General features: G+C 67.2%; 35 protein-coding genes (2 of these 35 cut by a window edge). 19 read left to right on the plus strand and 16 right to left on the minus strand.

Annotation, left to right across the window (positions count from 1 at the left end; genetic code table 11):
* On the minus strand, positions 1 to 539 hold the 5' portion of the coding sequence (locus C8N35_RS20595) for a MurR/RpiR family transcriptional regulator (protein ID WP_245926889.1). It extends 298 nt beyond the left edge of the window; 539 of the gene's 837 nt are visible here — the first part of the coding sequence; its start codon is at positions 537 to 539; its stop codon lies beyond the left edge, outside the window.
* 115 nt (positions 540 to 654) lie between these two features.
* Here C8N35_RS20595 and iolG point away from each other — a divergent pair, with 115 nt between their 5' ends.
* Together iolG and C8N35_RS20605 are read left to right on the plus strand one after the other, a co-directional pair.
* Positions 655 to 1,653 (plus strand): inositol 2-dehydrogenase, encoded by a 999-nt coding sequence (gene iolG / locus C8N35_RS20600; RefSeq protein WP_107991626.1) that lies wholly within the window; start codon positions 655 to 657, stop codon positions 1,651 to 1,653.
* An 18-nt stretch (positions 1,654 to 1,671) separates the two neighbouring features.
* Entirely contained in the window at positions 1,672 to 2,802 is a 1,131-nt protein-coding gene (locus tag C8N35_RS20605) for a Gfo/Idh/MocA family protein (RefSeq protein WP_107991627.1), read from the plus strand.
* Positions 2,803 to 2,844: 42 nt separating this feature from the next.
* Here the strand turns inward: C8N35_RS20605 and C8N35_RS20610 are convergent, their stop codons facing one another.
* The 6 genes from C8N35_RS20610 to C8N35_RS20635 form a co-directional block, all read right to left on the minus strand.
* Positions 2,845 to 14,595, minus strand: a complete 11,751-nt coding sequence (locus C8N35_RS20610) for a LysM peptidoglycan-binding domain-containing protein (protein ID WP_107991628.1) — start codon at positions 14,593 to 14,595, stop codon at positions 2,845 to 2,847.
* Positions 14,592 to 16,055, minus strand: coding sequence for a ComEC/Rec2 family competence protein (locus C8N35_RS20615; RefSeq protein WP_107991629.1), 1,464 nt, complete (start codon positions 16,053 to 16,055; stop codon positions 14,592 to 14,594). The genes C8N35_RS20610 and C8N35_RS20615 overlap by 4 nt, the downstream gene beginning before the upstream one ends.
* Positions 16,052 to 17,431 (minus strand): ComEC/Rec2 family competence protein, encoded by a 1,380-nt coding sequence (locus tag C8N35_RS20620; protein ID WP_107991630.1) that lies wholly within the window; start codon positions 17,429 to 17,431, stop codon positions 16,052 to 16,054. The genes C8N35_RS20615 and C8N35_RS20620 overlap by 4 nt, the downstream gene beginning before the upstream one ends.
* Positions 17,428 to 20,886, minus strand: coding sequence for a hypothetical protein (locus C8N35_RS20625; RefSeq protein ID WP_107991631.1), 3,459 nt, complete (start codon positions 20,884 to 20,886; stop codon positions 17,428 to 17,430). Before C8N35_RS20625 ends, C8N35_RS20620 begins: the two co-directional genes overlap by 4 nt.
* Positions 20,886 to 25,835, minus strand: a complete 4,950-nt coding sequence (locus C8N35_RS20630) for a beta strand repeat-containing protein (protein WP_107991632.1) — start codon at positions 25,833 to 25,835, stop codon at positions 20,886 to 20,888. Before C8N35_RS20630 ends, C8N35_RS20625 begins: the two co-directional genes overlap by 1 nt.
* 234 nt (positions 25,836 to 26,069) lie before the next feature.
* On the minus strand, positions 26,070 to 27,728 hold the full coding sequence (locus tag C8N35_RS20635; protein ID WP_107991633.1) for a Hint domain-containing protein: 1,659 nt from the start codon (positions 27,726 to 27,728) through the stop codon (positions 26,070 to 26,072).
* 417 nt (positions 27,729 to 28,145) lie between these two features.
* Between C8N35_RS20635 and C8N35_RS20640 the strand changes: the two genes are divergently transcribed.
* Genes C8N35_RS20640 through C8N35_RS20665 form a run of 6 tightly spaced genes read left to right on the plus strand, consistent with a single transcriptional unit; the run spans position 28,146 to position 34,099 of the window.
* Positions 28,146 to 30,440: a bifunctional salicylyl-CoA 5-hydroxylase/oxidoreductase gene (locus C8N35_RS20640; protein WP_107991634.1), complete on the plus strand. Its 2,295-nt coding sequence runs from the start codon at positions 28,146 to 28,148 to the stop codon at positions 30,438 to 30,440.
* Positions 30,437 to 31,195 (plus strand): SDR family NAD(P)-dependent oxidoreductase, encoded by a 759-nt coding sequence (locus C8N35_RS20645; RefSeq protein WP_107991635.1) that lies wholly within the window; start codon positions 30,437 to 30,439, stop codon positions 31,193 to 31,195. Before C8N35_RS20640 ends, C8N35_RS20645 begins: the two co-directional genes overlap by 4 nt.
* Complete coding sequence (locus C8N35_RS20650) at positions 31,192 to 31,728, plus strand: MarR family winged helix-turn-helix transcriptional regulator (protein WP_107991636.1); 537 nt, start codon at positions 31,192 to 31,194, stop codon at positions 31,726 to 31,728. The genes C8N35_RS20645 and C8N35_RS20650 overlap by 4 nt, the downstream gene beginning before the upstream one ends.
* Entirely contained in the window at positions 31,712 to 32,524 is an 813-nt protein-coding gene (locus C8N35_RS20655; protein ID WP_107991637.1) for an enoyl-CoA hydratase family protein, read from the plus strand. Before C8N35_RS20650 ends, C8N35_RS20655 begins: the two co-directional genes overlap by 17 nt.
* Positions 32,524 to 33,693, plus strand: coding sequence for an acyl-CoA dehydrogenase family protein (locus C8N35_RS20660; protein ID WP_107991638.1), 1,170 nt, complete (start codon positions 32,524 to 32,526; stop codon positions 33,691 to 33,693). Before C8N35_RS20655 ends, C8N35_RS20660 begins: the two co-directional genes overlap by 1 nt.
* A 7-nt stretch (positions 33,694 to 33,700) precedes the next feature.
* Complete coding sequence (locus C8N35_RS20665; protein ID WP_107991639.1) at positions 33,701 to 34,099, plus strand: RidA family protein; 399 nt, start codon at positions 33,701 to 33,703, stop codon at positions 34,097 to 34,099.
* Positions 34,100 to 34,369: 270 nt separating this feature from the next.
* On the opposite strand, the gene C8N35_RS20670 is transcribed toward C8N35_RS20665, so the two are convergent.
* The 5 genes from C8N35_RS20670 to C8N35_RS20690 form a co-directional block, all read right to left on the minus strand.
* A complete protein-coding gene (locus tag C8N35_RS20670; protein ID WP_107991640.1) occupies positions 34,370 to 35,959 on the minus strand; it encodes an indolepyruvate oxidoreductase subunit beta family protein in 1,590 nt (529 codons plus the stop codon).
* Between the two features lies 1 nt (position 35,960).
* Positions 35,961 to 38,114: a thiamine pyrophosphate-dependent enzyme gene (locus tag C8N35_RS20675; protein WP_107991641.1), complete on the minus strand. Its 2,154-nt coding sequence runs from the start codon at positions 38,112 to 38,114 to the stop codon at positions 35,961 to 35,963.
* 224 nt (positions 38,115 to 38,338) lie between these two features.
* Complete coding sequence (locus C8N35_RS20680) at positions 38,339 to 38,860, minus strand: MarR family winged helix-turn-helix transcriptional regulator (protein ID WP_107991710.1); 522 nt, start codon at positions 38,858 to 38,860, stop codon at positions 38,339 to 38,341.
* A 419-nt stretch (positions 38,861 to 39,279) separates the two neighbouring features.
* Positions 39,280 to 40,029: a hypothetical protein gene (locus C8N35_RS20685; protein ID WP_210203630.1), complete on the minus strand. Its 750-nt coding sequence runs from the start codon at positions 40,027 to 40,029 to the stop codon at positions 39,280 to 39,282.
* Positions 40,023 to 40,550 carry a MarR family winged helix-turn-helix transcriptional regulator gene (locus C8N35_RS20690; RefSeq protein WP_245926891.1) on the minus strand — a complete coding sequence of 176 codons (528 nt, stop codon included), beginning with the start codon at positions 40,548 to 40,550 and terminating at the stop codon, positions 40,023 to 40,025. The genes C8N35_RS20685 and C8N35_RS20690 overlap by 7 nt, the downstream gene beginning before the upstream one ends.
* Positions 40,551 to 41,047: 497 nt before the next feature.
* Here C8N35_RS20690 and C8N35_RS20695 point away from each other — a divergent pair, with 497 nt between their 5' ends.
* From C8N35_RS20695 to C8N35_RS20745, 11 genes are all read left to right on the plus strand, one after another.
* On the plus strand, positions 41,048 to 42,127 hold the full coding sequence (locus C8N35_RS20695; protein ID WP_107991642.1) for an NAD/NADP-dependent octopine/nopaline dehydrogenase family protein: 1,080 nt from the start codon (positions 41,048 to 41,050) through the stop codon (positions 42,125 to 42,127).
* A gap of 4 nt (positions 42,128 to 42,131) precedes the next feature.
* Positions 42,132 to 43,139, plus strand: a complete 1,008-nt coding sequence (locus tag C8N35_RS20700) for a 3-hydroxybutyryl-CoA dehydrogenase (RefSeq protein WP_107991643.1) — start codon at positions 42,132 to 42,134, stop codon at positions 43,137 to 43,139.
* 32 nt (positions 43,140 to 43,171) lie between these two features.
* Positions 43,172 to 44,128 (plus strand): PDR/VanB family oxidoreductase, encoded by a 957-nt coding sequence (locus C8N35_RS20705; RefSeq protein WP_107991644.1) that lies wholly within the window; start codon positions 43,172 to 43,174, stop codon positions 44,126 to 44,128.
* A gap of 291 nt (positions 44,129 to 44,419) precedes the next feature.
* Complete coding sequence (locus C8N35_RS20710) at positions 44,420 to 45,784, plus strand: aromatic ring-hydroxylating dioxygenase subunit alpha (RefSeq protein ID WP_107991645.1); 1,365 nt, start codon at positions 44,420 to 44,422, stop codon at positions 45,782 to 45,784.
* A complete protein-coding gene (locus tag C8N35_RS20715) occupies positions 45,781 to 46,284 on the plus strand; it encodes an aromatic-ring-hydroxylating dioxygenase subunit beta (RefSeq protein ID WP_107991646.1) in 504 nt (167 codons plus the stop codon). Before C8N35_RS20710 ends, C8N35_RS20715 begins: the two co-directional genes overlap by 4 nt.
* A gap of 10 nt (positions 46,285 to 46,294) precedes the next feature.
* A complete protein-coding gene (locus tag C8N35_RS20720; RefSeq protein ID WP_107991647.1) occupies positions 46,295 to 47,995 on the plus strand; it encodes an AMP-binding protein in 1,701 nt (566 codons plus the stop codon).
* A 639-nt stretch (positions 47,996 to 48,634) separates the two neighbouring features.
* Positions 48,635 to 49,822, plus strand: a complete 1,188-nt coding sequence (locus C8N35_RS20725) for a thiolase family protein (RefSeq protein ID WP_107991648.1) — start codon at positions 48,635 to 48,637, stop codon at positions 49,820 to 49,822.
* Positions 49,819 to 51,060, plus strand: coding sequence for an SDR family NAD(P)-dependent oxidoreductase (locus C8N35_RS20730; RefSeq protein WP_107991649.1), 1,242 nt, complete (start codon positions 49,819 to 49,821; stop codon positions 51,058 to 51,060). Before C8N35_RS20725 ends, C8N35_RS20730 begins: the two co-directional genes overlap by 4 nt.
* Entirely contained in the window at positions 51,057 to 51,872 is an 816-nt protein-coding gene (locus C8N35_RS20735; RefSeq protein WP_428977129.1) for a cyclase family protein, read from the plus strand. Before C8N35_RS20730 ends, C8N35_RS20735 begins: the two co-directional genes overlap by 4 nt.
* A 177-nt stretch (positions 51,873 to 52,049) precedes the next feature.
* Positions 52,050 to 52,781, plus strand: coding sequence for an SDR family oxidoreductase (locus C8N35_RS20740; RefSeq protein WP_107991651.1), 732 nt, complete (start codon positions 52,050 to 52,052; stop codon positions 52,779 to 52,781).
* A gap of 312 nt (positions 52,782 to 53,093) precedes the next feature.
* A complete protein-coding gene (locus C8N35_RS20745) occupies positions 53,094 to 54,683 on the plus strand; it encodes an ATP-dependent acyl-CoA ligase (protein WP_245926892.1) in 1,590 nt (529 codons plus the stop codon).
* A gap of 357 nt (positions 54,684 to 55,040) precedes the next feature.
* Here C8N35_RS20745 and C8N35_RS20750 read toward each other — a convergent pair whose 3' ends face one another.
* The 4 genes in view from C8N35_RS20750 to C8N35_RS20765 are tightly spaced (at most 39 nt apart) and all read right to left on the minus strand, a layout consistent with a single transcriptional unit that may run on beyond the window.
* Positions 55,041 to 55,466, minus strand: a complete 426-nt coding sequence (locus tag C8N35_RS20750) for an organic hydroperoxide resistance protein (protein ID WP_170122205.1) — start codon at positions 55,464 to 55,466, stop codon at positions 55,041 to 55,043.
* Positions 55,467 to 55,505: 39 nt separating this feature from the next.
* A complete protein-coding gene (locus tag C8N35_RS20755) occupies positions 55,506 to 56,291 on the minus strand; it encodes an aspartate/glutamate racemase family protein (protein WP_107991652.1) in 786 nt (261 codons plus the stop codon).
* Between the two features lie 13 nt (positions 56,292 to 56,304).
* Positions 56,305 to 57,132 carry an SDR family oxidoreductase gene (locus C8N35_RS20760; protein WP_107991653.1) on the minus strand — a complete coding sequence of 276 codons (828 nt, stop codon included), beginning with the start codon at positions 57,130 to 57,132 and terminating at the stop codon, positions 56,305 to 56,307.
* On the minus strand, positions 57,125 to 57,671 hold the 3' portion of the coding sequence (locus C8N35_RS20765; RefSeq protein WP_428977130.1) for an ABC transporter ATP-binding protein. The gene runs 170 nt beyond the window's last position; 547 of the gene's 717 nt are visible here — the last part of the coding sequence; the start codon falls outside the window, past its right edge; its stop codon occupies positions 57,125 to 57,127. The genes C8N35_RS20760 and C8N35_RS20765 overlap by 8 nt, the downstream gene beginning before the upstream one ends.

The raw sequence follows: 57,671 nt of genomic DNA on the forward strand, positions 1-57,671 counted from the left end.
TGCAGGATGGCGGGCACCTGCATCTTTGCAAAGGCGTAGCTGAAATAGGAGGTGACGGGAAAGGCACGGCGGAAGCCCACGAGATGGATCGTGCGCACCGCCGCAAGCCGTGTCACCGCTTCTTCGAGCGCCGCCGGATCGACCGACGTCATCAGGTTTTCAAGCGACATCCGCCCCACTTCGACGAATTCTGCCAGCAGGGCGAAGGGCGATTCAGTGCCGTGTTCGTGCAAGGCTGCCAACCGCGTGCGATAATCCGGCCAGCGGCTTGCGTGGTCGGAGCGGAATACCTTCTGCATCTGCGAAAAGCCGGAAAATCCAAGTTCCTGGCAAAACCGCATGAAGGCCGAGGGCTGCACGCCCGCCGCCTGCGAAAGCTCCGCCACCGTCGAAACGGCGACGCGGTCCGGGTTGGCGGCGACATAATCCGCGCATTGCTTCAGCCGCCGGGGCAGCGTTTCGGCCTTCTCGCTGAGCCGCTCCAGCACGGCTTCGATGGAGGTGGGGGTGAGATCTTCGGGCATTCCCGTCCAGTTCATGCTTGACTTATTCCATTGAAGATGATTTTGGAATTTTTATTCCAAATTGGCAAGGGGCCCGAAGAGCGAGGTCGGGGCCCTGAAAAGCCAAAGTGCCGCGGGAGGAGTTCGCATCATGACGCTCAACGTTGCCCTGCTGGGGGCCGGCCGTATCGGCAAGGTCCACGCCCGAGCGGTGAACGCCGTCGCAGGCGCCCGACTTCTCGCCGTCGCCGATCCGCTCGGCGAGGCTGCCACCGCGCTCGCCTCCGCCTATGGCGCCGAGGTGCGCGACGTCGCCGCGATCGAGGTCGCGACGGACATCGATGCGGTGATCGTCTGCACCCCGACGGACACCCATGCCGACCTGATCGAGCGGTTCGCGCGGGCCGGCAAGGCGATCTTCTGCGAAAAGCCCGTCGATCTGTCGGTTGAGCGCGTGCGCGCCTGCCTGAAGGTGGTGGAGGGGGAGGGCGCGACGCTGATGCTCGGCTTCCAGCGCCGCTTCGACGCGCAGTTTCGCGCCGCGCGCGATGCGATCGCGGCCGGGACGATCGGCACGGTGGAAATGGTGCAGATCGTCTCGCGCGATCCCGGGCCGCCGCCGCCCGCCTACATCGCCTCGTCGGGCGGCATCTTCCGCGACATGACCATCCATGATTTCGATATGGCGCGCTTTCTGCTGGGCGAAGAGATCGAGGCTGTGCAGGCCAGCGCCTCGGTCCTGACCGACCCGGAGATCGGCCGGCTTGGCGATTACGACAGCGCCTCGATCATCCTGACCACGGCGTCGGGCCGGCACTGTTCGATTTCCAATTCCCGCCGCGCCACCTACGGTTACGATCAGCGCGCCGAGGTGCTGGGCTCGAAAGGCATGGTCGCGGTCGCAAACGAGCGGCCGGTGTCCGTCGTTACCGCGACCGGCGACGGCTTTTGCGCACCGCCGCTGCACGACTTCTTCATGACCCGCTACGAAAAGGCCTACGCCGCCGAAATCGAAGCCTTCGTCGGCTTCGTACAAAGCGGCCGGGCACCGAGCCCCGGCGGCGATGACGGTCTCAGGGCCCTCGTCATCGCGGAGGCCGCCGCCCGCTCCATCACGGAAGGGCGGACCGTGCGAACGAACGAAATCTGAACGTCGGGAGGACTGACCATGCCGACAGGAAACGGGGCGCTTGGTGTCGGCCTCATCGGCACCGGCTTTATGGGCAAGTGCCACGCGCTCGCTTATGGCGCGGTGCGCCGCATCTTTGGCGATGTGCCACCGGTGAGGCTGGAGCTTCTGTGCGAGGTGCCGGACGAAAAGGCTGCCGCCTTCGCCGACCAGTTCGGCTTTGCCCGTGCAACCGACGATTGGCGGGCGCTCGTGGCGGACCCGGCCGTCGATATCGTCTCGATCACCACGCCCAACCGGCTGCACAAGGAAATGGCGCTGGCAGCCCTTGCCGCCGGCAAGCATGTCCATCTGGAAAAGCCGATGGCGCTGACACTTGCGGACGCCCGGGAAATGGCGGATGCGGCCGCCGCCGCGCCCGGCCGTACCATCGTCGGCTACAACTACCTGCACAATCCCATGATCGCCGAGGCCCGCCGTCTGCTGGAAGCCGGCGCCATCGGCCGCCCGATCCATTTTCGCGGTGTCGTCGACGAGGACTATCAGGCAGACCCCGAGACGCCCTGGACCTGGCGCGCCACGACTGCGGATGCCGGGCTTGGCTGCCTGGGCGATCTCGGTTGCCATCTGGTTTCCATCGCCACCCATCTGATGGGCCCGGTTGAAAGCCTCGTCGCCGAAATGCGGACGGTCCACGAAACGCGCCCGGTGGAGGGCGGCGATGAGCGCCGTCGGGTCGAGAACGAGGACATCGCCTCCGCGCTCGTCACCTTCCGCAGCGGCGTCCACAGCGTGCTTCTCGCCTCGCGCAGCGCCTGGGGCCGCAAGAACCGCATCGGTTTCGAGATCCACGGCACCGAGGGTATGATCGTTTTCGATCAGGAACGGCTGAACGAGTTGCGGCTCTTCCAGAACCGGGGCGAGGGAGCGGAGCAGGGCTTCAAGACCATTCTCGCCGGCCCTGCCCATCCGCCCTATGGCCGGTTCGTGCCCTCCGCCGGCCACCAGCTCGGCTTCAACGACCTGAAGGTGATCGAGGCGCACGCCTTCCTTTCCGGCATTGCGCACGCACGAGCTGCCTATCCTGATTTCAGCGATGCCCTTGCCTTCGAGGAGGTGATCCACGCGATCGCACGGGCAAGTGCCGACGACGTGCGCGTGCGACTTTGACCGGACGCGAGGCTTTCGGGAAAGCCCCGAGGGTGTCGCGTGCTATCCGATTTCATAGCTCAGCCGTTCCAGCGAGAGCAGAACCCGCTTGCCCGGGTCGTACGATGAATAGAGCATCAACGAGATGATCCAGCGCCCGCCATCCGTCGCGGGCTTCACCTTGTCTTGCCAGCTCGTCAGCGCATCGGAAATGGTCTCCGCCGTTCCGCTGTCGAGCGTTGTGTCGGGCAGCAGCCCGACGGCAAGCTCGCTCACCAGCGGATCGTCGCCGGCCACCAGCGTGTAGCCGTAGAAGAGCCCGAAGGTGAGCTTCAGATCGTCCGGCCGCGTGGTTTCGGGGAAGAGCGTGTCGAAAGCCGATTGCAGGGCTGCCTCCACGCTGTCGCCGGCGATCGGCAGCGGATCGGTTCGCGTGATGCCCGGCGTCACGATGTCCGTCGCGGTGACGAGCGCCGTGCGGTAGACGAAGGCTTCCGCCGTGGCGGGGCCGTCGGGACCCAGCAGATCGGCGTTGCGGATCACCTCCAGCTCGATGCGGGCGTTCTGCCGTTCGCCGACATTGAGCCCCGGCCAGCCGATGGAGAAGGTCCGCGTCGATGGCAGCAGGATCGTCTCGCCGTCGGGCGGCAGATAGACCCGGCTGGAGCCTGCGGGCGTCTGGCCGACGAGTGTCACCCAACTCCCGTCGAGCGCTTTTACCAACACGTCCGGCCAGCCGAGATCGGCGCCGGTTTCCGTTTCCAGCCGTGTCAGCGTATAGCTTTCGAGCGCGCCCTGCGCCGTCTGCAACGCGGCCGAAACGGGGTAGCTTTCCGCCGCCACCCAGTCGTCGCCGCCACTCTCCGCCACGCCACCCGAGTTGGGAAGCCGCACCGACCACAGCGAGGCGACGTCGTCGGCGAGATCGGCGAAGGTGGTCACGGCGGCGACAAGGGTCGCCGGTTCGACGGTGCTCCTGGGATCGGTGAGCCCGGTCAGCAGACCGTTGAGGTCGTCCGACACAGCCACGTATTGCGCCAGCGCCGTGAACAGGTCCTCGTTCTCGCCCGCCAGCATGCGGCCTTGCGGCGGCGGGGAAAGGTTGAACTCCGCCGTCAGCACCACGTGATCCTGCGCGGCGTGCTCGTGCGAATAGGCGAAATCGAAGGTCCACAGAGCCGCCGTGTCAAGCGTCACGGGTACGGCCGGATCGCCGTTGCCCGATTGCGAGACGATGATCGGGAGCGCTGGAAATGCCTTGAGCGGTATCGGCACGTCGCTCGGCCCGAGCGCGACGTCGAGCGCGGCCGGGATCTCGTCGCCCGAAAGCACCGGCGTCATCGCCAGCCAGTCCGACGCGGTGTAGCCCGTCGCGACATCCACGGGCTTGCGATGGATCTCCAGGTTGGAGACCGTGTAGACGAGATCGAGCGCCACATGCGATTGCGCGCCGGGATCGGAGACGGAAAGCGGCAGCGTCAGGAAGGGCGCGGTTTCCGCAAGATCGACCTTTGCGGAGGCCAGCCGCCAGCTGCGCGTGTCGTCTGCGCTCTGCTGGTCGTCGGTGCTGCGTCCTTCGCCATAGAGCGCGGCGGTGCCGTCCGGATTTGTGCTCCGCGTCCAGGCGCTGTTGACGGTCGCGTCGTACTGGACGATCGCGGCCGTCTCCCAGCCCGAGGCCAGCGAGACGCCCAGCGCCTGGCCGAAGATCTCTTTCGCCTCGACAAGGCCCGCTGAAAGGTTCTGGTCGGTCACCGCGCGCGGCAGGGTCGGGCCGGAGGACGGATTGACGAGGAAGACGCCTTCGAGATCTGCCGGGATGGCGCCTTGCAGCGTCCGCTTGGCGCCCATCATGCGCTGGAACTGGGCCTGCAGCTCCGCGATGTCGTTGATCGCGGCGGCATTGGCCGGGCTCAGCATCCGGTCGAAATCGGCCAGGAAGCGTCCGGCCCAGATTTCCACGTCGATGCCCTGATAGTCCATATCGACCGCCTGGGCGGGATCGAGGCTGCCGTTTTCAAGCGGTTCGATGGAGACGCCGGCGCGCGAGACCAGCGCGCCGTAAAGCGGTGCCAGCGCGATCATCCGGGCGAGCTTGTCCGAGCCGAACGTCACCGTGCGCGCGATATCGACCGAGGTGATGCCGGCGCTGCCGAAATCGACCGCCCACAGATCGGCGGCGTGATCGGGCATTCTGGCGGTTGCGAGCCGGATGTCCTCCAGCGCGTCGGTCAGCGCCTCCTCGAAGTCGTTGAAGTTGAGCGAGGCGCCGGAAGAGGGGGCGGCGATTGACGCGGTGACGCTCTCCACCGAAGTGCCGGTGAAGTCGTCATGGACCAGTTCGTGCGGCCGCGCCACCGTCATCTCCACGGTGAGCGCGAAGGCGGCACCGGGATAGGCGGGCGTGAAGGTTGACGAGAGCGTGATGTCGGCTGGCGGCAGCACCGCCGTGGCGCCTTCGACGAACAGCGCCTTCTCAGCATTGTCGTCAATCACCGAGGCGACGGTGGCCGTCGCAGGCAAGCCGGCCTCCAGATAGAGCGCGTTGAACCGGCCGACCGCGCTGTTGAGCGTATCGTGCGCGGCAATGGTGACGCTGGCGATGGCGGGATCCGGCGCCGATAGCTCCACACCCTCGACCAGAAGCCCCGGAACGCCGGCATTGGCGAGCCCGAAGGCCGCTCCCGTGACGCCGTAAAGGCCGGCAATGGCGGAAGGTTTCGTGTCGCCCGCCAGCGCCACAGGCGGACAGACGAGCAGCCCGCCCGCGGCCAGCCGCCCGGCCGTATCGAAGGCTGCGGCGACTTCGGCCATCGTTGCGGTCGGCGCGGTCTGCTGCACATCGTCCAGCACGGCCTGGAACGTCGTCAGCCCATCCGTGTCGACGGGCACCTCCGTGCCGTCCACGTCCACATTGAAGGTCAGTCCCTGAGTAACCGTCCCCGGCATGTTGCGGTTGCGCTCGGCGAGATCTGTCGCCTTGTCGGGTTCGTCCGAAAGTGCGAAGCCGGCTGCGATGCGCGACAGCGTGTCGGTGGAGCGCAGCGTGTAGGGCACGAACAACGTGTCGGCGGCGGGCAGGGTGACCGCGCCGGGAATGGCGAGCCGGTTGGCGGAAATGACGGTGAGGCCAGCATTGGCGGAAAGCAGCGCGGCCGGCGGACAGCCGTAGCGCGCCGCGAATTCGCCGAGAAGGTCGCCGGCTGCCGGCGTGACGGTTGCCGGCGAGCAGGCACCGAAATCGCCCAGATAGATGAGCGCTCCGGCCTCGAAGAGATCGGGTGTGGTCAGATTGTTCGAAATCAGATCGGCGGTCGCGGCGCCGCTGGGGTTGTCGGCGAGCGTCGCCTCGCCCGTCACCACGTAGTGCGCGCTGTGGGCGGTGGCCGAGGCGATCAGCATGCCGGTTTCACCGGCGTAGCTCTCGCCCAGATCATAGGCGTTGAGGTGGATGCCGAGATCGGCGAAGGCCGTCACCGCGTCCGCGAAGGTCGCCACCGTGCCGCCGCCGGGCAGCGTCGTCTGGCCAACGGTGACGCTCACCCCGTCCACGGTGAAGGTGAAATCGTTGACGAGGATCGCGTCGCCCGCGCTGTCTGCGGCGAGCCAGCCGGCGCTCGTTGCCTCCGCCGCCGCCACCGTGGCGAGCACCGGCGCCGTGTCCGGCAGCGTGAGCGCACGGGCCGTATAGGCGAGCACCGCGCCCAGTTTCAGCGGCAGGTCGTCCTGGTTCTCGCTCGCCGACAGGATCTCGGTTGCCGTCGGCGTCGGCCAGCCGGTCTGCGGCGAGGCGGCGATCGACTGCGCGCTCGCGCCCGCCGTCATCACCCGGTAGGCCGGCACGGTCAGGGCGACGTTTTCGCCGAAGATCGCGGCAAGCGGCACGTCGGCATTGACGCTCGCAAGCGCCTCCCAGCCGATGCCGTAGCTTGCGACGATGTTGGTGAGTGTGTCGGTGGCCGGCAGCACGACGCCATAGCCTGCCGCACCGGAGGCGACGAGATAGCCGCCCGCCGCCAGCGCCTTCAGCTGGTCTGCACCGGAAAGCGTGAGGCTGGAGCCTGCCGCCAGCGTCGTTTCCGCCGTCACGGTCATGTTCGGCTGAACGTACTGGTAATAGATCGTCGCGTATTGCGCCTGCTGGCGAACGGCCGCCTGAACCATCGCATCGCCGCGCTGGGAGACGGACGGCATCAGCGCCTGCGCCTTGGCGGCGAAGGTGATCGACAGCGTCACGTCGCTTTCCGGCTTGGCAATGCCCCACGACGCGTTGACGGCCGGCCAGCTTGTCGGCCCCTGCAAGGGATCGGTGTAGCCGACCGGCACCGGCAGCGGCTTGTCGTCGGCACTTGCCGTGCGGTTGCCCTGCACGTCGCCGAAACCGATCTGGAAATCCACCTGCGGGGCGCTCGAAGCCCCGCCGAGACCGCGATAGGGATCGTCGGCGGGAAGCGGCAGGCCGGCAACCTCGGGCGCGACCGAGGCCGGGCCGAAGCGATAGACCGGCAGCACCGTCTGATAGGCCCAGTAGGGGGAGGGATCGCTCTCTTCCAGCGCCCGCCGCCGCTTCGCGCGGGCCCGCTTCCACGCTTCAAGCTCAACCCCGTCCGAGGCCTGGGGCGCCGCCGGAAGGCCCGAGGCGGGAATGACATAGGGACAGTCGTCGGACGCGGTCGAGATCGCGGTGACGAGGCTGTACTGCTGGCGGAAGGCTTTCTCGTGGTCCACGGTGCCGGTCGGAACGATCGGCCGCGTCAGCGTCATGTCGAAGCCGAAGCTGCCGGCTGGCAGCAGCGCCTGGGCGACGAAATCCGCCGGGTCCGCGCTGTCAAAGGCTTCCGCAAACAGCGTCGCCCCGTCGGCGATCCCCTGATCGACCGCGATCACGCCGGTGTTGAACGACAGCAACGTGCGGCCGGAAGGCGCCGCCGCCTGCTGTTCGCCGGCGATGACGACGAGTTGCAGGCTCGCCTGGTCGGAGGCATCGAACGCGCCGTCGCTGATGCCGCCATCGATACCGAACGTGTAGCCCGCCCCGCCAACCGTGGTGCCCTCCCACAGCAGCAGCGCGAAATCCTCCGGGCTCGTCAGGTCCGCGCGCACCAGCGGCAGCGTCTCGTCCTCGTCCCGCGCCACGAACGCGTTGCCGCCGGAGGGCACGGAGATGGTGGAGAGATTGCTCTTGATCAGCCAGGCGTTGCCATCGACGAGCGCCAGTCCGTCCGGGTCTCCGGCCGTGACCGACGGCGCCATGGCGATATGGGCGAGGGTGCCGGCCGGGGTGTCGGGATCGGCCAGATAGGTGACGAGGTCGAGCAGCAGCCCGACCTGCTCCACATCCGCCCCGTCGAGCTGATAGACCCCCGGCGTCTCGGCCACGTGGCGCACGGTGAAGGTGATGGAGGCAACGAAGGTGGAATTGGGGAAGGGCGCGGCATCGGTGCTGTCGGTCAGCCCCGCATAGACCATGTAGGCCTTGGTCGAGCCTTCCGTCGCACGTGCGGCAAGCGCGGCGGGGAAGGGGTGGATCGACAGCGTGTTGGCGGCCGGGTCGAAGCCCGGCACCGGCAGCGCGATCGCTGTTTGCAGCGCGATGTGCTCGGCAAGCCCGTAGGTGACCGGGCTCTCGCCCTTGACCGCGATGGCCGCCGGTCCGCGATAGGGCTCCCAGGCGAGCGAGGTCGCCGGCACCGCTGCGATCACCTCGCTGTTGGTCGCCGAATAGCTGAGGCTGTCGGTCTCCGCCGCATGCAGTACCGCGCCCGCCGGCAGCATCCGGCCCGAGGAAAGCGCGCGGTTGAGCGCGGGCGAGAAGGCATCCGGCACGCGGGCGCGCAATGATGTTTCGTCCTCGCCGGATCCCACGACCGTGCTGTCGAAGAGCGTGATCCAGTCGGCTTGCGAGGTGATCTCCAGGCTGAGGGCGTCGGCGTCCGGCTGATCGGGATCGACGGCGAGGTCCCATTGCTGCCGGCTTTCGTCGAGAAGCGGCGCCACCGCACTGTCGGAGGCGTGGACGTGCCCGTCCTCGCCCTCTTCGGGAACGGGGATCTGCTGGCCGGAGGCGAACATGCGCGAGGCTTCGCTGGCGATGTTGGCGGTCGAATGGGCGCTGACGAGGCCGACGAGGCTTTCCACCGTATCGGCCGGCAGGTGCTTCACCGTCAGCGCCTCTCCCTCCACGAGGCCGGCAACGTCCGCAAGCCGCCCGCCCGCATCGCTGATCGGGACGGCGAAGGCGGCGGCGAGGCTGGCGAAGGTGTAGGTGGTCGTGTCGTCCGTGGTCACGTCCGGCACGGTGATCAGCGCCAGCGGGGCAAGGATCGTGTCCGCGCCGATCCAGCCGGCAAGGCCCGCCCAGTCCGCGCTCCATGCGGGCGGATTGGCACCGTCCGATACCCAGTTGACCACGGTGCGCCGGGCCAGCGTCGCAAGCGTCTCGCCGGTCGCGACCGCGACGCCCGTATAGGCCGGGATGGAGAACCCGCCGGTAATCGTGCCGACCCCGTCGCGGAACGCCGGCCAGCCGTTGTTGCCCGCCGTTGTTGCCTCGTTCTGCTCCAGATTGAGCGCCGCTCCGATGCGCGCCAGCGTGTCGCCGGGAACGGTGGTGGTTCCGGTCGTGGCCGCCGTCGCGTCGAGATAGGCAGTGGGGATCTGCAGCGCGATGCCCGGCGGCAATTCCTGCGAGCGCGGATCGATGATCGTGCCGTCGAGAACGGAGGCATTGAGATCCGCCACCGCCTGCGCGTACCAGGCGCAGGCTGCGGCTGCCGGGTCGTCGCCGACCGGCACGCCGGCATAGCGGATGTAGAAGGTCGCCGCCGCTCTGAGCGCGGTGCAGCCGGCAGGTGCCGCCGTCCAGTCGGTCGCCGGCGCATCGAAGGCCGCGCCCGGCGCCAGCAGCTTGGCGTCGATATCCTGCCCCGTGACGCTCATGATCGCCACGGCCGTGGTGTTGTAGCGCGCAGCCAGTCCGTTCAGCGTGTCGGTCGCCGTCACGGGTACGGTGAGATCGCCGAGCGCGAGGCTCTTCTTCTTCAGCGTCGCGTCCGGGTTGTCGAGGGCGAGAACCTCCGGCGAGATGCCGAGCACCACGTCGACGGTGCCGCCGGGCGCGGTGTCGCGCAGCGTATCGGCAAGGCCGGGGTTGAGGAAGGTCAGCTCCTCCACCGTCGCCCCAAGCGCGTCCGCGACCGTCTCCACCGTGTCGCCGGGCCGAACCGGATAGGTGATCGTCGCCGTCGGCAGGCCTTGGGCGAGCGAGGTCAGCGTGTCGGTCGCGCTCGCCGCCTGAAGCTTTCGCCCGTCGAGTTGTGCGGCCGCCTCACGCACGGCGGAGCGCGCCACCAGCAGGTTCCAGTCGCTGAAGAGATGTTCGGCGAAGGAGACATAGTCGGAAAGCGGGTCCTCCGGCGGGCCGGGCGGGATCGTGCCGGTCGGCGAGAACAGCGCGGCCGCCGCCTGAACGCCCCACAGATAAAGCGGGCCGATCTTGTTGTCGGTGGCGAAATCGACCGGCCCCGTCTGCGGCGACGTCCAGCTCAGGAACGGCGGCACGGCCATCGCCATGCTGACCTGTTCGTCAGGATCATCGCCGTTTTGGCCGCTCTCCGGCACGCCCGAAATCGCCAGATGGATGTTGGTGTCGAAGAACTGCGACAGCATGTCGGCGGTAAAGCCGGGGCTTGCGGCGGCCGGGTCCTCCAGCATCTGGCCGAGCCAGGAAAGCTGGCCGGCCGTCACCGTGTCGCTTGGGCTTTCCGGTCCTTGCGGGATCGCATAGAGCGCATAGAGCAGCAGGCCCTGAATGAGAATGTCGGCGGCCAGCGCGTCGAAATCGTCCTCGTCGCGGGCATGAACGGCCATCGCGGCCGAACGGCGCTTTCCCTGCGCGGCGTTCAGCGCATCGGGCGAGACGCCGGTGGGCGCGAAAAGCTGCACGGAAAAGCGGTAGTCGCTCGATCCCGTCTCAGGCGGCGTGTCCGACCAGGAAAGCGGCACGTCGCCCACGGTGAACGACGGCAGCAGGAACAGCGAGGCGGTGCGCGGCGCGTCGGAAAAGACCGCCTTCGTCGGCTGCCAGTCGAGCGTGTCGACATCGGCGTCGAAGCTCGCCCCTTGCGCCACCGCCCGGGCCAGCAGCCGGTTGCGGTGATGAGCGGCAAGCGCTGCGCGGCGCCGGTCCGGCCGGCGGCGCGGCGGCCGTGCACGCCGCATCATCCGCCCGCGCGAGGAAAGCCGCTGGGCATGGCGCGAGGCCGGCTCCGCGCCCAGCATCAGCATGGTCGGGGAGGGGGCCGACAGCGTGCCGCCGGACTGGTCGGGGCTCAGGATCCACGGCGTCGGCCGCTCGCTACCGACGGTGAAGCTGACGTCGAGATCCACCTCGAAGCTGAAGGAGATCTTGACGAACAGGATCTTCACTTCCGCTTCCGCGCGCACCTCCACTTCCAGCGCGAAGATTGTCGGGCGGTAGGCCTCGAAGGTCGCGGTCGCCGCCGCATAGGCCTCCAGCGTCACCGAAACCTTGATGACCTTGAAATCGATCTTGCCGTAGAGCTTGCCGTGGATGGCGGCGACGCCCTGCGCCCAGTAGTAGACATCGGTGGACGAGCCCGCCGCCTGCGGGTGGAACCAGGCGAGCGTGCCCTGGAAAATCACCTCCACCTGCACGTAGATGCCGCCCGACAGCGGCCCGAGGGAGACATCCTTGCCCACGCCCACGGCAAGCCCGATGCCGAGTTCGATCACCGGCGAGAAATCGCCGTTCGTGACCTTCGGTACCGAACGCGAGGTGGTGCCGTTCAGGAGCCCGAAATAGATGCCGCCGCGACCGAGGAACGGAAAGACCTCCACGGAGAAGCTGCGGTCGAAATTGCGGTCATAGGGAAAGCCCAGATCGATCTTGAAGTTGCCGTTGGTGTAGATCTCCACGACGACGACGCCCAGCGTCACCGAGACTTCGCCGAATTCCAGATGGCGGAAGGCCTCGGGCAGCGACAGCTCGATGCGGAACATGCCGACCGTGTCGGAAATCTTCTTGTAGAGGATCTCGAAGCGCAGGCCGGCGAGGCTGCCGGCCTCCTCGCCGCCGAGCGCGATCGAAAGCCCGTAGAGCCAGGGATCGTTGAAGATGAAGCCGAGATCGACGGTGTCGAGCAGCGTCACGTCGAGGCCGATCAGCCACTGGCTCTGAGGGCTCCATTCCACCCCCTGGCCGGTGAGCGGGTTCTGCCCGGCTTCCGGCTCCTGAAGTTCGCCCTCCAGCAGCGCCAGCGTTTCCGCCACGGTGTCCGGCAGCCGCGTCAGCTGCACCCGCTGGCCGAGGCCCAGGTAGCGAAGCCGGATGAAGACCTCGCCGGCCCCCGGCAGCTCCGGCGGCGAGCCGTCGATCACATCCCATTCCAGATCGTCGCCGTCGTAGCGCTGGCCCAGCAGCGAGCCGGTAAGGATCAGCGACACGCCGGAATTCTCGCCGCGCGTGTAGCGCACGCCGATCGTGTCGAGCCGCATGAACACCAGATCGGCATTCGCCGCATAGACCAGCTCGACCGTGCTCTCCTGAGGGTCCAGCGTCAGCGTGAAGCGCGACAGCTCGATGCGGTTGAGAATGTCCCACGGCGGGTCGAGCGAATAGCCCAGCGTGGGGGCGGCGAGATTGACCAGATATTCCAGAATGTCGCCGATCGTGACCCCGCCGAGCTGCAGGCTGATCACCTGGTGCCGGTTCGGATCTTCCCCGCGCCACGAGGTGGAGGCCTGGAACCACACGCCGTCGAAGCTGACGCGGAACTGGTAGGTCGGCTCCGGCACGCCCAGGGTAAGGCCTGCGGAAAGCTCCAGCTTGTTGATGGCGAACAGGCCGGCGAGCTTGCCCGACGCGGTATCGCTGTTGCCGGCCTTGGCCATGTCGAGCGCGGTCGCGGCGGAGATCTTCAGCGTCGTGCCGAAGATCTCCGGCTGCCAGCGCCCGGAAATCGTGCCGCCGAAGGCATAGGCCGTCGGCGTGCCGGTGTTGAAGGAGAAATAGAGCCGGTCGATGGTGAGCGTCGGCACCCAGTCGGGCACGTCGCTCTGACCGAGGAAGCGCGAGACCATCGCGGTCAGGTCGATGGAGGCGCCGGGCAGCAGGGTGCCGGAGAAGGTCCAGCCTTCCGGGTTGGTCGCGGCTGGACCGGGATATTCGGCCGACAGCATGAAGGCCGGCGGTTGCGGCGCGCCGGGCGTGCCGCCGTCTTCGAACAGGAACGTCGCCGCGATGCCGCCGGAAAGCTCCCCGCTCACCAGCGCGATCTCGAAATTCAGCTCGCGCAGCGTGATCGTGGTGACGACGAGATCGATGGTCCAGCCCTGTTCGGGCGGGTCTTCGTCGCCCGTCAGCATGAAGCTGCCGTCGATCTGGCGCTCCAGCGACAGCGTCGGCGGATCGCCGAAGATGATGTCGGCGGAGGCGTAGTAGGACTGTTCCTGCGGGTCGGCCTCCACGGAAAGACCGACGATGTTCATGTCGCTTTCCGTCGGCGGCCCCGGATCGCCGAAATAGTTGCGGAACGCCTGCCCGATGGGGATCACGTCGCCCTCGCGCAAGGATGCCATCGCCGACCAGCCGGGAATGTTCACCGCGCCGTCGATATGGACCGGATCGGTTGTCTGGAAGGCGACGGTGCCGAATACCGAGGCCGCCAGCCAGCCCGTCTGCGTGCCCTGCACCGGCGTCGAACCCCACACCCAGCTGATGCCGACATCCTCCAGCGCGATGAACGGCATCGGCGCCGTCCACGGCTTCACGGATATGATCGAGACCGCGATATAGGTGACCTTGAAATCGGTCAGATGCCGTCCCGGGTCGACGTAGAACTCGATGCTGTCGAACCGGAATTCCGGGATCGGCAGGAAGTCCGGCGGGGTCGGCAGCTCCGGCAGCCCGAACAGCTTGGCGAGCTGGTTCATGCCCTCCACGATGCTGCCGTCCTCGAACTCCACCAGGAAGTGCCACAGGTTTCCGGTCGAAAGCAGTGGGCACGAGATCCGGGTGACGAGCCCGCCCACCTGCAGCCGGCCGGTCAGCGTCAGTTGCGAAAACGCCGGGATCTCGTCCGGGTCGTCGGGATCGGCGGGTGCGGAGGTGAGCGCGAAACCGACATCGCCGAGCCTCAGCCCGCCCAGCTCCAGCAGCGGATTGGAAAGCGGTATCGAGGCGGTCGGCGAGGTGGCGAGAAGGTTCAGATCCGGTACGCCGTCGTAGCTCGACGGCAGCACGGCCGAGCCGGAAAGCTGCAGCGGCCACGGCGTGACGAGGCTCGCCCACGGCTCCCAGAAGCTTGTGAGCGGCAGCGCGCCGGTGATCGTCAGTCCCGCGGCTTGCGTCGTCGTGCCGGTAAAGGTCGCGTTGTCGAGCCGGATGTCGGTGAGGAACGACGGCCCGGGCTGCACCGACTGGTTCTGAACCATCATCGTCTGCGGCAGGCCGGCAAACGTCGCGCCGAAGGTCCAGCCCGCCCGGGTCATCGTGAAGGCGAGGATGAAGGCGACATCGTCCGTGCCGACGCAGTCGAGCCGCACGGCAACGGGCCCGAGATTGGCCGCCGGCGCATCGGGCAGGCCCCATGTCGCCGTACCGTTCAGCGTTGCAGAGGTTGAGCCCGGCAGGAGCCGTGCGGAAGACACGGTGAAGCTGGAGGTGATGCCGAAGCGCGCCAGCAGCGGCCGCAGATCGGCCAGCGCCGCATCGCCGGAGGCGGTGTAGAGATCGATCGTGCCTGTATTGGAGATCGCGGCATTGAGCGCCGCGACGACGCTCGTAAGGTTCATGCGATCACCTTAAGGCCGCGAAGGCGGCCGGTTGCGTTGGACGGGACGGAAACTGCGTGCGCCTCTGCGCTTCGCGCGGCCAGCCGGGAGAACCCTGCGCATGGCGGGCGCGGCAGGCGGATCGCCGATGCCGCCGTGCCTGCCCTGCGCAGGGTCCGGCCGGCGGCGGTGAAGGCGGCTCGCGGCCCCGCGAAGACCGAGCGCGCCACGTCGGCCCGCTCGGCCTTGGCACGCGCCTCGTTCTCGCTGGAGCCCACGTGCAGCGCCTCGTCGTCCATCCGGAATTCCCAGTTCCGGCCGGCCGGCACGTCGTCGATCTCGTCGTCGCCGGAAGGCGCTGCCGGTAAAGGCGGCGCGATATAGCGGTCGTAGTCGATCCGATTGTACTGGGCGTCCTTGAAATAGAGCGTGGAATAGACATTCTGGCGCGTCTGCGTGGTCGCGTATTGCCAGCGCGCGCCCGGCGGCCAGGCGGGCGCGACGGCATGGCCGGTGACGGTCAGATCGATCCACGACGTCAGGAAGTGCCGGCCGTTGTCGAGGTCCGGATCGCCCCAATAGCTGACATCCGAATAGATGTTGTCCGCGAACTGCTCCACCAGATACATCGATGGATGATGATGGCGCTTCTCGCCGGCGCTGATGGAATAGGTGTAGGGTTCGAACCGCATCAGGAAGTCGTCGACGACGCCACGCGCGAGCCCGCTGGGAATGTCGTTGGCGAGTTTCAGGTCGTAGGTCGTCTTGCGGCTGCCGTGATGCGGCACCGTCATCATGAACGTGGTCGGGAGGTCGTCCTCGTTCTCCAACAGGTCGTCGATCGCGCCGAGCGTGGTGGAGGTGGCGTCACCCGTCGCGACGATCCAGTGGCCGTCCCATTCGAGCCCGAGAACCACGGACTTGGTGTTCACCGCCTCCGCGTTCATCGACTGGTACTTGGCGAAGCTCGCCGGATCTCGCGGATGCGGCGTGTTGGCGATGATGAGCTGGAGGAAGGCGTCGTCCGCCTCGTCTCCCGTCTGCCAGATCGGCTCCCATTTCGGGTCTTCGTAGAGGTCGTAGCTCGTCTGGCGGGGCGTGAAGCTGCCGATGTCGCCGGTGTATCCGCCCAGCGTCGTGATCAGGGCGCCGCGCTTGTAGCGCCACGCCGGCCCGCCATAGCGCACCATGCCGATCTGGTTGCCCGCCGGCGGCCCGAAGGCCGGCAGGATCTTGGCGATCATGTTGTAGTGGTCGGTGTCGCCGTGGGTGAGCACCAGCACGTCGAGATAGTTGTTGTTGTTCTCGATCTGCTCGCGCAGCCACGCGACGTTCTCGGTCGCGATCTTCTGGCTGGAATTGGTGCCCAGATCGATCAGCATGATGTGCGAGACGAGGCCGTCCTCGTCGAAGATCTCGACGAAGTTGCAGGCCCCCTGGCCGACATCGAGCACATGGAAGGTGATGCTGCCGACCGTCATTGCCGCCTCCTCCGGCCGGAGACGAGGGGGACTGCCGCCCGTATCGCCCTGCCGGCCGTCGTGGTGGCGCTGCGCGGCGATGCGGAGCGGGCGCCGCCCCCGGCCCCGCCCCCGGCCACGGCCACGGCTCTCACCCGGTGGGAGGGGTTGGGCGTGGAGGTCACCGTGAACCCATGCCCATCCCGGCTGAACTGCCAGTTGCGCCCCGCCGGCACGTCGTCCTGCGCCTCAAAGTCCTGCGTCGGATAGCTCGGCAGGGGAGGGGCGATGTACTGGCCGTAATTCTCGGAATTGTATTGCCTGCTCGAGAAGTAATAGGTGCAGAAGACGTTCGCAGCGGTCCTGGTCGTGCCGTAGAGCCAGTTGGCCGGCCAGCGCGGTTCGAGAAAAACAGGGGTGATTGCCAGATCGATCCAGGAGGTCAGGAAGTGATAGCCCGCGGCCAGTTCGGGATCCCCCCACAGGGGAGGCGTCGCCGGGTTCAGCTTCGTTGAAAACTGTTCGGTCAGATACAGCGAGGGGTGATGGAAATTCTTGTCGTCCGCGCTGATCGAGACGCTCGACGGCGTGAACAGGTCGAGAAACTCTCCCACCACCATGCGGGCCTCGAAGCCGGGGATGTTGTTGGCCTTCTGCAGGTCATAGGTGGTCTTGCGGCTGCCGTGATGCGGCATGGTCATCATCAACGTGGCCGGCAGTGGATCCGTTTCCAGTTCCAGAAGTTCGGTGACCGCGCCAAGCGTCGTGGCCGTTGCGTCGCCCGTGGCGACGAACCAGTCGTCGCGCCATTGCAGCCCCATGACGACCGACTTCGTGTTGACCGCCTCGCCGTTCATCTTCGGCCGTCTGACCGCGTAGAGGTTCGCCGGATCATGCGGATGGGGAACGTCCGCGATGATCAGCTGCAGGAAAACGTCATCGATATCCGTGCCCGTCTGCCAGATCGGCTCCCACTTCTCCTCCCGGTCCGGATCGTAGCCGGTCTGCGAGGGCGCGAAGCCGCCGATGTCTCCGGTGTAGCGCCCGAGCGTGCGGATCAGCTTGCCGGTGGCATACCGCCAGTCCGGCCCGCCATAGCGCACCATGCCGATCTGGTTGCCGTCGGGCGGTCCGAAGGCCGGCAGGATCTTGGCGATCAGGTTGTAGTGGTCGTGGTCGCCGTGGGTCATGATCAGCGCATCGAGATACTGGTCGTTGTTCTCGATCTGCTCCCGCAGCCACGCGATATTGTCCTCCGCCGTCTTGCGCGTGGAAACCGTGCCGAGGTCGATCAGCAGGATGTGCGAGACGAGCCCGTCCTCGTTGAGGATCTCGACGAAGTTGCAGGCCCCCTGGCCCACGTCGAGCACGTGGAAGTTGATGCCGCTGACCGTCATGGCTTGCCCCTCCCGCCGAGGCGGCCGAGCCGCTTGCGCCGCACCTTCCGGGGGCTTTGGGTGGGTGCGGGAAGGGCTGGGGGCGCGGCCGTCCCGGTTGCCGTCTTTGGCCCCGCGATCCGCGTCTGTCGCGTTTCCTTCTCCTTCCTCGCATCCGGATCGACATAGGCGCCCAGCCAGCCGAGTTGGCCCGTGGAGCGGCCTTCAGGCCCGCCGAACAGGCTCAGATCCAGATTTCCCGGCGGGAACGAGAAACCCAGCACGGAAAGCGCGAAACGCGACAGGGTCAGCAGATAGGCCCGCTGGCCGTTCTGCTCGTAGGTGGAGAAGATGAAGCTCTTGAAGCCGAGCTTCAGAACCCCCTGCAACGGAAAGCTGCCGCTGCGCGGCTCCGTGCCCGGGATCTTCAGGCCGAGATAGACCGGCAGGTCGCCGTCGCGCGCGCCCGGCATCCAGGCCGTCAGGATTTCCGCCTTGATGCCGGCGGACCCCGCCAGCGCGCCGAGACTGCCCAGATCGATCGACAGCACCAGCCCGTACCACGGCGCGACCATCGGCACCTGGTCGAGCGGTGCGGAGATCGAGAGATAGCCCATCTCCTCCGGCGCAACGCCTTCCGGCTCCCCGCCCTCTGGCGCCAAATCCGGGCTTGAGACCAGCGAGCGCACGGTGATCGGAAAGCACGCCACCAGACTGTCGGGCCGCGATACCGAATTGGGCAGATCGAAGCCGATGCCGGTCTCGTTCACGGTCCAGATCTGCGTTTGCGGATCGGAGATGTCGAAATCCATCGTCGCGACGAGCTGGTTGAAGACCAGATAGCCGTCGAAGGGCGGGTCTCCCTCGGTTTCAGCCGGCGCGAGGCCGTAGCCGAACAGATCGAAGCCATCGGGCGCGAAGAAGCGCAGCTTTCCGCCGAGAACGAAGTTGGTCGCAACGCGTGTCGGCGTCGGGTTGGCCAGCGTCTCGATGCGGACCGAGGTGATCTCGATAGTGGTCAGCGCGGAGAAAAGCGCCGCATAGCGGTTTTGCGCCAGCAGCGTGAAGGCGTAGGCCGGTGCGCCGCCGCTCTTTTGCAGCGCGCCGGAAATCATCAGGTTGTTGCCGTTGAGCGTGTCCTGCTTGGCGAGCGAGGCCGCAAACAGCCGGTTCATCGAGATTTCCACCTGGGTGGAGAACTCCGCCAGATGCGCGTTGGCGAAACGCGCCATCAGCTGCATCGTCTTGAACTCGAACGGCAGCGTCTCGCTCGGCACCAGATCCACTGTATCGGTGTAGTTGATCAGCCCGAAGACGCTGGTCTTCTTCAAGGTGATGGGCGTGGTGGTCGGGTCGAACGGCGTGACGCTCGCCCCCACGTGGTGGGCGTAGAAGCGGTCCGGGTCGAGCCCGGCGGCGACGAAGCGCAGCGAGGGCGGCAGATCGGCGAGGTCGACCGGCGCGTTCAGGAACAGGACCCCGTTCCAGCCCGGATCGGCGATGACATCGCGGTAGAAGCGGGCATAGGGGCTTGCCGGGTCGTCCTCGTCCGCCTTGCGCGCCTCGGCGATGATCGCGTTGAGCGTGCGCCATGTCGGCACCACGCTTCCCTGATCGTCTTCGGCCGCCGCCTGCCAGGCCCAGCTCGAGGCGTCCGCCGCCAGTGCTTCCAGCGCGCGGTCGGCGTATTTCCACACCATGATCGTTGGCGCATCGCCCGTGCGCCAGTGATCGGGGTTGAGACGGAACACCCAGCCGTCGAGATCGAGCAGGAACGGCGGCACGCAGGCTGCCTGCGCCAGAAACGTCGTGACATTGGAGACGACAAAGAACAGCTGGTTGGTGAAAAGCGCGGCCTCGAAGTCCGAGCCGATGTCGGTGAAGGCGAGCTGCGGCTCCGGCGCGTCGGGCAGGTTGGCGATCACCACCCGGTCGATCTGCGACAGATCGGAGGGAAGCGTCACGGTGAGCCCCTGCGGCGTCACCGCGATCATGTCCGTATCGTCCGCCACGTCCTCCAGCCCCGGCGGGGCGCCGGTGATGAGTTGCCGGCGCGCGGGCGCAAGGGCGGCCTGTTCCAGCGCGCGGGCGGCCGCAGCGGCCGTTTCGCTGACCCCGGCATAGGCGCCAACGGGATAGGTCTCAGGCATCGCCCCGCCGGTCTGCCATGTCGAAAGCCGGGCGATCGGCACCTCGATATAGCTGAGCGTCGCGGTGCCGGTGCCCCGAAAGAGCGGCGACTGGCGCGATTGGGCGTAGTAGCTGAGCCCCGATTGGCCGGATGTCGGCGGCAGCACCGCCACCCAGGCGGTGGTGGCAAGCCCGGTGAGGAGCTCCGCCCCCTCGCTCGGAACCGTGCCGCCGGGGATGGCGGTGGGCGCGAAGGCCGGCTTTCCCGCCTCAAACAGGATCGAAGTTCCGGAGCTCCCAAGTGCGGTCGATTCAAGTCCCGAAAGCCCGAGCATGAGCTGATCGGTCAGTCCCGAGCCCGCCCCGCCCGAAGGCGCCACCACGGCAAGCGAGAACACCCCGTCCGGCGTCATGTTGTAGAGATCCGTGCCACCGTCCGAGGTCGCGTCGATCCTTGTCGCCGTGCGGGCGAACATCAGCCCGCCCGGCCAGAGCGGCGCGGCGGCATCGGCGGGCGTCAGCGTCGTCGCGTAACCGCGCTGGGTGACGAAAGCGGCATCGATCGTTGGCGCCGTGCCGGAAAAGACAAACCTTGTCCGCGCCCGTTCCATCGGGAACATCGGGTCCCAGGCGGCGGAAAGGCTGATAGCCGCACTTGCGGTTCCCAGAACCGGCATGTCGACGGGCACGAGCCGTGGATCGGCCGGATTGAGTGCGTAGCGCACCGCGTAGTGCAGGCCGACGCCGAGATCCGCAAGCCCGTCGGCGGCCACCGAAAGCGTTCCCGTCCACGCGCCGATGCCTGCGCCCTGAAAGCCGATGGCGCTCGTCCCCGTCGGTCCGAATGATCCGCCGCCGGAGCGGAACGTCGCCTCGGCGTCCGCGATCGTCGCGCCCGCCGGCTCGCTCGTGTCCAGCGTGAGCTCGGTTCCGGCCGCGATGTCGAGCCGGTAGATGCCGAGCGCGAAACCGGCGACGCCGTGGAGCGCCCAGCTCGTTGTGCCGCCTGACGCGGTACCGGTCGCGAACCACGCCGTCGTTTTCCAGTAAAAATGGGGATCGTCCGGATTTGTAATCCACAGAAACCGCGGCGCCGTCGCGCCCTGCGCCGAAAGCCAGGCATCGAGCGCGGCGGAAAAGACAGTGAAATCGGAGGGTGTTGTGGCGAGGAAGAGATAGCTCCCGCCGATATCGTCCCAGCTCTGCTGAAGCGTCATCGTCGCGCCGAATGAGCTCTCCGGCGAGGGCCGATAGCCCGCCCAGTAGCCCGCCACCCCGGCATCGGCCGAGGCGCTGGATGCGTAGAGCGCGAGCGTTCCGACCTGGGCGAAGGTGACGGCTGCCATCAGAATTCGATCCTGTCGCCGTGCAGGAGCGGAAGGTTGGTGGCATCCACCGGACCGCCATAGGTCGCCATGGTGCCCCAGTCGAGCCGCACCCGGTGGCGCCGCGCGCTGTCGTAGACGGCGGCCGGCGGGGTGGGGGAGGTGCCGAAGACCGCCACGCCCGGCCCGCCGCCGCGCTCCAGGCTCACACCGGCGAGCTTTACCGGGCTTGCCGGCGGGCGCACGCCGTAACGGTCGAGAAGATTGCCGAGCGTCGTGCCCAGCGGTACCACCAGCTCCATGTCGTTGATGCGCACGCGCACCATCATCCGCAATACCGCGCGGCCGCGGAAATAGGCGACCGGCGTGTTCGTGCCCGGCGTGTTGCTGCTTGATGCCAGCGCGGTGTAGGTGGCGGCCGAGGCGAGCCCGAAATTGGAGGTCGTTGCGACCGATCCGGTGCTCGTCGGGGTCTGCAGTTCGCCGGGAAAGAACAGCCGGTAGAACGGATTGGGAAAGCCGGGAAAGAACAGGTCGGCGGCATCGGCAACGCCTGCGGCCGTTGCGGCGGAAACGAGCGTGGTCGGCGGCGACACCGTCATCGCGCCGGACGCCGTCAGCTGCGCGGTAAACGCATCCATGGAAAGCTGCCATGCGCCGGAGCCCGACAGCCCGTCCGCCACGTCGTAGTCGTTGGGCGAGCCGCCGCCGAAACCGTTCAGCCAGCTGTTGGTATCGCCCGACCACACGTTGGTGTAGTCGGCAAAGCCCACCCGCAGCACCAGCCCCTGACGCAGATCGATCGAGCCCGTGCCCTTGCCGCCCGTGAGATCCAGCCCGTAGGCGTAATAGTGGCTCTCGTCGAAGGTCTGCGGCATCCCGCGCGAAATCGCCTGTTGCAGGATGGAGATGCCTGAAGGCGAGGCCCCCGCCGTCTCCGCCGCCTTGAGGAAGTTGACGTAGTTCGTCTTCAGGTCCGGCCGGATCGGCGGCAACGGATTGCCGTCGGCGGTGAACGCCCACACGTCGCTGTCGGCGGCCATTGTCAGCGTGTAGGGAAAGGCGTCCTTGCTGCCGGTATCGGTGTTGGCGGCGAGCGCGAAGGGCCCGACCGGGTCGACCGTGATCGTCTGGGCCGCCAGCGCCGGCAGGTAGAGCGTGATCTCTTCCGGCTCCAGCGCCAGCGTGGAGGCGGGGTAGATGTTGGGCGGCGCATCCGCCGGCGCCTGCGTGGAGATGAACCAGGCGGCGGTAAAGACCGGCAGCGCATCGGAAGGCAGCCCCGTGCCCGCCGCCGTCACCGCCTGCACCACCACCGTATAGGGCCCGCTCGAAGCCTCGAGCGTCGCGTCGAAGACGACGCTCAAGGCCGCGACCTGCGCGCTCGTGCCGGCCGAATTCCCGTCCTTGTCGAGAAGGGTCGCCACATAGCCGACCGCGCCGGCCACCTCCTGCCACGAGGCGGAGACGCTGCCGCCGTCGCAATCGGCCGAGGTGAGTGCGGGGGCTGCGGTGGGAATGACAAGCCAGGACGAGGCCGGGCCGGTGGAGGTCACGCCGTCGGCGACGATATTCGCCGTCACCGAAACGGCGAGATCGTCGCCGGGATCGAGCGCGGTGGTGAGCGCGTATGTGGCGGCTGTGACCGCGACCGCCGCCCGCCCGTCGGAGAAGCTCACCGTATAGCCGCTCGCCCCGCTCACCGCCTGCCAGGTTATCGTTGCCTTGCGGGTGGACGCATCGGTCGCCGCAACGAGCCCTTGCGGGCGCGCCAGAAGCAGCGAGGGCCGCGTTTTCGCCGTGCCGTCGTCGTCCGGAACGAAGGTGACGGGCCCGGAAATCACCGCCAGCGCGAGCTTGTAGCTGCCGCCCGGATCAAGGCCCAGATCTCCGGTTGCGATGCCGCCGGAGGTGGCCGTGGTGGTGACGCCCGCCAGCACCGCCCCGTTCGCGGCATCGAGCAGGTTCAGCCGATAGGCCGCATTCTCCGGCCCCGCCGCCGCGCTCCATTGCGCCGTCACCTGCGTGGCGCCCGCCGTCATCGCGCTGAAGGCGGGGGCGGCGAACCACACATCGAGGCTCGCCGCAGGCGTTGTCGATCCGTTGGCCGATGTCGCCCAAAGCGTCAGCGGGTTGGCGGCGGTCGTGCTCACCGCCGAGGCGGCAAAGCTCTTCGCGCCTGAGGTGGCGGAGCCGAACGATTGTTCGAAGACGTTCGTCCCCCCGTCCTTGTCGAGCTTCAGCGTGTAGGTGGTGACCGCACTGCCGTCAGCCGGCGGCGCCCAAACGGCATCAAGCTGCCAGTCGCCGGCCGTCGTCGACGGCGCGATCGTCACGCCGACGAATTCCGGGGCGATCGCCAGCACCGGCACCGGAACGCTTTTCGGGCCTGTAAGCGCGATGCTGTCGATGGTGGCGGTGGCCTGCGCGACGATGGAAAGACCCGATACGCCGGCGGCCGCATAGGTGAAGCCGAGGCTGGTGGAGCCGCTTTCCGGCCCCGCCACCTGATGATCGCCCGCCATCAGCCAGCCCTGATAGGTGGTGCCCGCCGGCACGTCGGTGGGCGGGGTGAGGACGGCTGCGACCGTGCCGCCGGCCACGTCCACCGACACGGTGCCCACGGTCGGCGCGGCGACCAGCGGCGTCGCTGCAGCACTATAGGCGCCGGAGGCATGAATGCCGCCGGCATCGCTCGTCGCCCGCACGCTGACGGCCGCACTTGCCTGCGCGCCCGGCGACAGCTGGACCGCGACCTCGCCCGATCCGCTGCCGGCAGCCTGCGTGACGATGCTGCCCGCCCCGTCGGATACCTTGATGACGGCGCCCGTCGCGTCGTTGCCTGCCGCATCCTGAACCACCGACCAGGCGGCGGAGACGACCGCGCCGTCATAGTCGAGCCGGCTCAAGCTCGGGGCATCGAGCAGCAGCGGCGCGAGCGCTGAACTCGGCGCGATCGTGCGGCTGTTCGAGCTCGCCGGCAGCGGCTGGAACGGCTTGGCGCCCGCCTGCCACGTCGCGGTGCCGGGCGTCAGCGCGATAGTCGCGCGCGTGCCGATAACGTTGGCACCCCGGACCTGGCCGCCCGTGGCGTCGTAGGCGAAGATATAGGCGCCCTGCGCGGGCGTTGAGCTTTGCGGCGGCTGGATCGCGACCGCCAGCGTTCCCGCGTCGAAATCGGCGGAGACGACGCTCGTCGTCGCGGTGAGAACCGCCACCGGCGCCGACCAGCCGCCGAAGGTCGAGGCATCGACGCCGCCGCCCGTCCAGCGCGCCTGCACGGTCCACGAAATGGAGGGATCGAGCGGCCGGTCGAGCGGGAGGTTGACGTGGGTGCCGCCGGACGTGCCGGAGGCGGTCGCCACCGTCGCCCCGTTGCCCATCAGTCGCACGACAGGCGCCTTGCCGCTTTCCGCGCTCGCGACATCGAGCTGCAGGCCCTGCGCCTGTCCGGTCGGATCGCTCGCGCCGATATTCTGCACCGACGAGATGACCGGCGCGGAGCCGATGAAGGTGGCGCCGGCCGAAGGGCTCGTCGCGCGGCCGTTGGTCAGGCTCGCGGTCGCCTGGGCGACGGTGGAGCCGTCGATGGTGTTCGCCGCCGCTGTGCCTTGCGCGAGCGTGAAGCGGGCGACCGCACTGCCGGAAAGGCTCAGCGAGGCGACGGCGGTACCCCCTTGTGAGAGCGCGATCGCGAGCGATGCGCCCGCGGGCGGCGGCGCGCCCGCCGACACCGTCACCGCCCATTTCGTGCTGTCGCCGGCATCGGGAACCATTGTGATCGCATCAATGACCGGAGGGGCTGCGAGCACCTCAACCGGCAGGCTCGTTGGTCCCGTCAACGCCGCGCCCGAAACGGTCGCCGCCATCGAGGCCACCACCGTCCATCCGTCGGTGGGCGAGGTGGTCAGGCCGGCGAGCGAGACGGTCACGCCGGAACTGGTCGCCGTGGCCGAGCCCTTCTCGACCCCGTTGAGCAGCAGCTTCACGGCGGCGCTCGCCCCCGACGGCGTGCCGGCGGGGAAGGTGACGCGGGCCGAAACGGATGTGCCGCTGACCGCGATGGCATCGATCGCGGGCGCCTGCGTGAGAAGATCGAGCGCGGTTCCCGGCGCCCCGGCGATCGCCCCGAAGCGCACCGCGCCGGAGATCGAGAGCGCGGAGGAGGCGCCGGCGCCGAGCACGGCGAGCCCGCCGGAGGAAGCGGCCGCAAACCGGCTGGCGGATCCGGCCGACTGCACGACGAGGTCGTAGCCGACGGTGCCGCCGGTCGTCGGCGCGGAGGGCGGCGTCCAGCCGACGGTGACCCGCGTTCCGTCGAAATCCGCGCTGGTGACGGCGGGGGCCGCGAGCGGCAGCGGGTTGCCGGAAACGATCGGACCCATGGTGAAGGGGGCGACGAAGCCCGTCCCCGGCGTGCCGTCGATCGGCATCACCGCCTGAAGGTAGAGCTGGGCGCCGAGGGTGGCGGACGAGGAAAGCGTCAACGTGCCGCTCGTGCCCTGCACGCGGGTAAAACCGACGGAGCGCCCCGCGTCGCTGTAGGCGGAGACGTTGGCGCCGGCCGGCTGCGTTGCGGTGGAGCCGAAGTCCCAGGCAAGGCTCACCGTCGAGCCGCTGACGGAAGCCTCGTCGAGCGTCACCGTGGCGGTCACGACCGGCGCCGTCGCATAGGAGCCGGCATTCCACTGGATCGATCCCGGACTGGTGCCGCTGGCCACCCATTGCACGTCCACCGCATAGTCCAGCATGGCAGAAAGCGGCGCATCGGGCACCAGCACGACTTCCGTCGGCCCCGCGCCGACACCGACCTTCAGCGTCGTACCTCCCTGTCTGAGCCGGCCCGCGAGAACCTGCCCCAACGGGGCGCCGGAGCCGACGATGACATCGAGCCCGACCTTCGACCAGCCCGGCGGCAACGGCAGCCAGGGCGAGAGATAGACCACGGAGGAAAACACCGGAACGCTCATGCGAACCTCGGCTTGATCGAGGGCGCGGGCCGCGGGACGATGCCCCTGGTCGGTACCGGCAATGGCACCGTGTCGTGGATCCGGCCGCTGCGGTTCGGGCTCGCCCCGCAGTCAGGGACACCCGAAACGACGGCTCCCGACACGATGGCTTCCGAAATGCCGGCGTCCGGAACGGCCCGCCACGAACCGGCCGCCACCCGCCCGCAGCCGCAGGCGGGCGTGGCCGGCGGCGGATCAGTAGCGGATATCCTCGATCGCGCTCGCGTAGTCGGTGACGAGGGGATCGGCGAGTGTCGCTCTCGCGTGGGCAATGTCGCGGCTGCGCTGGCGGGCGGCGTTGCGCTGGGCGAACTTGTCGCCCACCACGATGCCGTTGGCGATGTACGTTCCGATATCGGTTGCGCCGAAGCCTGCCTTGCGGTCGGCCTCGTCGGCGACCTTCAGGTTGAACATCTGTCCGTCGTAGTCGATTGCCTTGCGGGATGTCACCTTCACCGGCCCTGTCGGGGTCAGCACCGCATCGCCGGGCTTCAGGTCCGCCAGCGGCACCAGCCCGTCGGGCGTTGCGATCACGTGTGCGCCGGTGGCCACCAGCGTGTGGCCGCCCTCGGTGGAAAGTTCGTGCACCGCCATGCTCGCCGAAGGCTCGGATGCCGCGGCCTTGTGCGCACCGCGCGAGGTGGCCTCCACGGCCAAATCCTGGTCCCGCATGCCGGTCCGCACCCGGTGCGTGTTGTCGATGTCATCGATCGCCATGGTGTGGCCGTCGACGAGCATCACCTGCGTGCCGGCTGCAAGACAGTGCCACCAGAACCACAGATTGCAGATCTGATGGCACTGGAAGGAGGGCTCGTTCGGCGTGTTGTAGCTGCAGATGGCGAAGCTGAAGGTGGGGGTCGGCGCGTTCTGAACCGGGATCTGGAAGCTGTAGTAGAAATAGCTCTGCGTCTCGTTCACCAGCGATTGCGGGTCGTAGACGATGGATTCGGTGGACGTGTAGGAGCCGCCCTGGCCGTACGGATAGCTCCAGACCACCTTCGCCTGATCGGCGGTATCGACCGTCACCTTTTCCGTGAAGTTCTTGGTGTAGGTGGCGTTCATCGGGATCTCGCTGGTCCCGGAATTGGTGGAGAAATAGATCTTGGTGAGATAGACCGCGCCGCTGATCGGCTGGCCGAGCGTTCCGTCGATCTCGTAGGGAAGAGTGGCGTTGCCGGCGAAGGGAACGATCAGGTACGGATTCTGGATGTTTTGCGGTTCGGCGTACCAGTAATCGACATCCGCCGATGTGCTGGTGCGCCCCAGCGCGATGCGCACGTCGGGCGGATATTTCGGCGTGGTCGTCGGTTCGTCGACGACAATGTTCGCGTCCGTGTCAGTGGCGACGAACGCTGTGCTAGCGAGGCCGGTGAAGGTCGCGGCGCCGGAATGCGCCACCGAATGGCCCACCGCCAGCACCTTCAGCTTGCTGCCGGCCTTCCGGGCGCTCGGGGTGTCGGTGGATACGGGCACGAAGCCCGCGCCGACATCGGCGTTGTGGCCGAGCGCCAGCAGCGTGTCGCTGTCGCCGTCGAGCGCGAACAGCGTCGCCCCGGAATAGGCGTGGCCCGGACCCGATGCCTGCCATGCCATCGCCGTCGCCCTGCCGCCGGAATCGATGCCCTTGTCGATGAGCGTCAGCGAGGCTGCCCCGGCCGACCCCTTGTCGAGCGCATCGTGCAGGTGCGGATACCGCGCAGCCGTGCGCCCTGCCGCAGCAAGCGCGGCCTCGATGCCGGCGCGATGCGTGGGGTTCGAGGGATCGAGTGTCGCAGGGGTATCCGGCTCCAGGCTATCGAAAAGCTTTGAGACGGCAGAAAGATTTGCGATGGCGTCAAGTGAATTTTCTGTCATGATCAATTTATTCCCTTTGCCGCAAAGCAATATAAATCGCTTGCGTCATCTCGAAGGGTTTTAAATACAGGGCGGATATCCGCATCAACAGATAATATTGATATTATATGGTTCGTGATCTAGCAATGAATATTTTCAAAGAGCCGTGTTCCATGAGTATTTTAATAAAAGCCGGTTCTTACGCAGGGATAGTGATTGCGCGCGAAAATCGTCGTTCATGCACGGGGCCAGCCTCCGCTGGTCGAGCGCTCCTGCGGTCAGCGGAGCCCCGACCGAAATTTTAATCTCAAAAGCTTTAGGCTTGAAATAATATCGGGGCCCCGATACTCTTGCCCCCACAGTGGCCCTCGCATTGGTGGGAGGGTCCGTCCGCGGCCGCTTTGGTTGCGTGATCGCGTGGCAAGGGGAGGGTGGCCGTTGAAGGTGGCATGTCTCGGGGGCGGTCCCGCCGGTCTCTATTTCGCGATATCCATGAAACTGCGCGACCCCTCGCACGAGGTCGTCGTCATCGAGCGCAACAAGCCCGACGACACGTTCGGCTGGGGCGTGGTGCTTTCCGACGAGACGCTCGACAATCTCGCCGCCAACGATCGGCCGAGCGCGGAAGCGATCCGGGCCCATTTCGCCTATTGGGACGACATCGCCGTCCACTATCGCGGCACCCGCACGCTGTCCACCGGCCACGGCTTCTGCGGCATCGGCCGCAAGCAGCTGCTGATCCTCCTGCAGCAGCGTGCCCGCGAGCTGGGCGTCGAGATGCGGTTCGAGACGGAAGTGGAAAGTGCTGCCCACTATGCCGCCGACCACGATCTCGTCGTCGCCGCCGACGGGCTCAATTCCAGGACCCGGTCCGCCTATGCCGAGCATTTCCGGCCCGATGTCGACGTGCGCAAGTGCAAGTTCGTCTGGCTCGGCACGCACCAGAAGTTCGACGACGCTTTCACCTTCATTTTCGAGGAAACCGACAAGGGCTGGATCTGGGCGCACGCCTACCAGTTCGACGACGACACAGCGACCTTCATCGTCGAGTGCACCGAGGAGACATGGGCCAACTACGGCTTCGGCGAGATGAGCCAGGAGCAGTCGGTCGCGACCTGCGAAAAGATCTTCGAGAAATATCTCGGCGGCCATGCGCTGATGTCGAACGCCCGCCATATCCGTGGCTCGGCCTGGATCAACTTTCCCCGCGTGCTGTGCGAGACGTGGTCCTACAAGAACATCGTGCTGATGGGCGATGCGGCGGCGACCGCGCATTTCTCCATCGGCTCCGGTTCCAAGCTCGCGCTGGAAAGCGCCATCGCGCTTGCCGACTACCTGCACAGCGAGCCGACGATGGAGGCGGCCTTTACCAAGTACGAGGACGAGCGCCGGGTGGAGGTGCTGAAGCTGCAATCGGCGGCGCGCAACTCCATGGAATGGTTCGAGGAGGTGGAGCGCTACCTCCACCTCGATCCGGTGCAGTTCACCTATTCGCTGCTGACCCGCTCGCAGCGCATCTCCCACGAGAACCTGCGTCTGCGCGATGCCGCATGGCTGGAAGGCGCGGAACGCTGGTTCCAGCGTCAGGCCGGCGTAAACGGCAATGCGGCCGTGCGCCATCCGATGTTCGCGCCCTTCGCGCTTCGCGATATGGCGCTGAAGAACCGCATCGTCGTCTCGCCGATGGCGCAGTACAAGGCGGTGGACGGCTGCCCGACCGACTGGCACCTCGTCCATTACGCCGAACGCGCCAAGGGCGGCGCCGGCCTCGTCTATACCGAGATGACCTGCGTTTCGCCGCAAGGCCGCATCACGCCGGGCTGCCCCGGCCTCTATGACGAGACCCACGAGGCCGCATGGCGGCGCATCGTCGATTTCGTCCACGCGGAGACGGACGCGAAGATCTGCGTGCAGATCGGTCATTCGGGAGCCAAGGGCTCCACCCAGCTCGGCTGGGAGGAAATGGACGCACCGCTCCTTGACGGCAACTGGCCGCTGCTGTCGGCCTCCGATGTGCCCTGGTCGCCGGCGAACGCCACCCCGAAGGCGATGGACCACGCCGACATGGACCAGGTGCGCGACCAGTTCGTCGCGGCAACAGAGATGGCCGCGCGCGCCGGCTTCGATATGCTCGAACTGCACTGCGCCCACGGCTACCTGCTCTCCTCCTTCATCACGCCGGTGACCAACACCCGCACCGACGACTACGGCGGCAGCCTCGAAAACCGCATGCGCTATCCGCTGGAGGTCTTTGCGGCGGTGCGCGCCGCGTGGCCGGCGGAAAAACCGGTGTCGGTGCGTATCTCGGCCAACGACTGGGTCGGCGACGAGGGCGTGACGCCGGAGGAGGCGGTGGAGATCGCCCGCATGCTGAAGGCGGCCGGCGTCGATATCTGCGACGTCTCGGCCGGCCAGACGACAAAGCGCGCGCGCCCGGTCTACGGCCGCATGTTCCAGACCCCGTTCTCCGACCGTATCCGTAACGAGACCGGCATGGCGACCATGGCGGTCGGCAACATCTACGAGCCCGATCACGTCAACTCCATCCTGATGGCAGGGCGCGCCGATCTCGTCTGCCTCGCCCGCCCGCATCTGGCCGATCCCTACTGGACGCTGCACGCGGCCTCCGCGCTCGGCGATCGCACGGAAAAGTGGCCCGATCCCTACCTCGCTGGCCGCGATCAGCTCTGGCGGCTTGCGGAACGGGTCGAACAGATGACGGGCAAGGTATGAGCGTTTCGGGAAGGCACGCGCTGGTGACCGGCGGCGGCTCCGGCGTCGGCGCGGCCATCGCGCTTGCGCTTGCAGACGCCGGCGCGAAGGTGACGATCGCGGGCCGGCGCGAGGGGCCGCTTGCCGAGGTCGCCGCCCGCCACGCCTCGATTTTTCCCGTGACCGGCGATGTCACCGATGCCGCCGCTGTCGCCGCGATGGTGGAAGCCGCCGTTGCCCGCAACGGGTCGGTGGAGATCGCCGTCGCCAATGCGGGAGCGGCGACGAGCGCGCCTTTCGCGAGAATGACGGCCGACGACCTGACGTCGATGCTGAACGTCAATCTTCTCGGCGTGGTCAATGTCTGGCAGGCGGTGCTGGGGCCCATGGCGGAGGCGGGAAGCGGCCGTCTCCTCGCCATCGCCTCCACCGCCGGCCTCAAGGGTTACCCTTACGTGTCGGGCTACTGCGCCGCGAAACACGGCGTCATCGGGCTCACGCGGTCGCTGGCGCTGGAACTTGCGCCGACCGGCATCACGGTGAACGCGGTCTGCCCCGGCTACACCGAAACGCCGATGCTGGAGGAAACGCTCGCCAACATCATGGCGAAGACCGGCCGCAGCCGCGAGGAGGCCGCCGCCATCCTCGTGAAGGGCAATCCGCAGGGCCGCTTCATCCAGCCGCGCGAGGTGGCGGATGCCGTGCTCTGGCTCTGCGGCGAGGGGGCGGCCTCGGTCACCGGTCAGGCGATCTCGGTCTCCGGGGGCGAGACATGAAGCCGAAGGCGCCGGGGCCCGAAAAGCGCACCTTGCCGAGTGTTGGGGCCGTGTCCAAGGAGCGGCTGCGGCTCTGGCTGCGCATCCTCAAGGTGTCACGTTTCGTGGAGGCGGAGCTGCGCGAGCGGCTGCGGGTGGAGTTCGGCTCCACCCTGCCGCGCTTCGACGTGCTCGCCGCGCTCTACCGCGATGACACGGGCCTCAGGATGAGCGAATTGTCCGGCGTCCTGCGGGTTTCCAACGGCAACGTCACCGGCATCGTCGACCGGCTGGTGAAGGACGGGCTCATCGTCCGCGTGCCGGTGGAGGGCGACCGCCGCGCCATGATCGTGCGGTTGACGAACCGGGGACGGGAAACCTTCGCCGAGCTCGCCGCCGTGCACGAGGCCTGGGTCGATGAGCTTCTGGGAGCGATCGATCCGGACGAGGCCGATCACCTGATATCGCTGTTCGGCACCATCGCCGACCGGTTCGAAGACAACAAGACACGTGACGTTCAGGGAGGGAAGGGCGCCCATGACGGGGATAGCTGAAGGCTCGACGAAGCACTTTAGATGCACCATCGCCGACGGCATCGCGACCGTCGCGCTTGATCGGCCGGAGCGCAAGAACCCGCTCACCTTCGAAAGCTATGCGGAGTTGCGCGACTGGTTCCGCGCGCTGCGTTACGAGGACGCGATCAAGGCGGTGGTGTTCACCTCCAACGGCGGCAACTTCTCGTCAGGCGGCGACGTACACGACATCATCGGGCCGCTTCTGTCCAAGGACATGAAGGGCCTACTGGAATTCACCCGCATGACCGGCGATCTGGTCAAGGCGATGATCGGTTGCGGCAAGCCGATCGTGGCCGCCGTCGACGGCGTGTGCGTCGGCGCCGGCGCGATCGTCGCCATGGCGAGCGATATCCGCATCGCGACGGCCGACGCCAGGACCGCGTTCCTGTTCACCCGGGTCGGGCTTGCCGGCTGCGACATGGGGGCGTGTGCGATCCTGCCGCGCATTATCGGCCAGAGCCGGGCTGCGGAACTGCTCTACACCGGCCGCGCGATGAGCGCCGAGGAAGGCGAGCGCTGGGGCTTCTATTCCCGCATCGTGGAGCCTGAGGCGCTGGAGGCGGAGGCCGACGCGATCGCAAGGCGCATCGCGGCCGGGCCGACCTTCGGTCACATGATGACCAAGACCATGCTCAACCAGGAATGGAACATGAGCCTCGAACAGGCCATCGAGGCGGAAGCCCAGGCCCAGGCGATCTGCATGCAGACGAAGGATTTCAAGCGCGCCTACGACGCGTTCGTCGCAAAGCAGAAGCCGGTTTTCGGGGGCGATTGATGGCGGACAGGAGCTTTCTCGACTGGCCGTTCTTTGAAGGTCGCCACCGCGCCCTGGCCGAAGGGCTCGACGCCTGGGCCGCCGACACGCTCGCCCATGTCGATCATTGCGACATCGATGCCGCCTGCCGCGATCTGGTGGCAAAGCTCGGCGCGGGCGGCTGGCTCGTCCATTCCGCCGTGGATCCGGATGATCCTTCAAGCGGGCTCGACGTGCGCAGCCTGTGTCTCATCCGCGAAACGCTGGCCCGCCACGAGGGGCTGGCCGATTTCGCCTTCGCCATGCAGGGCCTCGGCACCGGCGCGATCTCGCTTTTCGGGTCGCAGGCGCAAAAGGCCGAATGGCTGACGCGGACGCGGGCCGGCAAGGCATTGTCGGCATTCGCGCTGACGGAGCCCGCCTCGGGCTCCGACGTCGCCAGCATCACGCTGAGCGCGACGCGCGACGGCGACGATTATGTGCTGAACGGCGAGAAGACCTGGATCTCCAACGGCGGCATCGCCGACGTCTACACGCTGTTTGCCCGCACCGGCGAGGGAGAGGGGGCGAAAGGTCTGTCGGCCTTCATCGTGCCCGCAGATCTTCCCGGCTTCACGGTCGCCGAACGGCTGGAAACTGTCGCGCCGCATCCGCTGGCGCGGCTGAGGTTCGAGGACTGCCGCATTCCGGCCTCCGCGATGCTGGGCCAGCCCGGCGCGGGCTTCCGCATCGCCATGTCGGTGCTCGATGTCTTCCGCGCCACGGTGGCGGCCGCCGCGCTCGGCTTTGCGCGCCGCGCGCTCGACGAGACGGTTTCGCGCGTGCAGAGCCGCCATCTCTTCGGCGCGCCATTGTTCGATCTGCAGATGGTCCAGGGGCACGTGGCCGACATGGCGCTCGATGTCGATGCGGCGGCCTTGCTGGTCTACCGGGCGGCGTGGATGAAGGACAAGGGTGCGGCCCGCGTCAGCCGCGAGGCGGCGATGGCCAAGCTCTTCGCCACCGAACAGGCACAGAAGGCCATCGACATGGCGGTCCAGATCCACGGCGGCGAGGGTGTGCGCAAGGGCCACATCGTCGAAAGCCTCTATCGCGAAATCCGGGCGCTCCGGATCTATGAGGGTGCATCCGACGTGCAGAAAGTCATCATTGCCCGCCAGACCCTGGCGGCCGCATCGGGAAAGGCTTGAGCGGACCATGTTTGAGATCATTCATCCCGACGGCTGGCAGGAGCCCAAGGGCTATGCCAACGGCATCGTCGCCGAGGGGCGACAATTCTACATCGCCGGGCAGATCGGCTGGAACCGGGATCAGGTGTTCGAGAGCCGGGATTTCATCGGCCAGATGGAACAGGCGCTCGTCAACATCGTGGATGTGGTGAAGGCCGCCGGCGGCGGTGTCGAGCACATCGTGCGCCTGACCTGGTACGTCATCGACAAGGGCGAATACCTCGCCCGCCAGCGCGAGGTGGGCGAGGCCTACCGCCGTGTGATGGGCCGCCACTTCCCGGCGATGACGATGGTCGTCGTCCAGGCGCTGGTGGAGGACGAGGCGCTGGTGGAGATCGAGGCGACGGCAGTTCTGCCTGCAGTGTGAGGCATGGGGAAGGTAAGGCTAAGGGGATCGGTGCGCCGAAGGCCGCTCCGAGAGCGTTTCATCTTTTCACGGAAGCAGCCGTATCCGCCCCCTCTCCCATAGGGAGAGGGCTGGGGTGAGGGGTGTTGGGCTTTCGTGGATACGGAGAACCTGCCCCCCCTCACCCGGACCTTTGGTCCGACCTCTCCCCATGGGAGAGGTGTTTTCCCTACTGAGCGCTTCCGCCAAAGCATGAACCGCTCCCAAGCCCATTCCCCCAACGCGCCCCCCTCAGGCCGCCCCGCTCTCCGGCATCGCAAATGACGCCACCGTCTGCAGCGCGCCGTCGAGTGCCGTGCCTTTCTCATCCTTGAGTGCCGCTTCCCTCAGCCGGCGCAGCCAGTCGGCGGCGTCCTGCCGGCCTTCCAGCATCGGCAGCGCGCCGATGACCCGGTCGTATTTCGAAAGCCCGCGCGCGTGGGTGTCGCTGTAGCCCTTGATGAGGCGGCGGCAGGCGAGGATCTCCACCGCCAGGGCGTAATCGGCCGGGGCGGTTTCGAGCGCCAGATCGTACCATGTGCCGACATGCGCGCTCTCCACCCGGTGACGCAGCAGCCGGCGCCGCCAGCGCTTCAGCCCCGCAAGCCCCCACAACAGCGTGAAACCGAAAAGACCGTCGGTGCGGATGCGCCGGCCCTTGTTGAGGCGCGCATCGAGCCAGCGCGACAGGCCCGGCCGCGCTTCGATGAAGGCCCCGAGCCCCGCCGGCAGCGTGCCGCAGACTTCCTCGATGCGCGGATGGAAATACTCCGTCACCCGCAGCACGGTTTCGCCATCGACACCCACCTCCCGGCGAACGCGCGCGGACCGGCTCGCCCGCGTCTTCAGATCCGCGACCCGCACGATATCGTCGTAGCACAGCGCGTTGGCGAGATACTTCGCCGCCGTGATGGAGAGCGCGTGGTCGTGGCCTTCGTCATCGAGCGCGACGGCGCGTTCAAGTCCGGCTAGATACTCCGCCCCGTAGGCGAGGTCCTGATAGTCGACCACCTTGCGCAGGCCCGCAAGCGCCATGTCGTGCGCGGGCCGGGGCAGGGCGCGGGTGCGCGAGACGAGCTCCTGCCAGCCGAACAGCAGCGCGGGCGACCCTTGCGCGCCGGCCACCTCATCCGTGCCGCGAACATCGGGCTCTGCCTCGGCCGTCGCCGGTTCGGCACCCGCTACGGTTCTGTCATAGGCGGCACCGAACGCCCTGAGGCTTGCGGCAACGCCCCGGCCGGAGGCGCGGATCGTTTCCTCGTAGCTCTCGCGGGAAAACGGCAGGACGCCGGAGCCCGCCAGCGCGCCGAAGAGGCTCGACGAAATCACGCTGCCGGCCGCAACCGCCATTCTTTCCATGTCGAAGGCGATGAGCGTCTTTGCAGCCTTGCGCGCGGTGTCGAGAACCGCATCCGACGAGCCACGCCCGTCGCCCGGCGCGATCTTTTCCGATACGGCGGCGATGCGGTGGGAGGAGGTGATCAGCGTCGTGCGGTCGGGTGTCACGAAACCGCGCATGACCGAGCGGCCCGCCTCCATCAGCTCCGCCGCGATCAGCACGTCGACATCGCCTTGCGCGGGCGACAGCGAGAAGACCGGCTGGCGGCCGGTGTCCTTGCACATCTCGACATAGTAGATCGTCGCGCCGGTGCGCTGGGCGACGCCGGCGACCGAGGTCGATTGCGCCCGGTAGCCGTTGGCCTCGGCGACGGAGACGATCCAGTCGGTCAGCACCCCGCCGCCCTGGCCGCCGACCGCGAGGATGGCAACCGAGATGATGCGGCCGGCGTCGTCTGCCTTGGGGGCATCGGCCTTCGCGGCCGCAATGGTCTTCTCGTTCATCTCAGATCTCCTCGAAGACGAGGCGGCTGCGGTCGCGCCGGGCCTGCAGCCAGCCGATGACGCGCTGGCGCAGGCGGTTGGCGAAGCGCTCGAAGCCGCTGGGGTTGAACACGGTCTCTGCCTGATAGAACGAGGGGCACAGCACGGCGGCATCCGCCACCTCGCCGCAATTGCCGCAACCGACGCAGGTGTGGTCGATGGCGGCCACCGGATCGTCGCGCAAGGGATCGTCGAGCGTCTTCACCGACAGCGACGGACAGCCCGACAGCCGCATGCAGGCGTGATCGCCGGTGCACACGTCCTCGTCCACACCGAAGCGCGGCTTCACCACGCGCCGCCCCTCCTTGACCGCCGCAGCGAGTTGCGGCTTCTCGCGCCGCTGCCTGTTCAGCATGCATTCCGAGGAAGCGACGATGACCTTCGGGCCCGTCTCATCCGTCGTCAGCGCCTCGCGCAGGGTTTCGTGCATCAGGCCGACATCGTAGGTGCGCTCGATATGGCGGACCCATTTCACGCCCATGCCCTTCACCGCAGCGGTGATCGGGTGCCTGGTCGATTTCGACTTGTTATTGGCGCGCGAGGACAGGATGTCCTGCCCGCCGGTCGCCGCCGAATAGAAATTGTCGACGATGACGATGACGCCGTCGTTGCGGTTGAACACCGCATTGCCGATGGAGGATGTCAGCCCGTTGTGCCAGAAGCCGCCGTCGCCGACAAACGAGATCGAGCGGCGTTTGGCATCCGGCGAATTGAAGGCGGAGGCGGACGCGGGCCCGAGGCCATAGCCCATCGTCGTGCCGCCCAGTTCGAAGGGCGGCATGATCGAGAAGAGATGACAGCCGATGTCGGAGGCGATGTGGTGGGCCCCCAGTTCCTGCTCCACGAGCTTGGTCGCGGCGAAGATCGGGCGTTCCGGGCAGCCGGTGCAGAACCCCGGCGGGCGGCCCGGCACGTTGTCGGCAAGCGGCGTCATGTCGGGCAGCTCGACGGGCCTGTTGGGCGCGCGCACCCGCGCATCGAGAATGCCGGGATCGTGGTCGCGCACGAAGGCGCCGAGGCTGTCGAGCATCACCTGGCCGGTATATTCGCCGGCCATCGGCAGATAGTTCTTGCCGCAGAGCTTCGTCGTGCCGCTGGCCTTGTAGAGCATGTCGCCGAAGGCCTGCTCGATGTGGTTCGGCTGGCCTTCCTCCACCACGATGACCGCGTCCTTGCCCCGGCAGAAATCGAGGAACTGGTCGTCGATCAGCGGATAGACGGCGTTGAGCACATAAAGCGGCACCTTCGTCTCGCCGTAGGTATCGGCAAGACCCGAACGCTGCAGCGCGCGGATGACGCCGTTGTACATGCCGCCCTGCATGACGATGCCGATGCGGCCCGTCTCGGGGCCGAAGAACTCGTTGATGCCGCGCTCCTTGATGAACCGGACGGCGGCCGGCCAGCGCGTGTTGATCTTCTCGTGTTCGTGCAGGAAGGAGGCGGGCGGCAGCACGATGCGGGCGGTGTCGCGGCGCGGGTTTTCCAGCGCGTCGGCAACCGTCACCGGCGGGCGCTTGTTGGCCTTCGTCGTGAAGCTGCCGTGCACATGGCAGCAGCGGATGCGCACCTCCATCATCACCGGCGTGTTGGAGGCTTCCGAAAGCTCGAAGGCATCTTCCACCGTCTTGACGATTGTTGGAAGGTTCGGGCGCGGGTCGAGCAGCCAGACCTGGCTTTTCATCGCGAAGGCGTGGCTGCGCTCCTGCATGATGGAGGAGCCTTCGCCGTAATCCTCGCCGACGATGATCAGCGCGCCGCCGGTGACCCCGCCGGACGCCAGATTGGCGAGCGCGTCGGAGGCGACGTTGGTGCCGACGGTGGACTTGTAGGTCACCGCGCCACGGATCGGATAATGGACGGAGGCCGCCAGCATGGCGGTGGCGGTCGCCTCCGAGGCGGAGGCCTCGAAATGTACGCCGAGTTCGCCCAGAATGTCCTGCGCATCGGCCAGCACGTCCATCAGGTGGCTGATCGGCGCCCCCTGATAGCCGCCGACATAGCCGACGCCGCATTCCAGAAGCGCCTTGGTCATCGCGAGGATGCCCTCGCCGTGGAACTCCTCGCCGTCGCTCAGGCGCAGCTTTTCCACTTCCCTGGCGAAAGAACGTTCGGCCATATTCCCCTCCTCGGCGTCGGTTCGTTAGTCTGCGCGGTATCTTCTTTCTTCGTTGTCATCCCCGCGAAGGCGGGGATCCAGCATTCCAGAGGCCTCGCGTCCGTGCCGCAAAACCCGATCCGGTGGTTACTGGATCCCCGCCTTCGCGGGGATGACAGCGGAGAGCGCGCGCGAAGGGTGCGAGAGCGGACCTGCACCCAGATATCCGCGCCGCTCCGCGTCCTCTAGAAGTCGTGTTCGCGCACGTTGCGCAGCATCTTCTGCAGCACCGCGACGAAGGCGGCGTATTCCGCATCATTCACGTCCCGGAACAGCGAGCGGAAGGCCTGCCACATCACCGGCCACACCTCGTCGAACAGCGCCCGGCCGGCCGGCGTCAGGTGAATGCGGCGGACCCGGTTGTCGGCCTCCAGGGTTTCGCGGCGCAAAAGCCCCTGCGCCTCCATCGCGTCCAGCGTCCGGCTCATCGTCGATTGTTCGGTCACCGTGTAGACGGCAAGCTCGTTGACGGTGAGCCCGTCGGCGACCGCCATCACTGCCAGCGCTCGCATCTGCGGCGTGGTCAGGTCGCGCGAACGCAGGCCCTCGCGCAGATTGGCGTTGTAGCGCCCCATCACCCGGTTCATCAGGTAGGGCGCGAACTGCTGCAGCCCGATCTCGCCGAGCGGCCTGACGGTCTCGCCCCGGTCCGGTCCCTCGGCGGGGCGGGCCGCGTCCCTGCTGTCCTTCAGAGCCTTTTCAGCCATCTTCGCGCGCATGCCGCCTCGTGTTCTCATACCGGGCCTGCGGCCACACAGGCGCGCACCGTATCCCGACACGAGAAAGTCTAAGCTTGAAAATATGCATATGCAATCATTGGTGTGGATGAAATTGCAGGATATTGGGAAGAAAAACAGTCATCTCGGCGCTGAAAACGAATGCAAATGGATATAAAGTGGGCAGGGCCCCAGGGGCATTGGAGCGTTTCACGGCCCGACGGAAGCAAGGCGCCCATCCTTCGAGACGCCGTCTGCGACGGCTCCTCAGGATGACGTTATCGGGTTGTGATTTCGGTGGAACCAACAAGACACACAACGTCATCCTGAGGAGGCGCGTCAGCGCCGTCTCGAAGGATGGGCCGCAGAAAGAATACCCGCGACCCGCTTCCACCAGACCATGAAGCGCTCTACCGCGTGCTCGGCACCACTTCCGTGCGGAACGGATAGTGGAAGTTGCCGCCCTCAAAGGCCGGGAAGCAAGCGAGGTCGGCGCGCATCTCGTGGCGCACCGGCGAATGCAGCGCCGCGGTCAGCGCCTCGGGGCTTTCGAACGCCACGCGGTTGCGCTGCATGTGGTGGACACGCTGCCACGGCAGGTGGTCGCGCCAGTCGAGCCTTGTCAGGATCTCGATTTCCAGAATGCCCGGAAACCGCGCCATGATCGGCGGGTGATTGGCGATGTAGTGATCGTGCCAGGCATTCTCGTCCGCTGCCGGCCCCGGATAGTGGACGGCAAAGCTGCAATGGACGGCGGGCAGGGCGCGCGGCTGCGCTACGGGAAAATGCCGCGTCAGCATCGCCTGATGGCGCACCGTGGCACCGGCAAGCCCCGTTTCGGAGAGGCGGATGGAAGCCGCGCCCGTCGACAGATCGTGCAGGGCGCCGCCGGCAAGGGCGGCCGCCTCCAGCGCCTCGATCTCGTCGTAGCACAGCTGAAACCCGAAACAGGGCGCGCCGGGATCGTCGGTGAAGAGATCGCTGGCCCTGGCCGGCGTATAGATGAGCGCCCGCGTCAGTCCGGGGATCGCGGCAAGGCAATCGCGCACCGCGTCGATTTCCCGTTCGCCGGCCCGAGCTTGGGTATCGTCGGCCTGCGCCCCGGCGGGGGCTTCGAAGAAGACGAGGTGGGAAAAGCGCATCGCGGGTACGCTCAGCATGCGCCGTCGTGTTCACTGGCCTTGTGGACGGAGGCCTTGAGCACGCCGAGCCGCGCCCACAGGTCCTCCTGCGCGCTCTCGTCCATCGCGCCGATGAGTTCGCCCAACCAGTCGCCATGGGCCTTGGCCATCTCGGCGAAGACCGTCTTTCCATGCGGCGTCAGCCGCACCCGGACCGCACGCCGGTCGGTCTCGGAGACCTGACGTTCCAGCAGGCCCTCCTGCACGAGGCGCTCGACAAGCCCGGTGACATTGCCGTTGGAAACCATCATCCGGCGCGACAGCTCGCCCAGCATGATGCCGTCAGGCGCGCGTTCCAGCTGCGCCATCAGGTCGAAGCGCGGCAGCGTGGTGGCGAAGCGTTCGCGCAGCCGCTTGCGGATCTCCGCCTCGATCAGGTTGGCGCAGGTCAGCAGCCTCAGCCACAGCCGCAATTCCGTGCGATGGTCATTGGGGCGCGCGTGCAGGCCCGTTTCCGCATCAAGCGGTTCCGATATGTCTGTTTCAGTCCTCTTGCGCACGCGCGGTCTCCGCCTCTCGTCACCGTTCGGTCGATCCCGGCCCTTGTTGCCGGCCACATTGGCGCTGGCGTTCCGTGGGCCCCTTGAAACGGACCGCCTGGGTGCGGGCGGCAGGGGGCGTCGTTCAACGGAAATTTCCTTGGATCGACAATTTGTTTTAGGTCTAAATAAATCCTGTGCCACGTTCAATATACAAGATCCCGCATTGAATCCACCGTTTGTCGTGGCAAATGCGGGGCTTGGGAAGAAAGTGTCGCGGGCCGGCCGGAGGAGCGTCCGCACCGCTCATGCCACTCCGCCGTCATCACCCGGCTCGGTCCGGGTGATCCAGCGCCCCCGCCCGCCCATGCCGTCGCCGGCAAAGACGGTGGAGGGATTGAAGGACGCAGCACGACCTCAAACCGGACAGAAACGGCCGTACCGGACGAGATATTTTACTCTTGTAATTTTTAAGATTAAAGTATTGACTGGTTCCGGCACAAAACGAGGGGGAGCGGATGAAGATTGCGGTTCTCGGGGGCGGAAACGGATCCTACGCGGCAGCAGCCGACCTGTCGGATGCGGGGCATGAAGTCCGCTTCTGGCGGCGCGATGCCGATGGATTTCGCTCTCTCCTGGAAACGAAGACGATCCGCCTGCGCGATGCCGCCGGTGTGCGCGATGCGGCAATCGCCCTGCCGACGCTCGATATCGGCGAGGCGGTAACCGGCGCCGAGCTGATCGTCGTCCCGACCCCGGCCTTCGCGCAAGCCGACATCGCCGCTCTGCTGGCCCCGCATCTTGGCGACGGTCAGGTGATCTTCCTGCCGCCGGGCACTTTCGGCTCCTATGTCATGATGAAGGTCCTGCGCGACAAAGGCTGCACGGCGGAAGTGATGATCGCCGAAACCGGCACGCTGCCCTGGCTCGCGCGCAAGCACGGGGCAGACGAGGTTGCGATCACCACCCGCGCCTCGCGCCTGCCCACCGGCGTCATGCCCGCGCGGCTGACGGACAAGGCCATCGCCGTCATCGCGCAGGCCTTTCCCGATACGATCGAGCCGATCGAGGATGCGCTGTCGGGCGCGCTGATGAACGCCGGACCGATCATCCACCCGCCGCTCATCTTCATGAATGCCGGCCCGATCGAGCATTTCGACCGCTGGGACATCCACAACGAGGGCACGCAGCCCTCCATCCGCCGGGTGCACGGCGCGCTCGACGGCGAACGCATCGCGGTGCGCGAGGCGCTGGGCTACGGCGCGCCGCATTTCCCGCTCGCCGACCACTACAACACGTCAAACTGGATGTACGGCAACCTCGCGCACGACAAGCTGGTCGATTCCGGCGACTGGCACGAGAAGCTCGATTTCTCCACCCACCGCTACCTTCAGGAGGATACGCGCATGGGCCTGTCCTTCCTCGTCTCGGTTGGCGAATGGGCGGGCGTCCCGGTTCCTGTCGCCGCCGGCCTGCTCGCCATCGCCAGCGCGGTTGCCGGGGACGATTTCCGCACATCCGGCCGCACGCTGAAAACGCTCGGGCTCAATGGCATGAGCCGTGCGGACATGACCGCCATGCTCATGCAGGGGGTCTGATCCGATGGCTTCCGCGCGTCCCGTCATCGCCTGCGTCGGGGCCGGCCGCATGGGGCGCGGCATCGCCCATTGCGCGGCCTGGGCCGGCCACGACATCCGCCTCGTCGATGCCAAGCAGCGCGATGCGGAAGGCTACGCGCGGTTGGAAGCGGACACGTTCGACGAAATCCGCTCCACGCTGGAGATGATTGCCGGCCTCGGTGGCTTCGACGCCGCGCATGTCGATGCGATCCTGAAGCGCGTGAGCGTTGTGCCGCGCGAGAAAGCGGGCGAAGCGCTGGCGGATGCCCGCATCGTCTTCGAGGCGGTGCCGGAAACCGACGAGGCCAAGCGCGACGCGCTGGCGCTGATCGATGCCGCCGCCGGGCCTGAGGCGATCGTCGCCTCCACCACCTCCACCTATCTCTCCACGCAGCTTGCCGCACTTTCCGGCCGCCCGGCGCGCTTTCTCAACGCCCACTGGCTGAACCCGGCCTTCCTCGTGCCCCTCGTCGAGCTCAGCCCCACGCACGAGACCGACCGCGCGGTCGTGGACGAACTCAAGACCCTGCTGGAGGCCATCGGCAAGGTGCCGGTCGAATGCGCCGCCAGCCCCGGCTACATCGTCCCGCGCATCCAGATGCTCGCCATGAACGAGGCCGCAAGGATGGTGGAGGAAGGCGTGGCCTCGGCCGAGGACATAGACAAGGCGACCCGCTACGGCTTCGGTTTCCGCTTCGCCGTCCTCGGACTTCTGGAGTTCATCGACTGGGGCGGCGGCGATATCCTCTTTCACGCCAGCCGCTACATGGCCGAGGTGACGGGGGAGAAGCGCTTCGAGGCCCCCACGCTCATCCACGAGAACATGGAAGAAAACCGCCGGGGCCTGCGCGACGGTCGCGGTTTCTACGATTACGATGGCATGGACGTTGCAGCCTACCGGCGCCAGCGCATGGAAGGCTTCATGGCGATGCTGCGCATGGCGGGGCTCGACAGGCCCCCGGCCGTCGCTGCGCCGGAAAAGAGCAACTGAGCCGGAAACGAGCATTCTGGGAGGACAGCGCCTTGGAGGATCTCGCCTTCATCGTCCGCAAGATCATCACCGAGACGCCGCTGGTGCGCGCCGTGGTGCTGGAGACCGCGCGCGATGCGGCGCTGCCGGACTGGACGCCGGGCGCCCATATCCGGGTGAAGCTTCCCGGCGGCGGCGACAGGCCCTATTCGCTGGTCGATCATCCCGACTGGCGCACAGGCCGGCACTATGTCCTCGGCGTGCGCCGCGAGGAGCAGAGCGCCGGCGGCTCCGACTATATCCACGCCCTTGCCGAGGGCGACCGGGTCGAGGCGAAAGGGCCGATCAACCAGTTCGAACTGAGATCCGCGCCCGATCCCGTGCTGCTGATCGCCGGCGGCATCGGCATCACGCCGATCCTGTCGATGGCCGCGCGGCTCGCCGCCGGGGAGCGCGACTTCCGCCTCCACTATTGCGGCCGGGCGAAAGGCGAACTCGCCTTCCTCGCCACGCTCGAACCCTTTTGTGGCGCGCGTCTGGCGGTCCATTATGACGATACGGCACCGGGCCGGCCCGATTTCGCGGATCTGATCGCCGAGCTGCCAGCGGACGCCACCGCCTATGTCTGCGGCCCCACGGGCATGATCGAGGCGGTGAAGGCGGCCTGGGCTGAGGCCAAACGGCCGGCCGATCAGCTGGTTTTCGAACTGTTCACCGCGCCGGCCATCCATGCCGGCGGGGACGCCGCTTTCGACGTCAAGATCGCCTCGAGCGGCGAGATCGTCACGGTCGCGGCCGACCAGACGATCATCGAGGCGCTGGAGGCGGCCGGCCATGATGTCGTCTATGATTGCCAGCGCGGCGATTGCGGCATCTGCCAGACCGGCGTGCTGGAGGGAATACCCGACCACCGCGATGTCGTGCTGTCGGATGAGGAAAAGGCGTCCAACACGGTGATGCAGATATGCGTCTCGAGATCGAAGACGCCGCTCCTCGTGCTGGACCTTTAGGAGGGATGATGGAAGGCGTGAGTTTGTCAGCCGGCGCCCGCTCCACCCTCGATTGTCATCCCCGCGAAGGCGGGGATCCAGTAACCCCGGGATCGGGTTTGGGGGGAGGTCCGCGCCGTCTCTGGAATGCTGGATTCCCGCCTTCGCGGGAATGACAATCGAGCAATGAGCTGGGGAGCGGAGACGGAGCGTAACGCCGAACGAATGCGGCGGTGCTCCGCGGGTAGCGGACCTTGAGCCGGTCCGCCAGCGGTCAGGTTCAAAGAGCCTTTAGAGGATGGGAGAGTTGTCATGGGAAAGTACGCGAGCGACCCGCAAGCGCTGAAGGCGCTGGTCAAGCCGGAATGCGTCCATCGCGACGTCTACATCGATCCGGATGTCTTCCAACTCGAGATGAAGCGGCTTTTCGCCAACACCTGGGTCTATGTCGGCCATGCCAGCCAGATCCCGAACCCCGGCGACTACCTGACAACCGACATCGGCGACCAGCCGGTGCTGGCCTCGCGCCATGGCGACGGTTCCATCCACGTCCTCTACAACCGCTGCCCGCACAAGGGCACCAAGATCGCGTCCGAGCCTTGCGGCAACACCGGAAAGTTCTTCCGCTGTCCCTATCACGCATGGTCGTTCAAGACCGACGGCAAGCTGCTCGCGATCCCGATGAAGAAGGGCTACGAGGGCACCGGCCTCAAGCAGTCCGACGCGTCCCGGGGCCTGAAGCCCGTCGGCGCCACCCATGTCCACCGCGATTTCATCTTCGCCCGGCTTGCGCCCGAGGGCATCGGCTTTGAGGATTTCTTCGGCGAGAGCCTGACCTCCATCGACAATATGGTCGACCGCTCGCCGGAGGGAAAGCTGGTACTGGAAGGCGCGCCCTTGCGCTACATGCACACCTGCAACTGGAAGATGCTGGTGGAGAACCAGACCGACACCTGCCACCCGATGGTCGCGCACGAATCCTCCGCCGGCACCGCGGTCTCTGTCTGGGAGCGCGAGAAGGAGAAGGGCGGGCCGAAGCCGATGGCGGTGGAGCTCTACGCTCCCTTCATGTCGTCCTACGACTTCTTCGAAGGCATGGGCCTGCGCGTCTGGCCGAACGGTCACGGCCACACCGGCGTCAACACCTCCATCCACGCCGATTATTCCGCCGTGCCGGGTTATTTCGAGCAGATGGTGGAGGCCTACGGCGAGGAACGCGCGAAGAAGATCCTCGGTGAGAACCGGCACAACACGGTCTACTTCCCCAACATCATGATCAAGGGGCCGATCCAGACGCTGCGCGTCTTCAAGCCCATCGCCGCCGACCGCACGCTGGTGGAGAGCTACACCTTCCGCCTCGTCGGCGCCCCCGACATGCTGTTCGAGCGCACGCTCATGTACAACCGCTTCATCAACGCCCCCACCTCCATCGTCGGTCACGACGATCTGGAGATGTACGAGCGCGCCCAGCAGGGCCTCCATGCCGACGGTCAGGAATGGGTCGATATCCGCCGCCTTTACGAACCGGGCGAGGCGGAGGACGTGACGGATCTCGCCGGCGGCACGTCGGAACGCCAGATGCGCAACCAGTTCCACGCCTGGCTGAAATTCATGAACGCCCCCGGCGATGCGACCTCGGGCGAAGACAGCGCGCAGGACCGGGAGGCGGCCGAATGATAGTCGATAGCACCGAGACGACCCGCGTCACCGAGAAGGACCTGATCGATTTCGTCACCCGCGAAGCGCGTCTTCTCGACGAGCTGCGCTACGACGACTGGCTCGCGCTCTTTGCCGAAGACGGTTACTACTGGATGCCGCTGGAATGGCAGCAGAGCGATCCGAGGCTGCAGCCCTCGCTCATGTACGAGGACCGGCTGCTGCTGACCGTGCGCGTCGAACGGCTCGCCGGCGCGCGCACCTTCTCGCAAAAGCCCAAAAGCCGCTGCCAGCACCTGTTGCAGCTGCCGCAGGTCGACGAGATGGACGCGGCGGCGAATGTCTTCAAGACCTACACCCCCTTCCACTATGCCGAGACGCGCGGCGACGAAATCACCTTCTATGCCGGCTGGGCGCGCCACACGCTCAGGCTGGAGGGGGGCAAGCTGAAGATCGTCCTGAAGCGGGTGGATCTCGTCAATTTCGATGCCGCCTTCGGCAACATCCAGCTTTTCATGTGAGGCACGGCGCATGACGCTTACGACCGGCCTTCTTCCCGAACTGTTGCCCGAACTGCTGCCCGGCGTCCTGGACGACGCCTCCGTCTTCGGCCGCTTCCGCCGCACCGCCGGGCGTTTTCCCGACCGGCCGTTCCTCGCGGTCCTGCCGGAGACGGCGCAGGTCTATGGCATCGAGCCGGGCGAAATCTCCTACGGCGCGATGTTGGAGGCGGTGGAGGCCCGCGCCGCGCTCTTTTCGCAAGCCGGCTACGGCGCCGGCCACCGGGTTGCGATGCTGTTGCAGAACCGGCCGGATTTCCTGATCAACTGGTTCGCGCTCAATGCGCTCGGCGTCTCCGTGGTGCCGATCAATCCGGACCTGCGCTCCGCCGAACTGGAATACCTGATCGGCCATTCCGAAGCCGCGCTCGTGGTGGCGATCCCCGAGCGGGTCGCGGAGCTCGCCGCCGCGGCTGAGGCCGCCGGAACGGGCTCAGGCAGCATCGCGCACGTTATCACCCCGCACGATCTGATCCCGGCCCCGCCGCGCCCCGCCGCAAACCGGGACGCTGCGCCCGACCGCGCAACGGAATGCGCGCTGCTCTATACCTCCGGCACCACCGGCCGGCCGAAGGGCTGCGTGCTCGCCAACGACTATTTCCTGCTCGCCGGCGAATGGTACGCCACCGTCGGCGATCTGTGCGCGCTCCATGTCGAGCCGGCCGAGCGCATGCTCACCCCGCTGCCCGTCTTCCACATGAACGCCATGGCCTATTCCGTCATGGCGATGATGACGGTGGGGGGCTCGATCTGCATCCTCGACCGCTTCCATCCCCGCTCCTGGTGGGCGAGCGTGCGCGGCTTCGGCGCCACCGTGATCCATTATCTCGGTGTCATGCCGGCCATGCTGATGTCGGCTCCGCCATCGCCCGCCGACCGCGATCACAAGGTCCGCTTCGGCTTCGGCGCGGGCGTCGACCGCACCCTTCACGCGCCCTTCGAGGAGCGCTTCGGCTTTCCGCTGCTGGAGGCCTGGGCGATGACCGAAACGGGGGCCGGCGCCGTCGTCATAGCCAGCACCGAGCCGCGCAAGATCGGCACGAGCTGTTTCGGCAAGCCGGGGCCTGAAATGGATATCGCGATCCGCCGCGAGGACGGCTCGGAAGCGGGCACGGATGAGCCGGGCGAATTGCTGGTGCGCTGGGCAGGGCCCGATCCGAAGCGCGGTTTTTTCCGCGAATACCTGAAGGATGCGGAGGCCACCGCTGCGGCCTGGGCCGGCGGCTATCTCAACACCGGCGACGTGGTCTCGCGCGATGCCGACGGCCGGTTCCATTTCATCGACCGCAAGAAGAACGTCATCCGCCGCTCCGGCGAGAACATTTCGGCGGTGGAGGTGGAGGCGGTGCTGGTCACCCATCCCGGCGTCCGTCAGGTCGCCGTGGCGCCGACGCCCGATCCCGTTCGCGGCGATGAGGTGGTGGCGCTGGTGGTGCCGGAAAATCCGCCCGCCGACGAGGCCGCCGCGCGGCGTCTGGCTGAGGACATCGTGCGCTTCTGCCTGTCGCGGCTTGCCTACTACAAGGCGCCGGGCTTCGTCGCCTTCGTGTCCTCGATCCCGCTCACCTCGACGGAAAAGATCCAGCGCGGCGCGCTGAAGATCGCCGTGGAGGAGGCCATCGCCTCCGGCCGCGCGCTTGATACCTGCGCCATGAAGAAGCGGACGGCGTAGCATGAATGAGTGTCTGCCAACCGGCCCCGCAATGCCCCGCGATATCGCGATCCGCACCCCTCAAGGGGGAGAGAGACTGGCTCCGCGCCCTTGGAAAGTCTCCGCCACAAGCAGGGCGCCCTCATTCCCCTCCCCCTTGAGGGGAGGGGGCAGGGGTGGGGGTAAGCCGCGTCCGCAAAGCCCGCGAGACCCGTTCGAAACACCGGCCCAACCCCCGCCCATGAGGTCGACGGCTCAAATCTCTCCCCGTCGTTGCCGGCTCCGATCGGCAATCGCGCGTCCCTGTTCAATCTCGTTGGCGTCATCCCGGGCGCGTTGCAGCACGCCAGTGCTGCTGCGCAGACCCGGGACCTCGAGCGGCGGACACCGAGGGGTGATCCCGGATCTGCGAGGCGGTACTTCGCACCGCGTCGCGTCCGGGATGACGCTGGAGAGACTTGTTGAAATAACGGAGATCCGGCGGTCCAAGCTCAAGCGCAGGCCCGCACACCCCGTGTCCGCCGTGGCTTTCGATCCAGTTTTCCAAGGCCTTTCGGGTGGTTGCACTCCGCGGAAAGATCCAAACCGGACAGCAGTGGTCGGAGCCGGCTATGACGGCTTCCGGTCGAGCCCGCCGCTTTCCAGCAGGGAGCGCACCGAATGACCCGCATCCGCCCCAATCCCCGCCGTCCTTACGAGAATGTCGCCGTCGCCGTTCCGGTCTCCATTCCCTATGTGCGCTATTCGGTGGAATCCGCGCACTGGTGGATCGCCCGTGCGTTGTCCGAACTGACGAAACGTGCCGGCATCCGCCCGGCCGATATCGACGGCCTGTCGGTTTCCAGCTTCACGCTTTCGCCCGATACCGCCGTCGGCCTCACCCAGCATCTGGGGCTGTCGCCCCGCTGGCTCGACAACATCCCGATGGGCGGCGCCAGCGGCGTCGTGGCGCTCAGGCGGGCCGCGCGTGCGGTGGAGGCGGGCGATGCCACCATCGTTGCCTGCGTCGGCGGCGATGCCAACCAGGTCGACAGTTTCCGCAAGCTGCTCTCCTCCTTCTCGCGTTTCGCGCAGGATGCGAGCTACCCCTACGGCTACGGCGGGCCGAACGGCTCCTTCGCGCTGCTCACCGACCACTACATGCGCAGCTTCGGCGCTCGCCGAGAGGATTTCGGCCGGATCTGCGTCGACCAGCGCACCAACGCACTCGGCTACCCGCACGCCATCATGAAGAAGCCGCTGACGATGGAGGACTATCTCGGCGCCCGCGCCATCGCCGATCCGATCCATCTGTTCGACTGCGTGATGCCGTGTGCCGGTTCCGAAGCCTTCCTCGTCACCACGCTCGATATCGCGAAGGATCTCGGCCTCCCGCATGCCCGTCTCGCCTCCACCATCGAGCGCCACAACGCTTTTGTGGACGATCCGATCCAGATGCGCGGCGGCTGGGCGGTGGATGTCGACGAGCTCTACGCCATGGCCGGCATGAAGCCCGACGATATCGATCTGGTCGAAACCTACGACGACTATCCCGTCATCGTGATGATGCAGTTCGAGGATCTGGGCTTCTGCAAGAAGGGGGAGGGGCCCGACTTCGTCCGCTCCCATTCCTTCACCAACGACGGCAATTTTCCGCAAAACACCTCCGGCGGGCAGCTTTCGGCCGGTCAGGCCGGCGCCGGCGGCGGCTATCTCGGCCTTGTCGAGGCGCTGCGCCAGGTGACGCATACAGCACTGTCAAAGCAGGTGCCCGACGCCCGCACCGCACTCGTCTCCGGCTTCGGCATGATCAACTACGACCGCGGGCTCTGTTCCGGCGCGGCCATTCTGGAGGGCGTTGCGCCATGACCGATCCCATCGTCCGTCCGCCCAAGAAGGACCCGCAGAAGGTCACCCGCCCGCCGGAGCTGCCGCCGCTCCAGCGAAGCCGCGCCGCGCTCGCCATGTCGGCCGCCGCCTCACGCGGCGCGTTCGAACTGCAATGCTGCAAAGCGTGCGGCGCGTGGATGTACCCCGCGCGCGATGCCTGCCCTGAATGCCTGTCGGTCGATCTCGCCTGGAAGCCCGCGCCCGACGGCGGCGAGGTTATCGCCGAGACGACCATCCGCACCACGGTCGATCTCTATTTCCGCCAGCGCACGCCCTGGCGCGTCGCCATGGTGAAGCTCGATTGCGGCCCCTCCGTCGTCTGCCATCTTCATGGCGATGTCGAGGTTCCGGGCCGGGTACGCATGACCGCGCAACTCGATAAGGGCGGCAACGCCGTCATCATGGCGCTGCCCGCGAAAAGGACGCCGAACATGGCCGACGATCCGGAATTGCGCGAACTGACCGCAAGCCCTAAGCACCGCCGCGTGCTGGTGACCGACGGGCGCAGCGCCGTCGGCCAGGCCGTTGTGGAGGCGTTGGTCAACGCCGGCGCCGCCCTCGTTTTCGTTGGTATCGCCGAGCCGTGGAAACCCTATCCCGGCGAGGATCGGCTGAAGGCGCACGAAAACGTCCAGACCTTCGCCTTCGATCTCACCGACACGACTTCCGTGCAGGATCTCGCCGGCGAGATCGGCGGCAAGACCGATATCCTGATCAATACCGCCGACCATGTCCGCCCCGGCGGCATTCTCTCCGCGCCGGGCATGATCACCGCCAAGGACTCGTTCGACGTCAACGTCTTCGGCCTGCAGCGGCTCGCCCAGGCGTTCGGCCCCGGCATGGTCGGGCGCGGCGCGGATGGCACCAACTCCGCCGCCGCCTTCCTCGATGTGCTGCCGGTCTACGCGCTCGCCAACACGCCCGATTTCGGCATCCATTCGGCAACCGCCGCCGCCCGCCTGTCGATGCTGCAATGCCTGCGGTCTGAAATGCGCGCCGGCGGCGTGCGGGTGATGAGCGTCTTCACCGGTCCCATCGAGGATGACTGGCGTCAGCCCGTGCCGCCGCCCAAAGTCGCCCCGGGGCAGATCGCCAAGGCCGTCATCGCCGCGCTTGAAGGCGGCATCGAGGACAGCTTCGTCGGTGACGTCGCCAAGGATGTTGCGACCCGCTTTCGTCAGGATGCCAAGGTGCTTGAACGGGAGCTCGGCGCATGAAAGAGACCACGACAATGAACGGCGATGCGCTGCTTTCGGCCCTTGCCTCGGGCATCCGGGGCGGCGGGGTCAGGGTGGTCGATCTCACCCACACGCTCGCCCCCGATTTTCCCGTCATGGTGCTGCCGCCGGAATTCGGCCAGTGCCAGCCCTTCCGCATGGAGGAGGTCTCGCGTTACGACGCGCGCGGGCCGGGCTGGTACTGGAACACCATCACCATGTCGGAACACGCCGGCACCCATTTCGATGCGCCCGCGCACTGGATTTCGGGTCGCAACCTGCCCGCCGGCACGGTGGACGATCTGCCGCTCGACCGGCTCGTCGCTCCTGTCGTGGTGCTCGACTATTCGGCCGAGAGCGCGGCCGACGAGGACTTCCTGCTGACCCGCGCGCATCTGGAGGCGTGGGAGGAGAAGAACGGCGCGATCGAGGCGGGCAGCTGGGTCCTTTTCCGCACCGACTGGTCGAAGCATCTGGGGTCCGACAAGTACCTGAACCTGCGCGCCGACGGCGCCCATTCGCCGGGGCCGGCGGCAGACGCCATCGAATTCCTGGTCAAGGAACGCGACATCATCGGCTTTGGCACCGAGACCATCGGCACCGATGCCGGGCAGGGCAGCCATCTGGAGCCGCCCTATCCGGCGCACTTCATCCTGCATGGCAATGGCCGCTACGGCCTGCAATGTCTCGCCGGTCTCGACCAGCTGCCCGCACGCGGCGCCATCCTCTTCGCCGCACCCCTGAAGATCCGCCACGGTTCCGGCAGCCCCTTGCGCGTGCTGGCGCTGGTGCCGGCGCCGGACGTGGTGTGAGTGTCTGCCTCGGAGTTGGTATCGGGTTGTGCGTCTTCGAACTCTCCCCGTCATCCCGGCCTCCGAGCCGGGATCCATGCCGTGAAGCATCCGCGCGGGAGAAGGCTGAAATGACAGGGGAGAGATCGGGTTGAAGAAGCTGACATCATTTTGGGGCCTGATACTGAGGAGACGATCTTGAGCGAACCCGCCTTCACAGCCGTCATCACCGGAACGAGTTCCGGCATCGGCCTCGATCTCGCCAGGCGCATGGTCGATCGCGGCTGGCGCGTCGTCGGCCTTGCCCGCAGCGCGCCCGACTTCGAGCACGAACTGTTCGAGCCTGTCAGCGTCGACCTCTTGGACGAGGCGGCGACCGCCGAGGTTGCCCGCGATATCGCTGGGCGCCACGCCGTCACCCACCTCGTTCACAATGCCGGCCTCGTCTGGCCGAACCTGCTGGAGGACGTGAAGCCGGAGGAGGTGGACGGCCTGATGCGGCTCCACGTCACCGCGCCGATGATCCTGACCCAGGCGCTTGCCCCCGCCATGCGGGCGGCGAAATTCGGCCGTGTCGTCTTCGTCACCTCGCGCGCCTCCATGGGCGTGCCGACGCGCACCGCCTATTCGGCCTCCAAGGCGGCGGTGCACGGCATGGCCCGCACCTGGGCGCTGGAGCTTGGGCCTGACGGCGTCACCGTCAATGTCGTGGCCCCCGGTCCGATCCTGACCGACAATTTCTGGGGTATCGTGCCCAAGGGCTCGGAGCGCGAACAGAAAATCGCCGACCAGTTGCCCGTGCGCCGGCTCGGCACGGCCGAGGATGTCTCGCGCGCGGTGCTGTTCTTCGCGGAACCCGAGGCGGGCTTCGTCACCGGCCAGGTGCTGTTCGTCTGCGGCGGCGGCAGCCTCGGCGGGCTGTCGCTTTAGGGGGCGGCGCGCCGGAGAAGCCGTGACATGCACGTGTGTCATCACGATCTCTCCTCCGCCCACCCCTCGATGTCATCCCGGCCGAAGCGAAGCGGAGAGCCGGGACCCAGTAAACGGGATGTCCGCATCCGGCAGGATGGCCGATCGCCGCGGTGCTTCCGTACCAGAGCCGCGAACCCCAACGGTTCCTGGGTCCCCGCTTTCGCGGGGATGACAACCGGGAGAAAGCGACGGAAAGGCGCGGATTTCGGACCCGATTCACCTCTTTGAAAACAGATCTGATGACATCGAAAAGCAGATGAGGAACGACCCGTGCCCCCTTTCGATTTCACCGCCGCCTTCGCCCCCGCCGACCGCACGCTCCCCCGTCTCATGAGCCTCCAGGCCGCCCGCTTCGGCGCGCGCGAATTCGTGGCCTTCGACGAGACCTCCTGGACCTACGCTGAAGCCCTTGACGTTGCCGCGCGCTGGGCCGGCACGTTGCGCGCCGCAGGTGTCACCCCGGGCGACCGCGTCGCGATCCTCAGTTCCAACCGCCCCGAAATGCTGGCCCTCGTCTTCGGCTGCGCCTGGGCGGGCGTGATCGCGGTGCCGATCAACGTCGCCTCCAGAGGGGTGCAGCTGCAGCATATCCTTTCCAATTCCGGCGCCCGGCTGCTGGCGATCGAGAGCGATCTCCTGCCGGCGCTGGAGACGCTCGACTTCGCCACGCTTGCTGTGGACAGGCTGTGGATTATCGGCGGGGGCGCGCCGACGCGGATCGCGTTTGCCGAGCCGTTGCCCGCTCCCGGCGAGGCGATCGAGCCGGCGCCGTCGCGGCCTGGCGACACCGCCGCCATCGTCTATACGTCGGGAACGACCGGCCCCTCCAAGGGCGTGTGCTGCCCGCACGCGAACCTCGTCTGGTGGGGCGCCAACACGGTCGATCTGCTGGGCCTTCGCGATGGCGAAAGGCTCTACACGACGCTGCCGCTCTTCCATGTGAACGCGTTCAACACCGTCTATCAGGCGCTCATCACCGGCTCCACTGTGCTGATTGGCAAGCGCTTTTCGGTCTCCGGCCTGTGGCCGGCGGTCCATGCCAATGGCGCGACGGCGACCTATCTTCTGGGGGCGATGGTGCCGATGCTGCTCTCAAAGCCCGAGACCCCGCTCGACCGCGCCCACAAGGTCCGCATTGCGCTCGGCCCCGGCGTGCCGGCGCAGTTTCACGAAACCTTCCGCGAGCGCTTCGGCTTCGGTCTTGTCGAGGGCTACGGCTCGACGGAGACGAATTTCGTCATCGGCGCGAGGCTCGGCGAGGCCACGGCGGGCACCATGGGCCGCATCCGCCCCGGCTTTTCAGCCCGTGTTGTGGATAGCGAGGATAACGAGGTGGCGGCGGGCGAGGCCGGCGAGTTGATCCTGCGCGCCGACGAGCCCTTCGCGTTCTCCACCGGCTATTTCGGCATGGCGGACAAGACGGTCGAGGCGTGGCGCAATCTGTGGTTCCACACCGGCGACCGGGTCATCCGCGACGCGGACGGATCGTTCCGCTTCGTCGACCGCCTGAAGGACGCAATCCGCCGGCGCGGCGAGAACATTTCCTCCTTCGAGGTGGAGCAGGTCGTCCAGAGCCATCCGGCGGTCGAGGCCGTGGCGGTTTTCCCGGTGAAGTCGGATCTGGCCGAGGACGAGGTCATGGCGGCGATCGCCTTGAGGCCGGGCGAGGTTCTGGCGGAGGCCGACCTCATCGAATTCTGCCGCCCGCGCCTGCCCTATTTCGCCGTCCCGCGCTATCTGGAATTCGTGAAGACGCTGCCGATGACGGAGAACGGCAAGTTGCAAAAGTTCAAGCTGCGCGAACGCGGCGTGACGGAGCGGACGTGGGACCGCGAGGCGCACGGAATATCGGTGCGCTAGGGAAACGACGAAGGTCAGCGGCAGGCGGATGGATCCTGACCCCCACCCGAACGGCTGAAGGAGCCGTTCGACCTCCCCTCAAGGGGGAGGTGGGCCGTGGGGCAGATCTCTTTTCTTAAATCCACCTGCAAAACCCGCCGCGATGCTCAGACCCTGCCGCCTTGACCCCCATCCGAACGGCCGAAGGAGCCGTTCGACCTCCCCTCAAGGGGGAGGTGGGCCGTGCGGCAAATCTCTTAATCCTAAATCCACTTACAAAACCCGCCGCGACGCCAAGGGCTCACCCCTCGCGTCCCCCTCCCCCTTGAGGGGAGGGGCCTGGGGTGGGGGTACCCTTGCTTGCTCCGCACCCCCGTCTCACGCAAGCCGCAGCTTCACGTCCACGTTGCCGCGTGTGGCGTTGGAATAGGGGCAGCGCTCGTGCGCGCCTTGGAGGATCTTTTCCCCCGTCTCGCGGTCGATCCCCGGCAGCTCCGCCGTCAGGTCCACCGCCAGCGCGTAGCCGACTTCGATCGGGCCGATGCCGACCTTCGCCGTGATCGCGGCATCGTCCGAAAGCGCCACCTTCATCTGGCGGGCCACCAGCTTCACCGCGCCGAGAAAGCAGGCGGCATAGCCGGCGGCGAAAAGCTGCTCGGGGTTCGTGCCCTCGCCACCCGGCCCGCCGAGCCCCTTGGGCACGGAAAGAGCGAGCGAAAAGCCGCCGTCCGGGCTCGTCGCCTTGCCGTCGCGCCCGCCGGTTGCGCGCATCTCGGTCTCAAACAGGATCTTGTCGGGCACCATCATCGAAAGGTCCATTCCTTGTCTCGTGTTGAAAAACGCTCAGCCGCCGCGCCCGTCGCGCACCAGCTTGCGGAAGTCGTCGACGGCCTGCTCGGGCGCCAGCGCGAAGCTCGGGCCGCGGCTGGGTTCCAGACCGTTCAGCGCCTTCAGTTGCACCCACATCTCCGCTGATTTCAGCGCCACCGCCGCGCAGTTGACCACCGGCGCGTGGCCGACCTTGAAGCCATGTTCGCCGCCGACCAGCAGCCCCGGCAAAACGCCGGCGGGGATGATCACGTCCGCCCCGCCATCCACCAGCGGCCTTGCGCAGTCAGTGAAATCGGCCAGCATGCGGGCACGGGCGGTTTCGTCGCCGGCAAAGGCTGCGGAAAAGTCCTCCGGCTTGCAGGCCATTCCGGCCACATGGGTGACGCGGTCGCGCAGACCGATGAGGTCGGCCTGCTCGCGGTGCCAGACTTCAAAAACGGGATCGAGCGTCACGAGCCCCAGCCGCCGGCCGAGCGTGGAGGCGGCAAGCAGCGTCGCCTCGCCGGTGCCGATCACCGGAATGCGCAGTGCGGAGCGCAGCTCGTAAAGGCCCGGGTCCTGGAAATGCCCCATGACCACGGCGTCATATCCGTCGGCCTCGGCCTGAAGCCCGTTGTCGACCGCCATGATCGCGCAGCGGAATTCCGCAAGCCGGCCGAAGGCGCGGTCGGGTGGCGACACGCCCTCCACATGCACGGTGGTGCCGGGCGCGGCGATCGCGTTCAGATAGGCCGAAAGCCGCTCCATGTAGGGGCGGCTGGCGGAGGCGTCGATGAAACTCTGCCAGAAGATCTTCAAAGCGGTGCCTTCCTCAATTCTCGCGTGCAGCGCTGTCGCACCAGTGTTTCGGGCCGAGGCCCTGGTCGGGACCGAGCGCGCTGAAGCCGCCGTCGACGGCGATGTCGCAGCCGGTCACCCAGCCGGCCTCGTCCGAAGCGACGAAGGCGACGACATTGGCGACCTCCTCCATCCGCCCGACGCGGCCGAGCGGGTTGACGTGCCCGCCGGCCGCATCGGCGATATCGCGCCGGCCTTGCGTCATCGCTTCCATCGGCGGCGACCACGTCCAGCCGGGCGAGACGGAAACGACGCGCATGCCCTCCGGGCCGAGAGCGGCGGCTGCGAGTTTGGTGAAGTGCATCAGCGCCGCCTTGCCGGCCGCATAGGGGCCACGCTCGCGCGAGCCGACCTTGCCGGAAATGCTGCCGATATTGACGATCACCCCGCCGGGCTTTGTGAGAAGCGCGCCGGCCTTCTGCACCAGCATGGCAGGGCCGACGATGTTGACGTTCAGCGTCTCCAGCCAGTCGTCGCGGCTGCTGTCCGGGCCCCGGTCGCGGTAGGAGCAGGCGCAGTTGACCAGGATGTCGAGCCGCCCGAACGCCGCCTGGCAGGCCTCAAGCGCCGCCTCGATCTCCGCATCGCTGCGCACGTCGAGATGCCGGTAGAGCGCATCGTCGCGTCTTTCGCCGCCGTTCAGATCGCGCGCGAGCGCCTCTCCGGCTTGATCCGCGATGCCGGTGACGAGCACGCGGGCACCGGCGCGGTGCAGGCGCCGGCAGATCGCCGCGCCGATCGAATGGGTGCCGCCGGTCACCAGCGCGACCTTGCCCGCGAGCGCCTGTCCTGCCTCAGCCATGGCCGCCCAGATAGGTGGTGATCAGCATCGGATCGTGGATGAGGGCATCGGCCGGGCCGGAGCGGACGATGTCGCCGGTCTCCATCACGTAGCCGAAATCGGCGGTCTCAAGGGCGGCGCGGGCATTCTGTTCGACGAGCAGGATCGAGACACCGTTCTCGCAGAGCGAGGGCAGGGTCGCCAGGATCTCGCGGGTGATGAGCGGCGCCAGCCCCAGGCTCGGCTCGTCCAGCATCAAGAGCTTCGGCCGCGCCATCAGCGCCCGGCCGAGCGCCAGCATCTGCCGCTCGCCGCCCGAAAGCGTGCCCGCCGCCTGCCGGCGCCGTTCCATCAGCCGGGGGAACCGGTCGTAGATCTCGTCCAGCGAGCGCTTGTTCTGGGCATGGGCACGGCGGTGGCTGTAGGCGCCGAGGCGCAGATTGTCCTCCACCGACATTTCGCCGAAGAGCTCGCGCCGCTCCGGCACCAGGCAGAAGCCCATCTCCACCCGCTGCTCCACGTCGAGGCGGGAAATGTCCTCGCCGTCGTAGATGACCCGG

Source organism: Breoghania corrubedonensis, from assembly GCF_003053845.1.
GTDB lineage: Bacteria > Pseudomonadota > Alphaproteobacteria > Rhizobiales > Stappiaceae > Breoghania > Breoghania corrubedonensis.

Bases quoted from the DNA above. Each gene is read 5' to 3' on its own strand.
- iolG (WP_107991626.1), top strand. From the start codon at position 655: ATGACGCTCAACGTTGCCCTGCTGGGGGCCGGCCGTATCGGCAAGGTC.
- C8N35_RS20605 (WP_107991627.1), top strand. From the start codon at position 1,672: ATGCCGACAGGAAACGGGGCGCTTGGTGTCGGCCTCATCGGCACCGGC.
- C8N35_RS20610 (WP_107991628.1), bottom strand. From the start codon at position 14,595: ATGAACCTTACGAGCGTCGTCGCGGCGCTCAATGCCGCGATCTCCAAT.
- C8N35_RS20615 (WP_107991629.1), bottom strand. From the start codon at position 16,055: ATGACGGTCGGCAGCATCACCTTCCATGTGCTCGATGTCGGCCAGGGG.
- C8N35_RS20620 (WP_107991630.1), bottom strand. From the start codon at position 17,431: ATGACGGTCAGCGGCATCAACTTCCACGTGCTCGACGTGGGCCAGGGG.
- C8N35_RS20625 (WP_107991631.1), bottom strand. From the start codon at position 20,886: ATGGCAGCCGTCACCTTCGCCCAGGTCGGAACGCTCGCGCTCTACGCA.
- C8N35_RS20630 (WP_107991632.1), bottom strand. From the start codon at position 25,835: ATGAGCGTTCCGGTGTTTTCCTCCGTGGTCTATCTCTCGCCCTGGCTG.
- C8N35_RS20635 (WP_107991633.1), bottom strand. From the start codon at position 27,728: ATGACAGAAAATTCACTTGACGCCATCGCAAATCTTTCTGCCGTCTCA.
- C8N35_RS20645 (WP_107991635.1), top strand. From the start codon at position 30,437: ATGAGCGTTTCGGGAAGGCACGCGCTGGTGACCGGCGGCGGCTCCGGC.
- C8N35_RS20650 (WP_107991636.1), top strand. From the start codon at position 31,192: ATGAAGCCGAAGGCGCCGGGGCCCGAAAAGCGCACCTTGCCGAGTGTT.
- C8N35_RS20655 (WP_107991637.1), top strand. From the start codon at position 31,712: ATGACGGGGATAGCTGAAGGCTCGACGAAGCACTTTAGATGCACCATC.
- C8N35_RS20660 (WP_107991638.1), top strand. From the start codon at position 32,524: ATGGCGGACAGGAGCTTTCTCGACTGGCCGTTCTTTGAAGGTCGCCAC.
- C8N35_RS20665 (WP_107991639.1), top strand. From the start codon at position 33,701: ATGTTTGAGATCATTCATCCCGACGGCTGGCAGGAGCCCAAGGGCTAT.
- C8N35_RS20670 (WP_107991640.1), bottom strand. From the start codon at position 35,959: ATGAACGAGAAGACCATTGCGGCCGCGAAGGCCGATGCCCCCAAGGCA.
- C8N35_RS20675 (WP_107991641.1), bottom strand. From the start codon at position 38,114: ATGGCCGAACGTTCTTTCGCCAGGGAAGTGGAAAAGCTGCGCCTGAGC.
- C8N35_RS20680 (WP_107991710.1), bottom strand. From the start codon at position 38,860: ATGGCTGAAAAGGCTCTGAAGGACAGCAGGGACGCGGCCCGCCCCGCC.
- C8N35_RS20685 (WP_210203630.1), bottom strand. From the start codon at position 40,029: ATGCTGAGCGTACCCGCGATGCGCTTTTCCCACCTCGTCTTCTTCGAA.
- C8N35_RS20695 (WP_107991642.1), top strand. From the start codon at position 41,048: ATGAAGATTGCGGTTCTCGGGGGCGGAAACGGATCCTACGCGGCAGCA.
- C8N35_RS20700 (WP_107991643.1), top strand. From the start codon at position 42,132: ATGGCTTCCGCGCGTCCCGTCATCGCCTGCGTCGGGGCCGGCCGCATG.
- C8N35_RS20710 (WP_107991645.1), top strand. From the start codon at position 44,420: ATGGGAAAGTACGCGAGCGACCCGCAAGCGCTGAAGGCGCTGGTCAAG.
- C8N35_RS20715 (WP_107991646.1), top strand. From the start codon at position 45,781: ATGATAGTCGATAGCACCGAGACGACCCGCGTCACCGAGAAGGACCTG.
- C8N35_RS20720 (WP_107991647.1), top strand. From the start codon at position 46,295: ATGACGCTTACGACCGGCCTTCTTCCCGAACTGTTGCCCGAACTGCTG.
- C8N35_RS20725 (WP_107991648.1), top strand. From the start codon at position 48,635: ATGACCCGCATCCGCCCCAATCCCCGCCGTCCTTACGAGAATGTCGCC.
- C8N35_RS20730 (WP_107991649.1), top strand. From the start codon at position 49,819: ATGACCGATCCCATCGTCCGTCCGCCCAAGAAGGACCCGCAGAAGGTC.
- C8N35_RS20735 (WP_428977129.1), top strand. From the start codon at position 51,057: ATGAAAGAGACCACGACAATGAACGGCGATGCGCTGCTTTCGGCCCTT.
- C8N35_RS20750 (WP_170122205.1), bottom strand. From the start codon at position 55,466: ATGGTGCCCGACAAGATCCTGTTTGAGACCGAGATGCGCGCAACCGGC.
- C8N35_RS20760 (WP_107991653.1), bottom strand. From the start codon at position 57,132: ATGGCTGAGGCAGGACAGGCGCTCGCGGGCAAGGTCGCGCTGGTGACC.